We start from the raw sequence: 57671 nt of genomic DNA on the forward strand, positions 1-57671 counted from the left end.
AGACGGCACTTATACTTTTACGCCACTGCCAGACTTTAACGGAGCAGTGCCTGTTGTTACTTATCTTGTTGAAGATGGTATCGGTGATACTAATGAATCAACATTAACAATTGTGGTGACACCTGAGTCAGATCTTATTGATGATAATGAGTATGTTGAGATAGCGGAAGATGAAGTTGCTTCAGGTAGTGTACTAACCAATGCCTCAAGCCCTGAAGCTGGATTGAAAGTGACAAGCTTTAGTGTTGATAGTGACGGTGATGGCATCGATGAGACCGATCATGCAGTTGGTACACCGGTGACGATTGCTGATAAAGGCACCTTATTATTAAATGAAGACGGCACTTATACTTTTACGCCACTGCCAGACTTTAACGGAGCAGTGCCTGTTGTTACTTATCTTGTTGAAGATGGTATCGGTGATACTAATGAATCAACATTAACAATTGTGGTGACACCTGAGTCAGATCTTATTGATGATAATGAGTATGTTGAGATAGCGGAAGATGAAGTTGCTTCAGGTAGTGTACTAACCAATGCCTCAAGCCCTGAAGCTGGATTGAAAGTGACAAGCTTTAGTGTTGATAGTGATGGTGATGGCATCGATGAGACCGATCATGCAGTTGGCACACCGGTGGCGATTGCTGATAAAGGCACTTTGTTATTAAATGAAGACGGCACTTATACTTTTACGCCACTGCCAGACTTTAACGGAGCAGTGCCTGTTGTTACTTATATTGTTGAAGATGGTATCGGTGATACCAATGAATCAACGTTAACGATTGTGGTGACACCTGCTGATAATATTCCACCTGTGGCAGAAGATGATGGCTTTAGTATTTATCAAGGGGAAAGCGTTAGCGGTAACCTTATCACACATGTCGATGGTAATGATGGTATTGCCGATCATGATGGTGGTGATGGGGCAGTGCTCACCATAACGCAAATTAATGGTGTTGATTTGGTTTTTGGGGCTGATGGTTTTGCGACTGTGAATGTTGATGGTGGAGCAGTAACCATTAATGCGGCAGGTGATTTCACTTATAATAATAGTGATGGTTATATTTTAGGTAGTGATTATCCAAGTTTTAATTACACTTTAAGTGATGGAACTGACACAGATATAGCGACGGTGACAATTGATATTGATGATTCAGCACCTGTTGCCGTCAATGATTATAATTATTTAACTTTTTCTGATTTAAGTGATTTTGGTAGAAGTGACATCACAGGTAGTTCAAGTATTGGTGGTAATGTTATAACCGGTAGAACTTCAGACGACCATATGGATACTTCAGATGATGGATTAGTCACGATAGTTAAGTTTAATTATAATGGCTCAGATTTTATCTTTAATGATGATGTAACCTCTCATACTATTATAACTACTTTTGGTACTTTTATAATGGATAACACAGGAGAGTATTCTTTTGAGTTACCATTAGGCACTAAAGTTGCTGAAATACCTGATAACTTGAATATTGTTTATACAATAGAGGATAGTGATACAAATAATCCTGAAACAGATGATGCAACACTAGAAATAAACTTTACATATTCGAATGAGGTGACTAGTTCATCTCGGACTTCTTCAGAAGAGAAGCTGATAGAGATACCAGATGTTATTGAGGACCAAGATCAAGAAGTGCCGGATCAATTAATTAGCTATGATATGGCGGAGCTTTTTAGCGAAACAAACAATGAAAGTATTGAAGAATACATGCAGTTTGACGCTTTAGTTGAAAATAGTGCGTTAAAAAATACTTCACAGTCTAATAAAGAAGAACTAATATTAGAAACAGATACTCAAGATGTAGCTAAAGCGGGAGATACTGAAACAATAGTGACAAATAGCCTATTAAAAGAAGGGGCTACATTGATCAATGATGCGTCTCCAGAGAATGTTCCACAACAAATTGAACTTGACTCCAACGACCATATATAATTAATCTGATAATATTAGTAAATGATATTAAAAATGATCTAATGGTGTAATATGTATTTATAACATCATTAGGTCATTAGCCAAGTTCAGGTTAGTTAGACAGTGAATTTATTTTAAGGGATCAAATACTTCGTGCAATCAACAGTGCAACCGTCATCTGAGTGGTCAATCAATGCTTCACAAAAGTTAAGTTCAGATCCCTTATTAGATAGCTTAGTGCTCCTCACTGAGCATTTTGGCAATCCCTGCTCTGCTGATGCTCTTTCAGCAGGTTTACCACTGACAGAAACAAATTTAACGCCTGAACTTTTACCTCAAGCAGCTTCTCGGGCAGGGCTAAGTGCCAAGCTAGTACGTAAAGGCTTGAATGAACTGCCTTCAATGTTGCTACCTTGTATTTTGATGCTCAAAGATAAAAAAGCAATAGTCTTACAAGAGCTTGATATTGAAAATAATAAAGCAATAGTCTCCTTGCCTGAAACTGGTGGAGAAGAGCTATTAACTATTGAAGAGCTCGAATCAAATTTTGTCGGCTACTTGTTTTTAGTAAAGCAACAATATCGTGGCGATAGAAATTTTGATGTTCAGCACGATAGTTCGAAAGAGCATTGGCTATGGAAAAGAATTAAAAACACTTCCACTATCTACCGTGATGTGATTATAGCTTCTATCATGGTAAATATTTTTGCGTTAGTTTCGCCTCTTTTTGTTATGAATGTTTATGATAAAGTCGTTCCTAATCTTGCATTTGAATCACTTTGGGTACTTGCTGTCGGTGCCGGAATTGCTTATATATTTGATTTGATTTTAAAGCAACTACGTGGTTATTTAATTGATGTCGCGGGTAAAAAAATTGATATAGAAGTTTCCTCGAAGCTTTTCGCAAAAGTCATAGGTATGCCCCTTGAAAAACGATCTCCAAGTGTTGGTGGAATGGCTAAGCAAATAGGTGAATTTGATAATGTGAGAGAGTTCTTATCATCTGCAACTATCAGTGCAGTTGTCGATTTACCTTTCGCACTGCTCTTTATGTTTTGTATTTGGCTTGTTGCTGGAGACTTAGTGATGTTTCCTATTATTGCCTCTATCTTGATTATTGGTTATACCTTGTTGAATCAAGCAAAGCTCAAGCAAGCGATTGAAGAAACGAATAAGTATTCCAGCTTACGACACGGCCATCTAATTGAGTGTTTAAGCACTTTAGAGTCGATCAAAGCCAATGGAGCCGAAGGTGTTGTTCAAAATGCCTGGCAACAAATGATAGGGCACACCTCTACTTGGTTGCTTAAATCAAAAATCATTACGAATTCAGTGTTAAATTTTGCCAGTTTTATTGTGCAAATATCAGTTGTTGCTGTAGTGGTTTTAGGGGTTTATCGAGTCTCGGATAACTTAATTTCAATGGGCGGAATTATCGCGGCAGTAATGTTAACAGGCAGAGCTATTTCACCTGTTGCCAAACTTGCAGGTTTAATGACGCGCTCTAATCAAACCATTAGTGCGTTAAAGCAACTTGATCTTTTAATGGAACAAGAAGGTGAATTTGAAGATAAAGCACATTTAGTCAGTAGAAATAAGCTTGCGGGTAATATTAATGCTGATAATGTGAGTTTTAAATACCCAAATGCGGATATCCCGTCTTTAAAACCGATGTCTGTGAATATTCGTCAAGGCGAAAGAGTTGCGATTGTTGGACATAACGGCTCAGGTAAAACCACGTTAGCAAAATTATTGCTTGGACTTTATCAACCTAGTCAAGGCTCTATACAATTTGATGGTTTGAATTACCAACAAATACACCCCAGTGATTTACGTAAGAATATTGGTTACTTACCACAAGATATCGTGTTATTTCACGGTACTATCAGAGATAATATACTCTTTGGTACTAGACAAGTTACAGAATATCAACTGATTAGAGCTGTGCAACTTTCTGGGGTCAGTATTTTTACTGATCAGAATAGTCAAGGACTTGATCAACAAGTGGGCGAGAGTGGTAATGCCCTGTCTCGTGGGCAAAGGCAGTCTATTGCGTTAGCAAGAGCAATATTAAATTCGCCTCAAATATTATTATTAGACGAACCAACTGCTAGCCTTGATGCTCGGGCTGAAAAGCAGTTTATTAAATCAATACATGCGACGGCTAAAGATCGTACTATGTTATTAATTACACATAAAATGGATTTGTTAAAATTGGTTGATAGAATTCTGGTGTTAGACAAAGGTAAATTAATAATAGATGGTCCAAAAGATGAAGTATTAGCAAAGCTAAAAGGAAATCAATTAAATCAAGAGACAAGCGCATGAAGGTGAGTCAACAAGATTTAGAAATGGCTGACGATGTCTACGGCGCAATGCTAACTGAAGTGCCAAGTTTACATCGCTTAACTATTTGGGCTATGGCTAGCTTACTTTTGTGTTTTCTTGTGTGGTCTTATTTTGCAGCACTACAGCAAGTTACTTCTGGCATAGGTAAAATTATCCCTTCAACACAAGTGCAGATTGTTCAAAGTTTAGATGGTGGCGTATTACAAGAGTTATTTGTACAAGAAGGTATGCAGGTTGTGAAGGGGCAACCTATAGCAAGAATTGATGACACCCGTTTCAGATCAGATTTTGCTGAACAAAAACAAGAAGTTAATAGTTTGCGAGCAAATGTGATTCGTCTTAGAGCCGAACTTTCAAGTATCTTAATTGGCCATAATGAACAGTGGCAACGTCAAATAGAAATTAATAAAAATATACCTGTTTACCCTGATGATCTCCTGCAAAATGCCAAATTTATGGTTGAAAGACAAAAAGAAGAATATTCTGGAAGGTTAGATAATTTAATAAATCAATTAGCTATTCAAGAACAACAAATTCAGCAGAGAGAGCAAGAAGTTGCTGAGTTAGATTCTAAAATTAACACTCTGCAAATAAGTTACCAAATAGCGAGTAAAGAACTTGATCTTACGCGGCCTCTCGCTGAAAAAAATATAGTTTCTAAAATAGAATTATATAAATTAGAGCGTAGTGTTAATGAGCTGAAAGGCGAGTTAAGTGCAGTACGGCTACTATCGCCTAAGTTAAAGTCCTCATTACAAGAATCAATATTAAATCGTCGAGAAACAGCCCTTGCTTATAGATCAGAAGCTAGGGCAACACTTAATGATATGCAAAATAAATTATCTCGTATTAATGAATCACAAGTTGGTGCTCAAGATAAAGTTACTAAAGCCTTAATATTATCTCCTGTTGTTGGTACGATTAAAACAATTCATATCAACACATTAGGTGGTGTAGTAAAACCTGGGGAAACAATTGCAGAAATAGTGCCTACAGAAGATAAATTGATGGTTGAAGCTAAAATAAAACCAAGAGATATTGCTTTTATTTATCCGGGGTTACCTGCTGTTGTAAAAATTACAGCGTATGATTTTACTCGCTATGGTGGATTGAAGGGTAAAGTTGAACATATAAGTGCAGACACGACCCAAGATGAGGAAGGAAATAGCTTTTACCTGATTAGAGTACGTACGGATGCTTCAAGCATAACAAACAAAAAAGGTGAAGCAATGCCAATTATTCCAGGAATGTTAACGGAAGTTGATGTTATCACTGGTAAACGAACTATTTTGGAATATATTTTAAACCCAATATTACGGGCGAATGAAGCTGCACTTAGGGAACGATAGCGCTTAACTAAAAAATTAAGAATAAAAAATAATACAAACAGGGAATATTTATGAATAATGTTGTTTTTACCTTGAATAAAATAGCAATACTTGGTGTGCTAGGTTTATCGACATTGTGGTCGGTTAGTAGTAATGCCCAAAGTTTAGAGCAGGCTGTTGCGGAAGCACTTAATACGCATCCTGATATTCGCCAGTCTTTTGCTCGATTTAAATCGAAAGAAGAAGATGTTAATCGTGCATCAGCAGGTTACCTTCCTACCGTTGACTTAACTGCTGGGTATGGTTATGAGTTTACAGATACGCCAAGTAATAGAAGGACCGAACTCAATAATAGTAACGGTCAAACTGAGTTGGCGCGTGGTGAGTTTGGTATTAGTATTAAACAGATACTTTTTGATGGTATGTTTACTAGCCATGAAGTAGATAGAACTAAATTTGAAGCAAGTGCAGAGCAATGGACTTTAATTTCAAATGCTGAAGATCTCGCTTTGAAAGTTGCGCAAGCATATTTGAATTATATTAAAACAGAGCAACTTATTGAGTTAGCACAAAAAAATATTGAATCACACGAAATAATTTATCAACAAATAAAAGAGCGTACTGATTCTGGATTAGGTAATATTGCTGATTTATCACAAGTGACAGGGCGATTAGCTAGAGCACAGTCAAATATGATAGCCGCGCGAAATAACCACCTTGATGCAAGAACACAGTTTATTCGTTTAACAAACACACTGCCTGAAAACTTAGTGATTCCAGTCCCCGATGCTGACATGCTACCTAAAGATAAAGAAAGTGGCCTAGATCTAGCAATTAAACGTCACCCGGTTATTAAATCAGCTCAACAAGATGTAAGAGCTGCACGTTCATTTAAAAGTGCTGTAAAATCAAATTACTACCCTACATTATCGTTAGAGTTAGCTGCTAATTCAGATAATGATATTGGAGGCGAGAGTGGATTAAATCAGTTTGGTGCTGATGTGGGGGGTCACCGTAATGATGCCTCAGCAATGTTACGTTTGCGCTATAATTTTTATTCTGGTGGAAAAGATATTGCCAGTGAAAGAAGTGCAGCCTATAAAGTATCAGAAGCACAAGACATTAATGCAAGTGCTCATAGGCAAGTAACAGAAAGTTTTGGTCTGGCTTGGAATGCTTTTCAAATGTTAGCCTTACAAAAAAAATATATAAAGCAACATGTTATAACCTCTAAAGACACTCAAGTAGCCTACAAACAACAATTTGATATTGGTCAACGTAATTTACTTGATTTACTTGATACTGAAAATGAGTTGTTTCAAGCCCGTCAAGATTATTTAGATGCAGACTTTAATGAGTTAAGTGCTAAATATCGTATATTAAACTCAACAGGACAGTTATTAGACTCGCTAAGGGTGACTAGATCTGCCGCTTGGAAGGGAGAGCACGAATATGAGGAAGGAGCATACAATGAATAAAGTATTACGCAATCCCAATAAGTATATTTCACTGTATTTGGCAATGATAGTGTCTGCTTTACTGCTTACGGCATGTGCTGATACACGGGTTGTTGTCCTAGAGGATTCTGTTGAACAGCAATTTAATTTAGCTGATGATGATAGTGATGGTGTGATAAAAGCACGCGAAAAATGTGATGGAACTACCATTGGAGCTTCTGTCGATAATTATGGCTGTGGCACAAAGATATCTACTATCGAACCTTTTCAAATAGATATTAAATTTGAACGTAATTCATCTGAAATACCTGCTGCAGCTTATGCTGAAATTAGTAAATTAGCAGACATTTTGGAGAAAAATTCTGCAATTAATGTATTGGTTGAAGGCCATACCAGTAAAGTTGGTACTGCTGCGTTGAATAAAGCGCTTTCTAATGCTCGCGCCGAAGCTGTAGCTACAGTATTAGAAAATGACTTTGCAATTGATAAAAGCAGAATTGCTACTATTGGTTATGGGTTTGAGCGCTTAGAAGCTATGGGGGACACGGAGCAAGATCATGCAGTAAATCGTCGTATAATGGCCGAGATTTCAAATATAGAGAATATTGATGAACTCAAATGGACCATTTATACGGTAGACCAAGTTAATTAATTATAATGAGTAGTATTAAGAGCAATATTCTTTTTGTAAGTATTGGAATGAAATTTGTTCAAGTACTACTTATTCTGTTGCTATCACCAGCTATTTTTGCTCGATCTATCTTGCCACTTGATGAAGAAAAAATTATATCATCGCTAACGCAAAGTTATGGTGAAAGGGCGGGTAAACGAGGTAAGACTTGGTTTAATTTAATGCAACAGAAGTCAGATATCTCTGAACTTGAAAAATTAAAGGAAGTGAATAATTTTTTTAATCTTTTTAGGTTTATAGACGATAAAATACTTTGGGGTGTAAGTAACTATTGGGCAACACCTGTTGAATTTATTGGTGTTAATGGCGGAGATTGTGAAGACTATTCAATAGCGAAATACTTTACATTATTAGAGCTTGGTATTGCGGATGAAAAAATGAGGATCACCATGGTAAAAGCAGTAAAACTGAATCAATATCATATGGTGCTTGCTTATTATGATACCCCGAATGCCATGCCGTTAATATTAGACAATATTGATGGTGTTATTAAGCCCGCAAGTCAGCGAAATGATTTAATCCCAATATATAGTTTTAATGCCAGTCAATTATGGCTAAACAAAGAGAAGGGGCGTGGTGTGATTAGTGGAAAATCATCAAAACTGAAACTTTGGCGTGAGCTACGAGAACGTATCACTACTTCAAAACTTAAACAACCCAAGCTAAAAATGGAGTTTTAAGATCATGACCTTATTTAGAGAAATAAACTCATTACTATTCGGACTGTTCTTATTAGTTATGACAAGTTTGGTTTATTTTCAGTTTACCCAAACGCGTGACTTTATGAGTCAGCAAATGGAATCAGATTTAAATAATACCATTACTTCATTAGGATTAATGCTAAAGCCTCATCTTGAAACAGGAGATGTTGTTACCGCCGAAACCTTGGTAAATGTGATTTTTGAAGGAGGATTCTATCGTAAAGTTACATTGAAGTGGTTAGCGAATGATAAAGTACAAGTTTGGGAAAATCCTATTCTTATCGAAGGGGTACCTCAATGGTTTATTAATTTAGATTTGTTTAAATCTCAGAAAAAAGAAACCTTAATAACTTCTGGGTGGATGCAGTTAGCAACTCTTGAAATAGAAGGACACCCAGCGTTTGGGTATAAAGAACTATGGCGAGTAATGAATAATACTGTGATGGTTTTATTTTTATTATTTATACTTTCAATTATTGTACTGAGATTTAAGCTTAATCGTATTTTAAAACCATTAAACAATATTGCGATTCAAGCAAAGCAAATTTCAGAGCGTAAATTTAGCCATGATATTGAGATACCAAAAACTACAGAATTAAAAGATGTAGTGGAGGCGATAAACTCGATGTCTGGACAATTAAAGCAAATATTTTCTACTTTAGATAAAGAAGTTAATGAACTCAAAGAAGATAAATTAATTGACCATGTGTCACAACTACCTAATCGTCAATACTTGTCAGCACAAATTAATAATTGGTTAAATGAACCTGGTTTTGGTGGCCTTATATTAGCTAAGTTTGACTGGCTAGAAGATATTTATACCAAGTATGGTTTTCAAGGGCGAGATGAGATTATTAAGGTGGTCTCACAACGAATGCAGGCGGAGTTACCTGAAATTTCGGAAAGTGTGATTGCTCGTATTGCTAACACTGAGTTTGCATTTTTAATTACTAAAGCAGAGAAAAGTACGATTGAATTGTATTTACAATCGTTAATTAGAATTATTAATCAAGAAATTAGTAAAGCTGGTTGTACAGCTAATACGCGTTTTGCGCTAGGTATTAGCCAACGTATTGAAAATATGAATGCTTCTGATTTATTGGCACAGTCAGATAATGCTCTGCAACAGGCACAACAAACTAATAAAATAAGCTATTGGATAGACGCTGAACAGCCACAAAAATATAGTCGAGAGCAATGGCGTAGTAAATTAGTCGATTCGATTAATAACAACTTTTTTATATTTCAGTGGCAACCTATTGTCAGCATAGCAACACAAGAAATAATTCACCGGGAAATATATTGTCGATTAACCATTGATGACAAAATAGTAACAGCATCAGAATTTATGCCTTTTATCGAGTTGTTGTCATTAGGTGCCCAACTTGATCAATGCTTATTAGAGTCAATTGAACAACAAAATATTTTAGCGAAAGCAGATAATAGTATCGCAATTAACCTTACTCATGATAGTTTACAAAATGATGAATTTATTCAATGGTTAAGTGGGTTTCTTAAACGAACAGTTCATGCGGAACGCATTTCATTTGAAATCCCGGAATCGGCAGCCATTCATTTATTTGAGCAGTGTGTTAATTTAGCTGAAATTACCCGAGCAGCGGGTGCTAAAATAGGGATAGATCAATGCGGACGTCAAATTGGATCTTTAGACTACTTACATAAATTACAACCTGACTATATTAAATTAGATTTATCATTTGCCTATTATGATAAATTAAATCAGAACAAAGAACTTTGTCGGGCACTTGTTAATGTAGCTAAAGGGTTACAAATCGATGTCATTATTACCGGTATTGAAGATAAAGAACAACTAACACATTTTAATGCATTAAAAGTACAAGGGTATCAAGGATATATTTCACCAGTTGAAGATATTTGAAAAGATATTGGCAGTTACTAATTTATCACAATATGAACTCAGTACTACCATATTGATGAGTGTATTTTATCTGATTGAATGATGATTTTTGCTATTTTTTTAACGAAAAAAATATTTTTTTGCAATTTATACAAAACAAGCAACACAAATTGGTAATACTGAGGTATCATTGTTCGATCTGTTATTCTAAAGTAATAACACGCTCTAATTAACTCGCATTTTCACAGGACATTTCGAGCTTATGTTTAAAAAATTACGCGGTATGTTTTCTAACGATTTATCAATTGACTTAGGTACAGCCAACACCCTTATTTATGTTAAAGATCAAGGTATCGTATTAGACGAGCCTTCAGTGGTTGCTATCCGTCAAGATCGTACTGGTGGCTCAAAAAGTGTTGCTGCCGTCGGTACGGCCGCAAAATTAATGCTAGGGCGTACTCCTGGTAATATTGAAGCGATACGCCCAATGAAAGATGGCGTTATAGCTAACTTTTTTGTTACTGAAAAAATGTTACAGCACTTCATTAAACAAGTGCATAGCAATAATTTTTTACGCCCTAGCCCTAGAGTTTTGGTTTGTGTTCCATGTGGTTCTACGCAAGTAGAGCGACGTGCTATTCGTGAGTCAGCTATGGGGGCAGGTTCTCGAGAAGTTCATTTAATTGATGAACCTATGGCGGCAGCAATAGGTGCAGGTATGCCTGTATCAGAAGCAACTGGCTCTATGGTTGTTGATATAGGTGGCGGTACTACAGAGGTCGGAATTATTTCTCTAAATGGCATCGTTTATTCATCTTCAGTGCGTATTGGTGGTGACAAATTTGATGAAGCCATTATCAATTATGTGCGTCGTAACTTTGGCAGTCTAATCGGCGAAGCGACAGCAGAACGTATTAAACATGAAATTGGCTCAGCTTATCCTGGTGATGAGTTAGCTGAAATTGAAGTTCGTGGTCGTAATCTAGCTGAAGGTGTGCCACGTAGTTTTACTTTAAATAGCAATGAAATACTTGAAGCTTTACAGGAACCACTAACCGGTATTGTTAGTGCCATTATGGTTGCTTTAGAGCAGTCACCACCTGAATTAGCTTCAGATATTTCAGAGCGTGGCATGGTGCTAACTGGTGGTGGTGCATTATTAAAAGATATAGATCGTTTATTGATGGAAGAAACAGGTATTCCTGTTGTTGTGGCAGAAGACCCGCTAACTTGTGTGGCAAGAGGTGGTGGTAAGGCACTAGAAATGATCGATATGCATGGTGGTGACCTTTTCTCCTATGAATAAATTTGGTTAGTTCTTATTGCGTTTTAATTCAATTACAGTGTCAAAAGTATGCAATAATTATTGTTAATTTTATGCTTTTGCTGTGTACTCGAATTAAAGTATGTAAAAAACAACTAGGTTGATTATTTTTTATATGGTTTAAAAGTCATAAGTATTAATTTGCAATTAGAAGTGTGCAATTCATAACTGGTTTTCTATGAACCCAATTTTTAAACATGGTCCATCCCCACAGCACCGACTTGTCTTGGTGCTGTTTTGTTCTGCTCTATTGGTTTTCTTCGATCATAAAATGGCCAGTTTTGAGTCGTTACGTGGTTATTTACAGTCAATGATTAGTCCTTTGCAATATATCGCTAATACACCTAAGGTTGCCATGACATGGATCTCAACTAATGTCACCACTCGCCAACAATTGATGAATGAGAATCGATATTTTAGATTGAATGAATTAGTATTTCATGAGCAAGCGATGCAACTTGATATTCTAAAGCAAGAAAATGAACGTTTGCGTACGTTACTTGCTTCACCATTGCGTAGTGAGTTAAAGAAAATGGTGGCTGAAATCCTCTCTGTAGATAGTGACCCATACAGTCATCAATTAGTGATCAATCGTGGCGCAAGAGATGGTGTTTATGAAGGGCAACCTGTACTTGATGCCTTAGGTATTGTTGGACAGATATTACATGTTGGTCAAACAACTTCTCGCATTATTCTCATTACCGACACTTCTCATGCAGTACCTGTTAGAGTTAAGCGTAATGGTTTAAGGTTACTTGCCTCGGGCAGCGGACAAATAGACCGATTAAACCTTAATTTTGTGCCACAAAGTGCTGATGTTCAAGTAGGCGATGTATTAGTTACTTCGGGGTTAGGAGGGAAGTACCCTGAAGGCTACCCTGTTGCAACGATTTCGTATATAAGTAACGATGAATCTAGAGAGTTTTTAAGGGTATATAGCACACCTATCGCGCAAATTGATCGTTTACGTTATTTATTATTATTATCAGATGAAGATCCTATTAATATTTTTGCACCAAAAACAGAAACTGAGGCTGTGAAGTAATGCTTGCTCATAACGGTATCATTATATTACTAACACTCTTGATTGCTATAATTGCCAGCATTATGCCGCTACCATTAAGTGTTGATGCTTTTCGACCAGATTGGGTGCTTATTGTACTTATTTATTGGTGTATGGCTTTACCTGATAGAGTAAACATTATTACTGCTTGGGTTATGGGGTTTTTACTTGATGTTATTCTAGGATCGGTTTTAGGTGTTCATGCTGCGGCTATGGCAATTGCAGTTTATATTGTTGCAGAAAACTTTCAAAAGATACGCAATTTCTCCATTTGGCAACAAGCACTTATTACCGGTGTTTTAGCAGCGTTATATCACTTAGTAGTTTTTTGGTTACAACATTTTTTAATTAATGTTGCTTTTCTTACAAGCTATTTATATCCGGTGATAACTACTATTGTGCTGTGGCCATGGGTTTTTTATCTGTTACGAAAAGTACGTAGACATTTTTCTATTAAATAGCAATTTTTACTTGAGTATGTATGAAACAACTTATTTTGGCGTCTCAATCGCCTAGAAGAAAAACACTTTTAGCGCAATTAGGTTACCAATTTAATACCCAACCTGCGAATATAGATGAATCGGTTTATTGTAATGAGAAGCCTGAAGACTATGTGATACGTTTAGCAAAAGAAAAAGCGTTAACAGTTTTTCTTGCTTTACCTGAAGAAAATAAAGCCCAGACAATTGTTTTAGGCTCAGATACAAGTGTCGTTATTAATGGTGAAATCTTGGGGAAACCAATCGATGAAGCTGAATGTATAACTACCTTAATGCGTCTTGAAAATAAACAACATCAAGTATTAACTGCAATAGCGATAATCACTCAAGACTCAAAAAATTCACCACAAAATTATCATGCAATAACAGCCTTTGTAGAAACGCAAGTTCATTTTAAACCGTTAACTGTTGACGAAATTAAACGTTATTGGAATACGGGGGAGCCATGTGATAAAGCAGGTTCTTATGCTATCCAGGGTATTGGCGGGCAATTTGTAACTATGATTAATGGTAGTTACTCCGCTGTCGTTGGATTACCTCTATATGAAACAACACAATTGTTGGCTCAAGCAGGTTTGCCGTCAAGTATCAATGAAGGATTAATATAAAATGAGCAGTGAATTATTAATCAATGTGACACCGAGCGAAACGCGAGTAGCGTTAATTGAGCATGGTTCTTTGCAGGAAGTACATATTGAGCGAGAAGCTAAACGTGGCATTGTTTCCAATATATATTTAGGTAAAGTTATTCGTGTTTTACCTGGTATGCAAGCGGCTTTTATTGATATAGGTTTAGATAAGGCGGCCTTCTTACATGCATCAGACATTAACTCTAAGCTTATTTTAAATGAAGAGACTGAGCAGGTACCTGATATTCGAGCTTTGGTTCATGAAGGTCAACTGTTAATGGTGCAAGTAGTAAAAGATCCACTTGGCTCAAAAGGTGCTCGTTTAACTACTGATATTACGATTGCTTCTCGCTATTTAGTGTTAATGCCGCACTCGAGTCACGCTGGTATATCTCAACGCATTGAAGATATAGGTGAACGTAAGCGCTTGAAAAGTATTGTAAGCCCTTATTGCGATGAAGAACAAGGCTTTATAGTACGCACCGCAGGAGAGGGCGCGGGAGAGGAAGAATTAAAACATGATGCTGAATTTTTGCGAAGAGTGTGGACAAAAGTTAAAGAACGGAAAAAACGGAAACAGGTCGATCTTCCCCTCTACCAAGATCTGTCTTTATCGTTACGAGTATTAAGGGACTTTGTCGGTGTTAAATTTGAACGAATTCGTGTTGATTCTAAATTGACCTATGAACAACTTATCAATTTTACCGAAGAGTTTATACCCGAGCTCACAGAGGTCATGGAGTACTATCCAGGTGAAAGGCCTATTTTTGATTTATTCTCTGTTGAAGTTGAAATACAACGTGCTTTACATCGTAAAATTGAATTAAAGTCAGGTGGGCATTTAGTTATTGATCAAACAGAAGCCATGACAACCATTGATATTAATACAGGGGCTTTTGTCGGACACAGAAATCTTGAAGATACTATTTTTAGTACAAACATTGAAGCGACACAAGCGATTGCACGTCAATTAAGGTTGAGAAACCTTGGCGGGATAATTATTGTTGATTTCATTGATATGCATAATGAAGATCATAAGCGTAGAGTGTTGAATAGTTTAGAAATGGCGATGGCAAAAGATAACGTTAAATTTAGTGTTCATGGTTTTTCTTCTTTAGGGTTAGTGGAAATGACACGTAAGCGTACTCGGGAAAGTTTAGAGCATGTTTTATGTGGAGAGTGTCCTGTTTGTACTGGACGTGGCAATCTAAAAACGGTTGAAACGGTATGTTTTGAAATTTTACGTGAAATAGTGCGAGTAAATCGTGCTCATGATGCAGATAAATTTATTGTTTATGCTTCTTCGGCTGTTAGTGATTTTCTTGTGAATGATGAATTCCATATTTTGGCAGAAGTTGAAGTTTTTATTGGGAAATCGATCAAAGTTCAAACTGAAGCTATGTATTCTCAAGAACAATTTGATGTTGTAATGATGTAGTGACTAGTACTGTCAATATCAAACAATAGAGCTGATTAAAGGAAAAACCATTAATGTCGATTGCAAGCGTTTCTAACCGTTGGCTTAACCGTCTTTACAAAATACTAGCTATTATGCTGGTATTGCTAGCGGTATTGATTAGCGCGTTTCGCTTGTTCCTTCCTTATGTTGAAAACTATAAGCAAGATTTTCAAAATTATATAAATACAAAAAATAAAACCAACATTGTTATTGGTGGCTTAGGAATGAGCTGGCAGCTATCTGGACCAACATTAATCGCCAATAATGTTACTTTAGTGGAAACTAACGGTGCTTATGTTTATGTGGACCACTTAGAAGTTGAAATTGATTTTTGGGCAACGTTAACGAGACGCAATTTAATATCAAATAATTTAATACTTGATGGTGCGGTTGTTACATTACAAAAAAATATTTGGCGCACACAAGCAAAGGATGTTGGTGGTGCTCAACAGCTTGATGGTTTTGAAAGAATTACTGATATTTTTTTAAATCAGATTAATCGTTTTTCTCTAAAAAATAGTAATATTGCAATAGAAAATGAATCACTGACACAGCAGTTTAGAGTAAATAATTTAGATTGGTTAAACCTTGACGATCGTCATCAAGCGCAAGGTAATATCATTGTTGATGAATTAAGTTCAAACAATTTAAGCCTAAAAATAGATATTCATGGGCATTCAATTGATGAGTTGGAAGGGATTATTTATGTTGATGCTAATCACCTAGATATTACGCCTTGGCTTGATAATATTTTAACCATTGATAATGATAAAATTAAAACTGATATTAGTTTTTCAGCTTGGCTACAAGTGCATAATGGAGGTGTTGAACGTTTACAATTATCGTTAAATGATAATTTTATTAGTTGGCAGGAAAACACTCAAAATGATGATGAAATAGAGCAAAAATCTCATTTACTGAAGTTAAGTGCTGGTCAGTTATTACTCGTTGAAGGGAAAGAGCCTGAAAGTTTTAAGCTGTATAGTACACCTATGCTATTGCAATTAGATACAGATGCAGTAGAAGAATATACAGTACAAATGACTAAAACAGCTCAAGAATATTATATTTATCTCTCATATTTAGATCTATCTTTAATTAGTCACCTTTCACCCTTATTTATCGAGTCGCCAAGTAAACAAGCATTGATGTCTAACTTAAATATTAGCGGTCAAGCAAGGGATGCTTTTTTAAAAAAAACAGCACTCGATATTCAAGCTGTCGCTAATTTTAGCGATGTTTCGACTCATTACAGTCAAGGAATTCCGGGTGTTGATAATGTGTCAGGCTCGCTAAGTTATAATCAACAGCACTTAACTGTAGAGCTTGCTGCAGATCAGGGAGCCTTAGATTTTAATAAACATCTTGTAGCACCTGTCCCTTATGATTCATTGAAAGCGATAGTTGACTTATCCATTATGGATACAGGTTGGCGATTAAAGGTTAATGATGTTGAGCTTTCTTCCAGTGAATTAGTATTAGCTGCAGATTTAACCATAGATTCTCCAGTCAATAGTGCAATGACAATGGCGTTATTAGCGAATATCACTGATGGAGATGCTAGTAAAACAGGGCATTATTATCCACTAACAGCAATGAGTGATAATCTGGTTACTTATTTAAATAGCGCCTTAATTGATGGCAAAATTCATCAAGCTCAAGTGCTAATAAATGGAGAGTTAGGTAAATTTCCTTTTATTGATAATTCAGGCACATTCATCGTTGATGCTGAGTTAGAAGAAGCAAAATTTAAATTTAATGAGCGTTGGCCAACGATAGCGGATTTATCCGCAAATTTGAATTTTACTAATAATAGTATGTTAATTACTGGGCGTTCAGGTAGCTTGGCTGGGCTTAATGTAGCAGGCGTACAAGTTGCTATAGATGATTTAACTCATGATCCAGTGTTAACTGTAGATACCTTAATTGAAGATTCCGCTGCAACGAGTATTGCTAATTTAATGACGCAAAGCTCTCTTAAAAATAGTGTAGGTAGTGTTTTACAGCAATTAAACATTGGAGGAAAAGTTAACGGTGAGTTTCATTTAGCTTTACCAATTGGTGCACCTGACGGGGTAGTAGCTAGTGGTATTGTTAATTTTGCTAATAATACAGTTTCTTTACAAGCCCCTAGAATGGATTTTAAAAAAGTAAATGGGCAGTTAACGTTTGAAAATGATTTAATTACAACAAGTAATTTGTCACTAACTTGGCTTGGTTTACCGTTAGAAATAGCGGTAAATGGCATTGATAAAGCAGATTATTATGATACCAATATAACACTTAAAGCTGATTGGCATCACGATGCATGGTTACAGCATATATCTCCACATTTACAAAAATATTTTGATGGTCAACTACAGTTGCAAGGTGATTTATCTTTATATCAACACCATGGTGGAGGCTTTTCTTATCAATTAAATATTGATTCAAACCTTGAACCGTTAGAAATTAAGATTCCTGAGCCATATAACAAATTAGCTAAGATAAAGACACCTCTACAAATAGAGGTAAAGGGGCAATTAGAAGAGTCAGTTTTTAATGCAACCTATGGAGATAAACTCAGCTTTTTTGGTGTTTTAGATCATCGAACTAACCACTTTTCCAGAGCGCACATTGTTTTAGGCAATGAAAAAATGCTTTTACCAATGAATGGTTTTCATATTACTAGTGACTTAGAGGATGTGGTTGCAAGTGAATGGCAGCCTTTTATTGCTGATATTATTAATAGTACTTCGCAAGTGAAAAAGACGTTGAATGCTGACGGTACAATTGAGTCAACCACGGGTTTATTTTCTAACCCAGAGCGTATCCGAGGAACGATAGATAATTTAGCTGTGTTAGGGCAAAATTTACATAATGTATCTTTTAACTTATTAGATAAAACGCATTGGTGGTTATTGGAGCTTAATGCTAAAGAAACGCGTAGTCAGATTAAAATTTATCCTAATTGGCTAGAGCAAGGCCTTGATGTTAATGCCGATTTTCTTCACCTAACAAGTAAGACTGTAAGCTCTTTAAGTGAGGAGGTAACGCAAGAAGACGATAATAGCGTGGTAACTGAATTAACGAGTGAGAAGGTTTTTGCTAATATACCTAAAATGAATTTTGTCTGTGAGCGTTGTTTAATCGGTGACTTAAATTTAGGCAGTGTTAAATTCGATTTGTTACGAGCAGATAATAAGGTGATTAAAATTGAAAACTTCCAAGCTAAGCGTGAGCAAGCTGAGTTTAACTTATCAGGTGAATGGCAAAAGATAGGTGATATTTCAAAAACTACTGTTTCTGGAAGCTTGTCGTTAAAAAATATCGAATATGAATTAGAACAATTAGGGTATGCCTCTATTATACGTGATAGTGGTGGTAAACTTGATTTTAATTTGAATTGGCAAGGGGGTCCTCAGCATTTTGAATTAAGCCAACTTAATGGCGATCTTAAAGCGGATATAGACGATGGTTACTTAGCTGATGTAAGCGACAAAGCACGTATTTTTTCGGTATTAAGTTTACAGTCTATTGTTCGAAAGTTAACCTTAGATTTTAGAGATATCTTTAGCGATGGTATGTTTTATAAAGATATTGAGGGTGATTATCATATAAAAGAAGGTGTTTTATATACTGATAATACTCGCATGAATGGCTCTGCAGGAAATTTATATATTAAAGGTAATACTAGCTTTGTAAATAATACGCTTGATTATAAAATGTCCTATAAGCCTAATTTGACTTCTAGCTTGCCGGTACTTGCATGGATAGCAACATTAAACCCAGTTGTATTTTTAGCGGGCGTTGCAATAGATCAAGTTATTACTTCACAAGTTGTTTCTGAGTTTAACTTTGAGCTAACAGGTGATGTGAGTGATCCTAATTTTAAAGAAGTAAACCGTAAGAGCAGAGATGTCAGTGTTGGCCGTTCCACTCCCCCTGAGTTTGTTGATAATGTCGATAAGATAATAGTATCTCCAGAAGACAAAATAAATACTAAATCTTTTAAAGAACATCAGTCTCCTAGTTTGCTTGAACAAGAATATAAACAAGACCCATATAATGATAATAAACCATTAGAGGAGCTAAATGATGATTAAACTGAGTGCTATTCAGCTTAACTCTAAAGCTGATGTTAAGCACAACTTACAAGTTATAGAACAAAAACTTGTCAAGTTAACTAGCCAAAACACGCTAGCTACTTATGAGCAACATATTGTTGTTTTACCTGAATGTTGTTTATTTTTTGGTGCAAGAGATAATGCTCAGTTGTCGTTAGCCAAAGAGTCATCTGCTAATAATGACCTGCAAGTTGCATTAGGCGCTTTGGCAAAAAAGTATAAGGTCACCCTGATTGCCGGCTCCATTCCTCTGTTAACAGCTGAAGGAAACAAATTTACAAACAGTAGCTGTGCTTTTAATTCAAACGGAACATTAATAGGCCGTTATGATAAAATACATTTATTTGATGTAAATGTTGCAGATAGTGAGAAAACTTATTGTGAATCACGATTTACTCATGCAGGTAGCACCCCTTACATAGTAAAAACACCTACTGTAAATATAGGTTTAACGATATGTTTTGATTTACGTTTTCCAATGCTATTTCAAAGGCTAACAGCAATGGGAGCTGACATCATTACCGTGCCAAGTGCTTTTACGCGAGTTACAGGTAAAGCTCATTGGCAAACTTTATTGCAAGCAAGAGCGATAGAAAATCAAGTTTATATTATTGCTGCAGGACAAGAAGGCGTACACGAGAATGGAAGAGAAACTTGGGGGCATTCAATGATTATTAGCCCTTGGGGGGAAATTTTAGCTTCTATTGAAGAGGGAGAGGGAATTATTAGTAGTGATTTCCTCCCACAAGAAATTAAACGAATACGAGCAAGTATGCCATTAATGCATACTGCTAAAACCTAATGTTAAGTTGAGTGATAAATGAATAATGTTGAACAAGTTTTACTAGCTGATAGCCATATTGATGATGATATTTTATCTAAAACATTAAATAGTATGATGGGACGTCAAGTTGATTTTGCTGATCTTTATTTCCAATCTAGTCAGCATGAATCATGGATGTTAGAAGATGGCATAGTAAAAGAAGGCTCTTATAATATCGAGCGAGGCGTAGGTGTACGTGCTATATCAGGTGAGAAAACAGGTTTTGCTTATTCTGATGATATATCACCGTTAGCTTTACAAAAAGCGGCAGATGCAGCTAAAGGTATTGCTGATGCAGGGCAGGGCGGACAAGTTCAAGCGTTTAAACGTCAGTCTCCAATTAAGGTTTATCAGTCAGTAGAGCCATTAGGTAGTTTAACGCAAGAACAAAAAATTGATTTATTACATCAGGTTGAAGCACATGCTAGGCAAATTGATAGTCGAGTAAGTCAGGTAATAGTGAGCCTTTCAGGGGTTTACGAAAAAGTGTTAGTAGCAGCAAGTGATGGTACTTATGGTACTGATATTCGACCTTTAGTACGTTTGAATTGCTCTGTGTTAGTCGAAGATAACGGTAAACGTGAACGAGCAAGCTCTGGTGGTGGTGCTAGAACTGATTATAGTTACTTTTTTGAATCAGTATCAACGAATACAACGCAAGGAAAGCCTCGTTATTTAACTTACGCAGAAGAAGCAGTACGTCAAGCCTTGGTTAATTTGGTTGCTGTTGATGCACCTGCAGGCACTTTTCCTGTAGTACTTGGTGCAGGCTGGCCGGGTGTATTATTACATGAAGCGGTAGGTCATGGCTTAGAGGGGGATTTTAATCGTAAAGGCTCTTCAACTTTTTCAGGTAAAGTCGGTAGCAAGGTGTGCTCAGAGCTTTGTACTATTGTTGATGATGGTACTATGGCAAATCGTCGTGGCTCAGTGAATATAGACGATGAAGGTACCCCAGGACAATATAATGTGTTAATTGAAAAAGGAATTTTAAAGGGGTACATGCAAGATAAGCATAATGCTTCATTAATGGGCGTAAAACCAACTGGTAATGGCCGACGTGAATCATATGCTCACTTACCTATGCCGCGTATGACTAATACTTATATGTTAGCAGGAGAGTCTGCTCCTGAAGATATTATTAAATCAGTCAAAAAAGGAATTTATGCGCCTAATTTTGCTGGTGGACAAGTAGATATTACCTCAGGGAAGTTTGTCTTCACTAGCTCTGAAGCGTATTTAATCGAAAATGGAGAAATCACGACCCCTATCAAAGGAGCTACTTTAATAGGTAGTGGACCGGAAGCAATGAAAAATGTTTCTATGGTGGGTAATGATCTTCAACTTGATGCTGGCGTTGGGGTGTGTGGTAAAGATGGTCAGAGTTTACCTGTTGGTGTTGGGCAACCAACTTTGAGAGTAGATGGTATCACCATTGGTGGCACACAATAAATAAACAGTGATTAGTTACGAATTTAAAAAACGAAATATTTACCATATTTTGTTTTTTAAATTCGATGCTAATATGTTGCTTATAATGCTTTTATTTAGTGATTTTCGAAGGGATAATTCACCATTGTTAACTTATTTGTATTCAGCTTTACGTCACTAACTCATCTCTTTTAGGTAATCAAATAAGTTTCTGTAATGCTTACCCAATTTTTCGGCTTTTTTCTCTTTAGCGGCATTACGCACCAACTGCTTGAGTTTTTGACGATCCATTAGTGTAAATTCTGCTAATAAACTTTCAACAGCGTCGTTACCTTCTTCTATTAATTCATCTCTTAAATTTTCTAAACGGACAAACTTAGCAGTTGCTTGTTGATGCTTATTTGCCATAACGTCGATGGCTTGATGAATAGGCTCAAGATCAGTTTCGAGTAATATTTTTGCAATATGTCGAATATGACGACGAAGTGCTTCATGCTTGTTTCTAATTTTATCAGCTACAACCATTGCATCTTTTAAGTCGTCACTTAATGGAATTAAGCTACGTTGATGTTTGGACATTTCTACCAAAGATTGAGCGAAATCTTGTAATTGATGCATTTCCCTCTTTATTTCTGTTTTACTTTTTAATTCTTCGTCCATTTCTGGTGTTAAGTCGTCGATATCGTTGGCTGACTGGGGCATAATGGTTACTAATGTAATTTATATAAATATTACCTTTATTATAGCTTGAATTTAAATGCGCAAAAACTAATAAAGTAATATTTTGAATCTAAACCTTAGCTTAAATCTAATTTTAAACTCAAAACGCAGCAAATAAGTAGATAAAAACATTATGACGAAAGTAAACCAACCTGTGGATCCATTAATCGAACAACTTGGCCAAGTAAAAAATCGAGTGGCTAAAGTTCTTGAACTTGCTAAATCTTTAGGCGCAGATGGTGCTGAGGTAGCGATGAGTCGTCAACAAGGATTAAGTGTTGGCACTCGTCTTGGTGAAGTTGAAAATGTAGAGTTTACGAACGATGGTGCTTTAGGCATAACTGTTTATCAACAAGGCCGTAAGGGGAGCGCATCAACGGCTGATTTATCAGAAAAGGCACTGACTCAAGCGGTTGAAGCTGCTGTTAATATCGCTAAATATACATCTGTTGATGATTGCTCGGGTTTAGCTGATAAAGAATTGCTTGCAATGAAACCACTAGACTTAGATTTATATTACCCTAAAGATCTAAGCACTGAACAAGCGATAGAAATAGCAAAAGAATGCGAACGTAGTGCCTTAGACAGTGATAAACGTATAACCAATTCAGATGGCGCAAATTTAGATTGTTTTTCAGGTTTTAAAGTTTATGGTAATAGTCACGGGCAATTAGTTGATTATCCTAGTTCAAGACATAGTATAAGCTGCGTGGTGATTGCAGGGAATGGTGATGACATGCAGCGTGACTACGCTTATGACGTTAATCGTGACTTTTCATTATTAGATAGCGGTGTAGATATTGGCACCAAAGCGGCGAGCGAAGTTATATCACGCTTAAACCCACAAAAGTTATCGACTATGAAAGTTCCAGTATTGTTCCGCTCTGATATTGCGAATACAGTATGGGGACATTTTATTTCTGCAATTAGTGGTGGTAATTTATATCGTAAATCATCATTTTTACTGGATGCTATAGGTAAAGATGTTTTCCCTAACTTCTTGTCTATTCATGAGCGACCTCATATACCTAAAGCATTGGCAAGTAGTGCTTTTGATAGTGAAGGTGTGTTAACTAAAGACAGAGATATCATTACTAATGGTTCGCTACAAAGCTATCTTTTAACGAGTTATTCTGCTCGTAAATTAGGTTTAACGACTACCGGGCATGCTGGTGGAATTCATAATTGGTTAGTAAAAGATAAGAATGTTGCATCTAAAGGAAGTAAAGCTGCAGATTTTGATGCCATGTTAAAAACCTTAGGCACAGGCTTATTAGTTACTGAATTAATGGGACAAGGAGTAAACGTTGTGAATGGCGATTATTCTCGTGGAGCTGCAGGTTTCTGGGTCGAAAATGGAGAGATTGCTTATCCTGTAAGTGAAATTACTATTGCTGGTAATTTAGAACAAATGTTTAAAGGGATTATTGCCGTTGGCTCTGACCTTGATAAGCACGGTAGTATTAGTACTGGCTCAATACTCATTGATGAGATGCAAATAGCTGGTCAATAACTGAGCTTAATACGTTGTAATCAGAGCCCCTGTAACTGTAAACCGTATGCGTAGGATTTAGTCTGCACATACGGTTAATTGAATATAAAAGTAAAAGCTTAGGTTAAAAGTATTGTTGCGGTACCTAAAAAGGCAAAAATACCTACAACATCAGTAACCGTGGTAATAATAACGCTGCCAGCAAGTGCTGGGTCAATATTCAAACGCTTAAGTAATAATGGAATTGCGACCCCCGCTAAACCTGCGGCGGTCATATTCATCAGCATAGCAAAAGCTATGACAACGCCTAGCATTAAATCTTGTTTCCAAATAGCAACAACTGAAGCTATTAATAAAGCCCAAATTATGCCGTTGAGGAAGCCAATCGCGACTTCTTTATGTAATAGCGCGCGCGCATTACTATTACCAACATGGCCTAATGCCATACCACGTATAACTAAGGTTAAGGTTTGATTACCGGCTACGCCACCCATACTTGGCACCAACGAGTTAAGTACTGCTAGTATTGCTAATTGCTGAAATAACCCTTCGAACATACTTGTAACGGCTACTGCAAATAAGGCGGTAATTAAGTTAACCCCTAGCCATAAAGAGCGTTGTTTAGTACTTTTTAATACAGGAGCAAATGTATCGGCTTCATCATCTAAACCTGCCATACTCATCATAGAATGCTCTGCATCTTCACGAATTATATCAATAACATCATCAATGGTGATACGACCAAGTAAGTGACCTTTTTTATCAATGACAGGAGCAGAAAACCAGTCATGCTTTTCAAACAATTGCGCAACATCATGTTCACTCATATTAGCTTGTACAGCTTCTATTTCTGCATCAATCAACTTGGAAATGATAACCTCAGGTTTAGCGGTTATAATAGCGGCTAGTGACACAGCACCAATGAAGTGATTACTTCGGTCGACGACATAAAATGAGTCTGTTGCTTCAGGTAGTTGACCTTTTAAGCGTAAATAGCGTAATACTACGTCAACACTTACCTCAGGTTGTAGCGTAATGGTATCAGTGTTCATGATACCACCTGCTGTCTCTTTGTCATAAGATAGCGCAGTTTCTACCCGTGCTCTATCCTGAGAGTCCATAGAATCGAGAACTTTTCTATAAACAGTATCAGGTAAGGTACGTAACACTTCTGCTAGATCATCAACATCCATACCTTCAGCAACGGCAGCCAGTTTTTCAGGCTGCATGCTTTGTAAAATGCCTTTACGTACTTCTTCATTTAATTCTTCAAGTACTTCACCATGGTGTTCAGCATCAATAAGTTGCCATAATAATGCGCGACTCTTAGCTGGAGAAGATTCAAGGAATAGCGCGAGATCATAGGCAGACATGTCTTGTAATAATTTGCGTACATAGACAAACATACCACCATCAAGTGCTTCATTAATTTGGTGTAGTCTTTCTTGAATATATTCTTGTTCTATTAGATCCGGCATAGATATCTTACTTGAGCGTAGGGAATGATAAATACCAACGCTATTAAACACTTGAGAGTGGGTGTGTAATAGACTTAATATTTTTTATTATGGTTAAGTTTATCGTAACTTAGCGTTTCTTTCAGCTTTTTTACTTATTTAACTTGAACTTGGTTTAAGATATTTTTAATTAATTGAAAATATTAAGAATCTTACTTTTACTATACTCATGCTTGATAGTTTTCTACTTTTGACCTGCAAGCAGTAGGGAAAATCGAGCGTCAATAGCTAGTCTATCGCACGTAAATAGCTGTTTGAGGAATATTTATTAAGCCGATCTTGGGCTATTTATTCATCTTCATCAAACTTAGCTTCAATCAGCTGGCTTATAGCTTCTAATGCAGCGGGTGCATCGGTTCCTTGAGCGGTGACTGTTACATTTTTTCCTTGTCCACCAGCTAAGAGCATTATGGCCATTATGCTATTGGCGTCAGCTTCTTTTTCTTCTAATGATAGGGTTATTTGGGCGGAGAATTTCTGACAAAGTAAGGCTAATTTACTTGCAGCTCGGGCATGTAAGCCAAGTTTGTTAATTATAGTTAATTCTTTACTGACGATGATATCATCATGGTTCTTGTTATGCTTTTGAATAGACATAATGAGTTTTACTCTTTAATTTTCTTAATGTCTCGATGATGAGTTTGAACATGTTGTTGTTCTTTACTAAAGTTCTTTGCTAATAAATCAGCAATATAAACAGAGCGGTGTTTCCCACCCGTACAACCAATTGCAATAGTAACATAACTACGGTTATTGCGTTCTAGATGGGGTAACCAAGTCATCATAAAACTATTAATTTGCCAAATAAACTTTGTCACAATTGGCTGACTAGAAAGGAAGTCTTTTACTGGTTGCTCTAAACCTGTAAAAGGTTTTAGTTCAGTTTCCCAATGAGGATTAGGAAGAAAGCGTGCATCGAATACATAATCAGCATCAGCAGGAATACCGTGTTTAAAGCCAAAAGACTCGAAGACTAAAACCATTTTACCGGTTTTCTTTCCAAGAATTCTTTCTCGTACCAAGTCAGCTAATTGGTGCGGAGTTAGCTGGCTGGTATTGATATATAAGTCGGCATTGGTAGAAATAGGTGCTAATAGTTTCTTTTCGAGTGATATCGCTTGGTCTAGCGCAATATTCTCTTTAATTAGAGGATGTAAGCGCCTTGTTTCACTAAAACGACGAATAAGGTCATTGTCATCTGCATCTAAAAATAATGTCGTTACATCAACTGCATCAGGTAAATATTCAATGATCTCTACAATATCCTTAGGATTGTTAGGTAAGTTACGAACATCTAGGCTTACTGCAACATTGTCATAATCATTAATCACGGTATGGGTTAATGCAGGTAGTAAATTAACAGGAATATTATCAACACAATAATATCCTAAATCTTCTAATACTCTTAATGCAACTGATTTCCCTGAGCCAGAGCGGCCACTAACAATGATAAGTTTCATATTTTTAAGTTCCGCATGAATTAGCTATGCATTAGGTTTTATTGTGTAGAAATATATTTCAACTTATTGATTAAGCGGTTTGTTGAATAAGATCAAACATCTCTTGTTGGCTAGTGCATTTACGAACTTTTTTAGCTGTTTTGCGATCACTAAATAGTTTGGCAATACTTTGCAACGTTTCTAAATGCGCTTGCGTATTGTCTTCAGGTACAAATAGGCAAATAAATATATCAACAGGTCTATTATCAATTGCGTCGAAGTCAATTGCGTTTTCAGTAGTTAAAAACACGGCAATAGCTTTGTCTGTATTGTTTAGTCTGCCGTGAGGGATAGCGATACCGTTGCCGATACCAGTACTCCCCATTTTCTCTCTATTCATTAAGCTATCTAATAGATCTGTTGGGTTAGAGTCAATTAGTTCATTGGCGGCAAGTTGGCAAATTAGTTCAAGTAAACGCTTTTTGCTTTGAACTGGAACTGCACAACGTGTGCAGTTCAGTGTTAATATATTTTGTAGTGTCATAATTATAATGGATAAAACTAATGTTGTGTTATTTTGCCTTTGTATTTGAGTACTTGGCGATCTAGTTTATCCACCAAAGTATCTATCGAGGTATACATATCAGCACTTACTGCTGAAGCATGAATTTCACTGCCTTTTAAATGTATAGTTGCTTCAGCTATCTGTTCTAACTTTTCAACAGTCAAGACTACATGAACATTATTGATATGATCAAAATGTCGCTCTAATTTAGCTAATTTTGTTTCAACACAATCGCGTAATGATGACGTTACTTCTACATGGTGACCGGTAAGGTTAATTTGCATAAGTATGTTCCTTCTCTAGTTAATTCAGAAAATAAAGTCACAGGCTATAATAAACTCTTACGTTGGTTGGACGGTGGTATAGATAAGGATTCACGATACTTAGCTATAGTACGTCTAGCAACATTAATTCCTTGTTGTGCTAGTAAGTCTGCCATTTTGCTATCACTGAGCGGTTTAGCGGGTGTTTCTGCTAAAATGAGTTTTTTAATTAATGAACGTATGGCAGTTGATGAACATTCACCTCCATTTTCGGTACTAACATGACTTGAAAAAAAGTATTTTAATTCAAAAATACCTCTAGGCGTGTGCATATATTTTTGCGTAGTTACGCGAGATATAGTTGACTCATGCATATCCACGGCTTCAGCAATATCATTTAATACCATAGGTCGCATCGCTTCAGCGCCATGTTCTAAAAAGCCTTGTTGACGTTGTACAATGCAGTTAGATACTTTAAGTAAAGTATCATTACGTGACTCTAAACTTTTAATAAACCATTTAGCTTCTTGTAAGTTTGTTCGAATAAACTGTCCGTCATTACTAGAAGATTTTGTTGTTTTTGTCATGGCAGCATATTGTTGATTTACTGATAGCTTAGGAGCAGTATCAGGGTTTAATTCGACAACCCAACGACCATTTTTCTTTTCTACGGAAACATCAGGAATAACATATTGATCATCGCTTTTCACTACTGCATCACCAGGACGAGGATTTAAGCTCTGTATCAAACGCATTACTTCACGTAACTGTTCTTCTTTGAGGCGAGTTTTACGCATTAATTGTCGATAGTCACGATTACCGAGTAAGTCGATATGCTCGCCGATAATTAATTTACTTTCTTTTAAGTAAGGGGTTTCAGGATCAAACTGATTTAATTGAATAATTAAACAATCAGCGATAGAACGGGCTGCAACACCAACAGGATCAAAGACATTAATACGTTTTAATACCGCTTCGACTTCATCAAGTTCCAGTCCTTCTATACCAACACTTTCTAATATTTCTTCACTCGATACCGTAAGATAACCTGCTTCATCAACAGCCTCTATAATAGCGATAGCAACCGTGCGATCAGTTTCTGAAAATGGCGTTAATTCCATTTGCCATAAAAGGTGATCTTGTATTGAATCGATCGTTTCACCTTGATAGGTGTAATCTTCACTTGGGCTACTAATTGCCCCTGTATTTGACGTACCAGCACTGTAACTTTCTTCCCAAGTTGTATCAATGTTCAACTCTTCTGGTATGTCATTTTTCTCCATTGCTTCTGTTGTACTTATCTCATCAATAGAGGCTGATGAATCTTCACTTCCATCACTGGTAGATCGTTCTGTGATGGTGGCTGAAAAAGCTTCTTCAAGTTTATCTCTACTATCCTCTGAATTATTATCTGAGGTTTCTTGATCATTAATTTCAAGCAGAGGATTACTTTCAAGTACTTCTTGAATTTCTTGTTGAAGCTCTAACGTCGATAACTGCAAAAGCTTTATAGCTTGTTGCAGTTGTGGCGTCATGGTTAGTTGTTGTCCTATCCGGAGTTGCAGAGTTGGGCGCATCTACGTTGTCTTAATTCCTGTTATTATTGTTTATAGTTACTAACTTAGAGCAAGTATAGTCTACGAATTTATTATATATGTTAACTATAGCGTGAATTGCTCGCCTAGGTATACATCTCTTACCTTTTGATTAGCAAGAATTTGATTAGAATCTCCTTCTGCTATTATTTCACCGTGACTAACAATGTAAGCATGCTCACATACATCAAGTGTTTCACGAACATTGTGGTCAGTTATTAAGATACCAAGACCACGGTTTTTAAGATGAATAATTATTTTTTTTATGTCGCCGACAGAAATAGGGTCAACACCTGCAAAAGGTTCATCAAGTAATATAAATTCAGGATCTGCTGCTAAAGCACGGGCTATTTCTACGCGTCTTCTTTCCCCTCCTGATAAACTCATACCTAAATTATCTTTAATATGGCTGATATTAAATTCTTCTAAGAGGTGCTCTAATTTTGTTTGCCTTTCATTTTCATTAAGGCCTTTTCGAATTTGTAATATTGCCATAATATTTTCAGTAACGGTTAGTTTTCTAAAAATAGAGGCTTCTTGAGGTAAATACCCAATACCTCGACGTGCGCGTTCATGCATAGGCGATAGTGTTACATCTTCGTCATTCAGCATTATTTGGCCATTATCATTGGGTACTAAGCCAACAATCATGTAAAAAGAAGTCGTTTTTCCTGCTCCATTAGGCCCCAGTAAGCCAACAATTTGTCCTGAGCTTACCGCTAAACTAACGTTTTTAACAACTTTTTTGCTTTTGTAAGCTTTTGATAGGTTTTTAGCTATCAAAGTCGAATTATTAGCTTCGCCGTTATTATTATTGCTTGTTACTGTCATTACTTTTCTTATCTTGTTGAGCTTTTATTTGAGCTGGCTGCAAAACAGTGGTTACTGAATCATTATCACTACTGATAGCTTCCAATTTCTCATTTAGCGTATTGTAAGTGATTATTTCTCCTGTCACTTTACTACCTGCTTGTTGTACTTGCGCATTACCTGAGATGGTAATGATATTTTGATCTGGTTGATAGGTTATCTCATTAGCTTGCAAGCTGATTAAACTACCATCTTCTAATTGTTGTTTGAAAACAGCAGGTTCACCTTTGGCAAGGTAAGTGTCTTGTTTTTGTTGAGTTTTATCATCAACTTTACTGTAAACTTGAACAATATCAGCACTAATCGAAATAGAGCCTTGGTTTATACTAACGTCATCTAAATAACTCGCTATTTTATTTTTTAAATCAGCTGATTGACGTTTCGATTTTATCGTGATTTCTTGTGTGAGATCTTTCTTAGCCGCGCATACTGGAAGTGCTAACGAGAGCAGTAATGAGCTTAATAAGAAACCTTTGCTAATTTTTTTAATTGTCATTTAGAGGGTAACCATTATTTTTTTTGTAAATAGTACGTACATGTTCGGTTAATGTCATCTGTTTAGTGTTTAAGTCAATTATTAAACCTGAGCCATACATAGTGAAGTCTTTTCCTTGCACCATTACCGTTTGATCTGAGCTAATGATATTAGTATTTAAATCAAGCTCTAAATATTTGCAATGAATTTCTTGTATTAAACTATTTTTATCAGTTGCACTTAAGTGTACTCGATGATTTAAAATAACCCTATTATTTTTATATAGCGTTGCTTCTTTAGCGCTAAGCTTCCATGGTGCATTTTTTGTTAGTTTGTTACTCGAGCTATTTTCATTTGCTAAATCGGAGCCGTCAATATTATCTTTCGATGATGCTTGGGGATACAATGTGTACTTAGGTAGCTCGAAGTGTGTTAGTTCAAGTTTGGCATAATGCTCCATTCTCTTAGCAATAATAGCATGTGAAAGTACGCCTGAATCGGTGTAAATATCAGTTTTAAGTGCTTCCGCTATAAAGTCAGGTGTGAGTTCACTGTCGATGACTTCACCTGGTATTATTTTTGACTGTCGCCATTCGATTATTCCATAAACCGTAGCGGCCAATAGCAAGATTAAAAAGGCTAAAAAATTTATCCGTGTCATACACTCGCGCCTGTAGCATTATCAATAGTGTCTTGACATTGCATTATCAAGTCGCAAACTTCTCGTACTGCGCCGAAACCACCATTAATAAAGCTTGTATAATTAGCTTTTGCTGATACAGCTGGATGTGCATCAGACACAGCAATACCTAAACCAACGTGTAAAATACATGCTAAGTCTGGAATATCGTCTCCTATGTAAGCTACTTCATCAGGGGTTAAATTAAGTTTTTGAATTAAAGTCATCAGTGCAGGCAATTTATCTTCTTGCCCTTGTATAATGTGTTTAACATTTAAAGCTGACATCCGGTTAGCTACAATAGCTGAACGTCTACCAGTGATTATTGCAACCTCTACACCACTATTACCAAGTGCTTTTATTCCAAAGCCATCTTTAGTATGGAATGCTTTAAGTTCTTCGCCATCATTACCTAAATAAATACGACCATCTGAAAAAACACCATCAACATCACAAACAAGTAATTTAATTTTTTTGGCTCGTTCTAATACGTTTAGTGATACATCACCATAAAGTGTATTAGAATTTTGAATAGTATTAGTGATATTTTCCATTTAAAGAACTCCTGATCTTAGTAAGTCATGCATATTCATTGCACCAATAGGTATTTGTTTTTCATCAACGATAATCAAACCATTGATTTTTTTATCTTCCATTATATTTAGCGCTTGCGCTGCTAACATGTCTGCTTGTGCTAAAGTTGGGAATTTAGTCATAACGGTTGTTATATTGTCCCGATGAATATCAATTTGTAAATCAAGAATTCTCCGTAAATCACCATCAGTAAATAAACCAACAAGTTGCTTATGTTTATTAACAACGGCGGTCATGCCTAAGCCTTTAAGTGACATTTCCACTAATGCGTCTTTTATCAATGCATCTTCTGAAATAATAGGAATACGATCGCCTTGATGCATAATATCACTCAAGCGAAGTAATAAACGTTTACCTAAACTACCACCAGGGTGAGATAAAGCAAAGTCATCTGCGGTAAACCCACGAGCATTAAGTAGAGCAACGGCAATAGCATCGCCCATTACTAATGTTGCAGTAGTACTGGACGTTGGAGCTAATCCTAATGGGCAAGCTTCAGCCGAAACCTTGATACAAATATGTGTATCAGCTAATTTGGCTAATGTAGAGTTGATATTGCCCGTCATAGCGATGAGTGTTGCCCCAATGCGTTTTATCACAGGCGTAATCGCGAGAACTTCGCCTGTTTCACCTGAATTAGAAATTGTTAGTACAACATCGTCTTTGGTGATCATACCCAGATCACCATGACTGGCTTCACTTGGGTGAACAAAAAAAGCAGGGGTGCCCGTACTTGCTAATGTGGCTGCTATTTTACCGCCAATATGTCCCGACTTCCCCATACCAATAACAATAACACGGCCTTGGCAGTTAAACATTAATTGACAGGCGTATTCAAAGTTATGGTCAATATATTGCAATAACTCTTTAATTGCTTGTTGTTCAATGTTAATTACATTTTTAGCAAGTTTTTTAAAGTTTTTCATGGCTCAGCTTAAACTAATATTTTGTGCTAGTTAATGGTTGTTTGGCTATAAAGTAATGCTTGATAACCACAAAAACACATTAATAATAATGCACCTTTTATGCGGGTAAGTCTAAAGCAGCCCGCTTTACGGCTAAAACACAGTAAAAATAGTAACCCTGTGATTGCGAGCATAATAGGAATGTCGCGAATCGATGCTTCAGGATTTATTGGGCCTGGTGCGATAATACCTGCAAAAGGCAATACTGCTAGTATGTTAAAGAGGTTAGAGCCGACAATATTCCCCATCGCTAAGTCATCTTCTTTCTTTAAGATGCTCGCAATACTTGCTGCTAATTCAGGCAAGCTTGTGCCAATAGCAATAATAGTTAAACCAATAACAAGATCACTAATACCATAGGCTTTTGCAATAAATATTGAAGAATCAACAAGGAAGTGAGCGCTTAATACTAATAAAACAATACCAACGATTAACCAGAAAATAGATTTGGATGTACTTGTTGCTTCTGGTATATCTTGTTCAGCTTCAATAATTAAAGGGTCATCAATTTTGTTGGCTTTTCGTTGTCGCATGGCCTTGATTAATAAAATTGATATAAAACCGAAAAAACTCACCATTAAAATAATACCTTCAGTCAAACTAAAGAAATTATCAGAAATCATCCAGTAAGCTACTAAAGAAAATAGCAATAAAAGTGGCAATTCTTGTTTAATGGTTGAAGAGGATACCATTAGGGGTTTTATTAAGACGCTAAGACCTAACACTAGTGCTATATTGGTAATATTTGAACCAACCGCGTTACCAATGGCTGTATCAGGGCTTCCTTGCAAAGATGCTGCCGCAGCTACCATCATTTCGGGAGCTGATGAGCCCATGGCAACTATCGTTAAACCAATGATCATTGGTGAAACGCCTATATTTCTTGCTAATGATGATGCACCTAAAACAAATTTATCCGCACTCCACACGAGTACAGTAAGGGCAATTAATAATATTCCAACGTGTTCTAACATTTATGACTCCAGTTTTGAGGTGCAAATTGTCGCTGTTTGTAGCAGAAAAAAAAAGGAATTAATTCGATTAAAAGAAAATAAGCGATATAAAAAGCTAAAAACATCCCTTTTTACATTTTCTAACACTTAATGATGCTTATTATTCACTAAATTGTGAATTTTTAGTGAAGAATTTGAGGTGGTCAGGTAAAATCGTTTTTAATCAATAAGGCATAATTAATAATATGATCGAAAACGATAAGCATGAGAATTTAGTTGATATACATAATCTAACCTTTAAACGAGGTGAGCGGGTTATTTATAATGATATAAGTTTGTCTATACCTACAGGTAAAGTTACCGCCATTATGGGGCCAAGTGGTATTGGCAAAACTACTTTATTACGTTTAATTGGCGGGCAGATTAAACCTGAATCTGGAAAAATCTTATTTGCAGGTAATGATATTCCACAGCTTTCTCGAAAAAATCTATATGAAACGCGTAAACGTATGAGCATGCTTTTTCAAAGTGGCGCGCTTTTTACAGATATGAATGTTTATGACAATATTGCTTTTCCTATTCGTGAACATAGTCAGTTACCTGAAGCTATAATTGAAAAAATAGTATTGATGAAACTTGAAGCCGTAGGATTACGCGGTGCACGAGATTTACATCCTAATGAACTCTCTGGTGGTATGGCTCGACGTGTTGCTTTAGCACGTGCAATAGCACTTGATCCTGAATTAATTTTATACGATGAACCTTTTGCGGGACAAGATCCGATATCTATGGGGGTAATTGTTCGTTTAATTCGTTCGTTAAGCGATGCTTTAGGTTTAACATCTGTTGTTGTGTCTCATGATGTACCAGAAGTAATGAGTATTGCTGACTACATTTACATTATTGCGGAACAAAAAATTATTGGTCAAGGAACTCCTGATCAAATTAGAAATCATAACTCTTCATTGGTTAAACAGTTTGTGCATGGCGAGGCTGATGGCCCAGTGCCTTTTCACTTTGAAGCGCCTAATTATCAAAATGAATTAATTAAAGGTTCAAACGCGTTAAGCGAAAGAGGGAAGCGTTGATGAATCAATTACAGCTATTAGGTAGAAATACTTTAGCGTTAATTAGTGGGTTAGGGCGGGCAGTTATTGTTTTACTCTCGGCATTACTTCATATCCCTAACATTCGCAAAGGAACGCCACTGTTAATAAACCAATTGTACAGTATTGGTGTGATGTCATTAGTTATTACGGTTGTTTCTGGTGGCTTTATCGGTATGGTGCTAGCGTTACAAGGCTATACCATCTTGGTGAGTTATGGTGCAGAAGCAAGTCTTGGACCTATGGTTGCCTTATCCTTGCTGCGTGAATTAGGTCCTGTCGTTGCTGCGTTATTGTTTGCTGGCCGTGCTGGTTCAGCACTGACAGCTGAAATAGGCTTGATGAAAGCGACTGAACAATTATCAAGTTTAGAAATGATGGCAGTAGACCCTTTACGCCGTGTGATTGCTCCACGGTTTTGGGCTGGATTTATTAGCTTACCGCTATTAGCCGCTATATTCTCTATGGTGGGGATATTAGGAGCCCATTTAGTTGGTGTTGACTGGTTAGGAGTTGATTCAGGTACTTTTTGGTCTGTTATGCAGGCGCAGGTAGATTTTAATAAAGATATTTTAAATGGTATTATCAAAAGTGTAGTTTTTGCTTTTGTTGTTACTTGGATTGCTGTTTATAAAGGGTTTGATTGTGAACCTACCTCTGAAGGTATTTCAAGAGCCACAACTTCAACTGTGGTACAATCATCGTTATTAGTCTTAGCACTCGATTTTGTTTTAACGGCATTGATGTTTGCAAGGTAATATTGATTGTGAATACCTGCTTTGTTTGGGTGTTAAGTAAATTTAAAAGGCGTTTGGTGAAAACATGTTGTCAAAAAAAGTAGAGTTATTGGTAGGTTTTTTTGTTGCTTTAGGTATTGCTGCATTACTTGTGTTGGCACTTAAAGTTGCTAATACGGGGATGTCGGGGGGAGGTGAGCATTACAACCTTTTCGCCAAGTTTGATAATATTGGTGGATTAAAAGTTCGTTCTCCTATTAAAGTAGGTGGCGTTGTTGTAGGTCGTGTTAGTGATATCTCTCTTGATGAAACAGATTATACGCCTGTGGTTACATTAGAGATTTACAGTAAATATAATCAATTTTCAGAAGCAACGTCAGTCGCTATTTTAACTGCTGGATTATTAGGTGAACAATATATAGGCCTTCAACCTGGCTTTATGATTGAATCGTTAGATATTCTTCAACCCAATGACTTTATTGAAGATACCAAACCTGCTTTAGTTTTAGAAGAATTAATAGGGCAGTTTTTATTTAGCCAAGGAAGTGGTGATTAGTAATGAAAGAGGAAAAAGTCCATAAAATGATAAATTTAAAAACCACATTATTTCTTGTTGTTATTTTATCTTGTTTATCAATACAAAGCAGCTTTGTATTTGCAGCTCAACAAGCAACGAATAATATAGAAGATGAAGAAACAGAAGACTTTGTTGATGCGTCTCGTATTTATGTCGATAAAAAAGACCCATATTTAATGATCAAGGAAGTTGCCGGTAATACCTTTAAGCGCTTTGCTGATGAACAACAAGCAATAAAAGCTGACCCAAATATTATTAAGAATATTGTTCGTGAAGAATTAATGCCTTACATTAATTATCAATATTCAGCATTTAAAGTTATTGGTAAGCATTTAAAGAATACTACCGAGCAAGAACGAAAAGAGTTTGTGCCGGTTTTTAGAGAGTACTTAATTACTTCTTATGCACAAGTTTTTACCTTATATGATAATCAAGTTGTGGAATTCTCTCCAGCTAAGGACTTTGCTGATAATAAAATTGTTGCAGTAGATACTCGTATTATTATGCCAGATAGAGAAAATATTGATGTTTCATTTAAAGTAAGAAAAAATAGAAAAACAGATGAATGGAAAGCCTTTGATATGATAGCAGAAGGTGTTAGTTTACTCGACAGTAAACAGGCTGAATTAGGCGGAGTTATTCGTCAAAAAGGCTTGCCCCATGTTACCGAGCTATTAAGAGAGAAAAGTGAGCGAGATATTGTTTTTAAAGACTAATTTGTCACGATAAAACATTAAGATAACCTCAGTAAATGGCGAAAAATTTGTGGATAAAATTACGTTAAATGTAACTGAAGATAATGGCGTGTTAGTTGGTGAATTAACACGACAAACAGTGATGCAAATATCTAAAAAAAGTATTAAGCAGATCATTACCCAGCAATCTTTAGTGATAGATTTACAACAAGTTACTCGAATTGATACGGCAGGGCTTGCTTGGCTTTTCTATTTATTAGAACAAGCGAATAGCAGTCGTTGTCAATTATCTTTTAGTAACATCCCAACAAAACTAAAAAATTTAATTAGCTTAAGTGGTGTAGAGGGTTTTCTACCTCTCGCTAACAAAAGCTAAGAATACCAGATTAAGGAATACCCTTTGGAAGTAATAGAAATAGAAAAATTGATAAATGACGCGCTAGAGCTTGATGAACTATTGGTTAAATTTGATGGTTCACAATGTAGTGTTATTGCCGTTGCTGATATGTTTGGAGAATTATCTCGCGTTAAACGACAACAAGTTGTTTTTGCAGCTCTAGCTGATGCGATTAAAGATGGCAGTATACATGCAGTAACAGTAAAAACTTTTACTACTGCGCAATGGCAACGTGATAAATTATTCAATATGTAAGAGTTGTGCCTAATACGATTAATCCTAGTTGGTATTCAAACGTAATTCAAAACAATTTAGTACTCTAGAAACCTACAATGGTTGTGAGACAAATTGTTTAATAAGTAAAGGCATGCAATACTAGTTAAGTATTTATCCATTCATTTTTTAAGTAAGAAGTAAGCATTTTGGACGCATTTAAAGTTATTGGTGGCAAGCCACTACATGGTGAAGTTACTATCTCTGGGGCTAAGAACGCCGCACTCCCTATTTTAATGTCAGCACTGTTATCAAAAACGCCTATTGTTTTTAGTAATGTACCTAAGTTAAATGATATTTTAACAACAGTAAAATTATTAGGTCAATTAGGTGCTAAGACACAATGGTTAGCTGAAGATAAATTAGAAATAGATGCGAGTAATATCACTCAGTGTTGTGCTCCTTATGATCTTGTTAAAACGATGAGAGCCTCTATCTTAGTGCTTGGTCCATTGCTTGCCCGTATGGGGCATGCTGAAGTTTCATTACCTGGAGGATGTGCTATTGGTGCCCGCCCTGTGAATTTACATATTCAAGGTTTAAAAGCGATGGCTGCCGATATAGATGTAGAAAATGGCTATATTGTTGCGAATAAAGAAGGTCGTTTAACTGGCGCTAATATCTTTATGGATGTGGTCAGTGTTACCGGCACTGAAAACCTAATGATGGCTGCAGCATTAGCTGATGGCGTTACTATTATTGAAAATGCGGCGCAAGAGCCTGAAATTGTAGATTTAGCTAACTGCTTAATTAGTATGGGAGCAAAAATTTCGGGTGCTGGCACTAATACACTAACCATTGAAGGAGTTAGTGAATTATGTGGTAGTGAATATAGTGTTATGCCTGATCGAATTGAAACCGGTACTTTTTTGGTTGCTGCAGCGGTTACTCAAGGAAAAGTAAGGTGTTTAAATACTGACTCGAGTGGCTTAGAAGCTGTATTGTCTAAACTCACTGAAGCTGGTGCTGTTATTAGTATTGGTGAAAATAGCGAAGGTGAAGAATGGATTGAGTTAGCAATGACTCAAAAACCAAAAGCAGTTAGTGTTAAAACTGCGCCACACCCTGCATTTCCAACAGATATGCAAGCGCAATTTATGACTTTGAATGTATTAGCACAAGGTACAGCAACGGTAATCGAAACTATTTTTGAAAATAGATTTATGCATGTACCTGAGTTACAAAGAATGGGAGCAGACATTACCCTTGAAGGTAATACTGCCATTGTAAAAGGTGTTAATTCATTAAACGGTGCACAAGTGATGGCAACAGATTTACGTGCTTCTGCAAGTTTAGTTATTGCCGGTTTAGTAGCAGAAACTCCCACTCAAGTTGACCGTATTTACCATATCGATCGCGGTTACTTAAAAATAGAAGATAAATTACAAGCTTTAGGTGCAGATATTACTCGTATTAATATTGATTAATAAGAGTGGCATTACCGTAAAATCCTATTGATTTTATTGTAATAAAGCTGAATAACATACAAAAGCCAGAATTTACGTGGAATATTCTACTGTAAATTCTGGCTTTTTCAGTATTATAAATGGCGTAATTTCGAAAATAACCAACACCTTCTGTTGTTTTACCATTAGAATGCGCCTCGAAATTTGTTTACTATAATCAAGACAGAAATACTCTGTTTGCTTTGTTGAGGTTCGCCAATGCTATTTACTGGTTCATTTAATACGGATTGTCCAATTCGTCAGAAAATTCGTGAGTTTTACCGCATAGATGAAAATGCTGCTGTTGACCATATTTTACCATTTGCAGAAGTAAATGTGAGTGCACGAAGCCGTGCTTGGGAACGTGCCCGTAAAATGGTGTTGCAGATTCGTCGAGACCAAGAAGGTAATGGTGCCATTGATGCACTATTAAATGAATACTCATTGTCTTCGGATGAAGGTGTTGTACTGATGTGTTTGGCAGAAGCGCTTTTACGTGTGCCTGATAAGCATACTCAAGACGCTTTGATACGTGATAAAATATCACAAGGTCAATGGAGTACCCATTTAGGTACAAGTGACTCTATTTTTGTTAATGCCTCTTCTTGGGGGTTATTAATCACTGGCTCTATGGTTGATTATGCAGATAAACGTAAACAAGATAAATTTGGTTTATTGAAAAAAACTATTGGCCGTTTAGGCGAGCCTGTAATTCGTAAATCAATGAATTATGCTATGAAAATTATGGGTAAGCAGTTCGTAATGGGAGAAACCATTAAAGAAGCGACTGTACGTGCTGCTACTAAAGAGCAGCAAGGTTATGTTTACTCTTATGACATGTTAGGCGAAGGTGCTCGTTCAATGGCTGATGCTGAGCGATATTTGAAGTCATATCAAGATGCTATTGAAGAAATTGGCAAAGTTGCACTTGCTTCAGGTAAAAATGATCCGCGCCGTGTTCCTGGTATTTCAGTAAAATTATCTGCTATTCACCCTCGTTATGAGTTTACTCATCAAGCGCGAGTAATGGATGAAATTGTACCTAAATTAAAGGCCTTATGCTTACAAGCGAAACACTATAATATTGGCTTAACTGTTGATGCCGAAGAGTCTGAGCGTTTAGATATATCACTTGATATTATCGAAGCGGTTTTTACAGATACAGATCTTGGTGATTGGCAAGGATTTGGTATTGCATTACAAGCTTATCAAAAACGTGCAATGTTTGTTGTTGATTGGTTAAGAGATCTTACACTTAAAACCAATCGTCGTATGATGGTTCGTTTAGTTAAAGGTGCTTATTGGGATACCGAGATTAAAAACGCTCAAAAAGATGGTATGGTTGATTTTCCTGTATTTACGCGTAAGTCTTCAACTGATGTTTCTTATCATGCTTGTGCGAATAAATTACTTGATTACCGCGATAGTATTTACCCGCAATTTGCCACACATAATGCTTACACAGCGGCAACTATTGTCGAGCTTGCTGGTGAAGATAAAAATGGTTTTGAATTCCAATGTTTACATGGCATGGGTGATTCTTTATATGATCAAATAGTATCTCAAGAAAGCATTCAATGCCGGATTTATGCACCTGTAGGGCATCATGAAGACTTATTGGCTTATTTAGTACGCCGTTTATTAGAAAATGGTGCTAACTCTTCTTTTGTGAATGCAATTGTTGATGAATCACAACCGGTAGAGTCTTTACTTGAAGATCCAGTTGAAAAAACACAACGCTTAAAAGATAGATACAACGGGCAAATCATGATGCCTATTGACCTTTATCGTAATGAAAATAAGAAAAAATTAAGCATTACAATTGACAGTCGCGATAATTCAAAAGGTCTTGATTTAACTGATATCCCGACTATTACTGATTTGAAATCAGCATTAGATAATTGGCTGGTTGATAATCTATTAAATAAGAATGATGTACCTGAAGGCGCCGAACCTGTTAGAAATCCAGCTAATCATAGTGAAATAATTGGCTTTCATTATCTTCATACCAAAGATGATATGTTAGCAATGATAGACCAGGCTGATCGTGCTTTTGTTACTTGGTCGAAAACACCGGTCAAAGAACGTGCCGACTTATTATGTCGTATCGCTGATATTTTAGAGCGACATATGGACGAATTGATTGCCTTATGTATCAAAGAAGCAGGTAAAGTTACACAAGATGGTATTGATGAAGTGCGTGAAGCCGTTGATTTTTGTCGATACTATGCTGCCCGTGCAATAGAACAAAGTGTTGATGAAAGGCTTGAACCTCGTGGTGTTGTATTATGTATTAGTCCTTGGAACTTTCCTCTCGCAATATTTTTAGGACAAGTTGCTGCAGCAATAGTGACGGGTAACACTGTATTGGCGAAATCTGCAGAACAAACAAGTCTTATTGCTTTACGAACTATTGAATTAATGCAATCAGTGGGATTACCTCAAGATGTTGTACAGGTTGTTTTAGCTCGAGGTAGTGATGTAGGCAGTATAATCGTGCCTGATGAAAGAGTTGCTGCCATTATGTTTACAGGCTCGACTGAAACAGGAACGCGAATTTCTCAAACATTAGCAGAACGAGGAGGCGACCAAGTTCCATTGATTGCTGAAACAGGTGGACAAAATTGCATGATAGTTGATTCTACTGCTTTACCAGAGCAAGTAGTTGATGACGTCATTTCATCTGGTTTTCAATCAGCAGGTCAACGTTGTTCAGCTTTAAGAGTACTATTTCTACAAGAAGATATTGCGGATGGTGTTATTACCATGCTTAAAGGTGCTCTAGCTGAACTGCATATTGGTAATCCAGCAAGGTTAAGCACGGATGTAGGCCCAGTTATTGATCAAAAAGCACTTGATGCACTTAATGCTCATAGTGATTACATGGAAAGTAATGGTACGCTTTTATATCAGTGTGAACTATTTGGTGGCGAGAACGGGCAAGATACTCAGCCTGAAGATGGTCACTTTTTCTTTGCTCCACGTTTGTATGAAATTAATGACATTAATGTTTTAACCAAAGAAGTTTTTGGTCCTTGTGTTCATATTATTCGCTTTAAAGGCGAAGAAATAGAAGACGTTATTGAAAAAATCAATAGTACAGGCTTTGGTTTGACTATGGGAATTCATACGCGTATAGAGCATAGAGCGATTGAGTTAGCCAAATTATCACGAGCAGGTAATGTTTATATTAACCGTAATATCATTGGTGCGATTGTAGGCGTACAACCTTTTGGTGGACGAGGTCTGTCAGGCACAGGTCCTAAAGCAGGTGGACCTAATTACCTTTCGCGTTTAGTAGTTGAAAAAGCAACACCAGATGAAGAGAAAGTTCATTTATTACCTGCACAAGCACTGGCTTTAACTGGTGATAAAAAAGAGCAAAGCCAAGCTGATGATTATATGGGTATAGCTGATGATGCACAAAAGAAATGGCGCTTAACAGATTTAAATACACGTATTTCGCATGTTAGACAATTACTGGCAAAAATTGCCCATGTTGAAATTGTGGATGACTTAGCTGAGAACTTAAATCGCACCTTAGCAGCAGCGCGTGATCAGTTAATCAATATTGAAAAACGTATGAAAAAACCCCAAGAGTTACCAGGGCCTACAGGTGAATCTAATATCATTTACTTAGAAAACCGTGGAAATCTTATTTGTTTTGCAGACGATAATGTAAGTTTTCATTTTTGGGTTATGTCTGTTGTAACAGCATTAGCAACCGGTAATACGGTAATATCAGTGGTGTCTGATTTGTATTATGAAGAAGCATTAGCTTTTAGAGATAAATTTATTTCTACTGGGGCAGATGTTGGTATTTTACAAGTTGCCAAATTGCATCATCTAGAAGCTATGCTAGCTCATGATGCGCTTGCTGGTGTTGTAGTCGACAGTAGTTGTGACTTAAAACATTACATGAGTGAAAAGCTTTCTCAACGCAAAGGAGCAATTTTACCTGTGATTACTTCAGAGTATTTTGATAACTTAATTCAACGTTTATTAACTGAAAAAACCATTAGTATAGATACTACCGCGTCAGGGGGTAATACATCATTAATGACTTTAGTTGAAGAAGATGACTAACAACAGCTAAAATATTGATATTTTAAGAGGCGAAACTCAATGGTTTCGCCTTTTTTATTTCTTATCCATTGAATATATGGCATTATTTATTTTACTCACTAGAAATTGTGGTACTTTGGATAATGACCAAAATAAAGCCCCTAGATCGTGTCGATATAGCAATCCTAAAAACACTTCAGATAGATGGTCGAATTACTAATGTTGAGTTAGCTAAAAAAGTTAATTTAAGTGCTAGTCCGTGTTTAGATCGTGTTAAACGCCTAGAAGACGGTGGCTATATAAAACGTTATGGCGCATTTCTAAGTGCTCAAAAACTTGGTTATGGTATGACAGCTTTTATACAAGTGACCTTAGATAGAACAACTGCAGATGTTTTTAAGCTGTTCAAAAAAGAAGTGGTCAAAATTGAAGAAATTGTTGAATGTCATTTAGTTGCGGGTGGCTATGATTACTTATTGAAGACACGATTTTCTGACATGGAAAGTTATCGTTTGATTTTAGAAAAAGTTGCGGGTTTACCGTCAATATCACAAACGCATACCTATATGGTTACAGAACATATTAAAGAGGATAGTGGTGTACCATTTAAGTAACTCACTATCAAGATTGATTTAAAAAAGGGTTACTATGAACGCATATGAATATGCACTTCAAGCAAATGGTTCTTTTGCTTTGCCTGATGCCTGTTTTAAAGTAAAAGCATTGATGGAAGATGAAAATTCAGTTATCACTGATTTTGCAGATATTATCAGTATTGATCCATCGATGACCTCTAGATTATTACAATTAGCTAATAGTGCTATTTATAATTTTCCTGGAGAAATCAGTACAATTTCACGGGCGATTACGATTATTGGTACACAAGCCGTATATAATATGATGTTGGTAGACTTAGCCGGCTCTGCTTTTAAACATTTCGAAAACCAAGCCATTAATTTAAAACGGTTTTGGCGTATGAGTATTTATTGTGGTTTGGTTACCAGAGGCTTAGCAATTAAGGCTGGTGTAAAAGATATTGAGCGTTTATTTGTTGCTGGCCTTTTACAGAATTTTGGTGAATTATTAGTTGCTAAAATTACCCCTGAAGTCGCACAAGACTGTGAGCAATATAATCGTGACAATTTACCTTGGGTATTACAAGAAGAAGCACTTGGTTATACTTATACTGATATTTCAGCTGTATTACTTAAAATTTGGCAGTTACCAGAAAAAATTATTATTCCCATTCGTCACTTTCATCAAGCACAAAGTAATCAAATTAATAATGATGTTAAAATTTTAAATTTGGCATCAAGACTCGCTTTATTTGATAGTCATAGTGATCTATTTGAAATTGATGAATTGATCGATCAGTCTTTATGTGAAAGCTTAAAACTCACTAGAGCTGATATTGAACAAGTGGTTGAAATAGCGTCAAAAGATGCGGAGAGTATTTTAATAGTAATGAACCCTAAGCTGTTTTCTAGGTAAGGTGACAAAGGTTGTTTGCATAGAATAGTGGATAAATTACTATACACTTATTGATATTGTATGCTGAGCTTAAAAGAGACAAAGGCAAGAAAGCTTGCTAGCATCGAATGGTTTTAAAAATTAAAATAAGAATATAAAAAGTATAAAAATAAGTGAAGGACGTTTATGAGTACATCTAGAGAACATTTTAGTTCCCGTATTGGCTTTATTCTTGCTGCGGCAGGTTCTGCTGTAGGTATTGGGAATTTAGTTGGCTTTCCTGTGAATGCAGCTAAAAATGGCGGAGGAGCATTTTTAATTTTGTATGCGCTATTCGTTTTTTTAATTTGTTTGCCTGTCATGATTGCCGAAATGGCTGTCGGTAGAAAAACAGCAAAAGAGCCTGTAGGTGCATATAAGTCTTTAAGTAATAATAGTAGTCTTTGGGGGGCTGCAGGCTTTCTAGGTGTTCTAACACCTTTTATGATTGCCGTATTTTATATGGTGATTACAGTATGGATATTTGGCTATATTGTGATGACAATATCAGGTAATTTAGATTACTTAGCAAGTGGTAATGGGTTTGGTGAGTTTATTAATAGCCCATACTTATTTGCTGCTATGGCTGCAGTGGTGGCTATTGTAAACTTTATTTTGGTAGCAGGTGTTAAGGATGGTATTGAAAGAGCGGCTAAAATATTAATGCCTACCTTGTTCTTTATGCTCATCATGATGGTTATTTTTGTCTTAACATTAGATAATGCAATAGCTGGTATCAAATTCTTCTTGATTCCTGATATTAGTAAAATTACTCCTAGTGTTGTGAATGGTGCCTTATCACAAGCATTTTTTTCGCTATCATTAGGCATGGGTATTTTAATTACTTATGGTTCGTATATTGATAATAAAACCAACATTCCTAACTCAGCAAAGTTAGTGGCAATTACTGACACAGGGGTAGCCTTCGTCGCTGGCTTAATGATTTTACCAGCAGTTTTTTCGTTTAATCCTAATGTAAACCCTAGCGAACTAAGTGACAGTTCTGTTTCTTTAATATTTACCTTCTTACCTAAAATATTTTTAGCATTACAAACCTCAATTGGTTATGTTGGGGCAAGCTCTGTTGCGGCATTCTTTTTTCTATTAGTTTTCTTTGCCGCCATTACTTCATTAGTGTCTATTATCGAAGTTCCGGTTTCTTATTTAGTGACAGAAAAAAACAATAGTCGTAAAAAAGCCTTGTCTATTTTATTAATGACAGCAGGAGTATTAACTGTTTTTGCTACGGTATCATTTGGTATGGTTACTTTCTTTACCGAATTTACTTCTTATGCAGGGGGCACTAAGTCATTCTTTGATATTGTGTATGATGTTTTTTATGACACAATATTACCGCTTAATGGCTTCTTACTGTGTGTATTTGTTAGCTACCGCTGGAAGGCAAAGAATTTATCTGAGCATTTAAGTATTGGTAACGATACATATATTGGTTCTTGGGTGGAAAAATATATCAACTTTTCATTAGGAACCTTTATCCCTGCTATTGTCTTGATTATATTTATTAACACCGTAGCACAGAAGTTTTTTAGTGTAAGCCTATTTGGTTTTTAACTTAACGCTTCTACTTAAAATCTTTACAAAGTAACACATCATTAATCTTTGAGCCGAGCAGTGGCATTATTGCTCGGCTTTATTCTTTAAAAAACACTCTAAATTTATTAAGCTATTTCATATGATTGAACACATAAATCCAATTGACTTTACTGATTGTCAGCGCCTTTTTCATGGTCGTGGGCATGCTTACGAAAACTTGTCGCATGTAAATGTTGATTGGTTATCTCCTGTTATGCTGATAACACTATATGAGCCTGTTGATGAGTTGTGGCTACTAACACAAGCCAAAGCATTACAAGCATTAACGGATAAGTGTCGAAGTGTGCAAGTACAGCGTCGATATGAAAAATTTGCGCCAACACAGCTCTTATTAGGTGAAACGGTTGATAGGACTATTGTTACTGAAAATGGTCTTTCTTATCACATTGAACTTGGCAAAGCACAAAATAGTGGTTTGTTTTTAGATATGGCTAATGGTCGTTCTTGGGTTTACCAACAAGCTGCAGGTAAAAATGTGCTCAACTTATTTGCATATACTTGTGCTTTTTCTGTAGCAGCAACCGCAGGTGGTGCAAGTAAAGTTGTCAATATTGATTTAAGTAAGTCGTCATTAAGTAAGGGACGAGAAAATCATCAACTAAATAAGCTGGCAAAAAAAGAGGGTAAACAAGTTGTTTTTGAAGGTGTTGATATTTTTAAATCAAATAGTCGCATCAAAAAGTATGGAAAATATGACCTATTAATTTGTGATCCACCATCATTTCAAAAAGGTAGTGTTAATATTGAGCGTGATTATGCAAAGATTATTCGTAGAATTCCACAATGGATGAATGAAGGTGCTCAGTTATTATTATGTTTAAATTCTCCCGATCTGGATGAAGACTTTTTAAAAAAAGAGGTGGCAGAGGCATGTCCTGAATGTATCTTCGAACAGCGTATAATGAATCCTACTGTTTTTAAAGAAGCTCATGCAGGTAAAGGGCTCAAGGTACTATTATTTTCATATCAGCCATAAGCGGTCGATAAATAATCTCGGTATGAAGTGCTGATTTAATTTGTTGATTATTTCTACACAGAGAATTATTTGACAGGTTTAATGTTAATTTGTTGTAAACAAGTGTTGCAAGATATTTCGAATGACGTTATGTTTACTTCTTTATATATAAATTAAATGTGGATATTCAAATGAAAAAAGTTATCGGTTTATTATCAGTTGTTTTCTTACTTAGTGCTTGTTCTCCTAAAGTAGGAAGTGAAGATTGGTGTGCAGACATGAAAGAAAAAGATAAAGGCAGCTGGACAGCAACAGAAACTAAAGATTTTGCAAAACACTGTATCTTTTAAAGTCATTCAGTATATTATTGAAAATAATTAGCTGCAATTTAGCAGCTAATTATTTTTTCTCCATTAATTCCTCTTCTACTTCTGTATTTCTTATACGAAAATATCTCGCAAATCTTGGTATTCCTGCTTGAGTTTTACCATTATATTTATAGGTGATTGTACTGCCTATTTCAGGCGGATTAGCCCGCTCATCATCGCTAAATCCAGAGCCAATATTAAATGTTATACCCGTCGTTGTTTGTACTGTTATGGCACCTAACATTCCTTGATATTTACCTTTACCACCAATATAAGCTATAACTCTTGCTTCAGCATGCTGATCTTTTTTAAGTTTCATTATGTTATTTGTTCTACCAACATGATAATAAGCATTGCCCTTATGCAACATCAAGCCTTCTCCTTGGTTAGATATAATATTATTGAGGGTCTTATCAAGTTGCTGATTACTAGATAGTTTGAATTGTTTAATCATCTCTAAGTGTGCTGATGATGCCGTATTTGTTATGGTTTTCATCGCTTTTATACGTTCAGTAAATGTACCTGTATGTTTTGGAAGATCAAAAATCATAAAACGCACATTATGCCAACAAGCTTCATCAATCTTAATCTTTCTCACACAGGATACAGTTGTTTGAAATTGATCTCTACCCAACCATAACTCACCATCCATAGGTGTTATGGGCCAGTTTTTAGTAAACCATGTTGGGCTATGTATAATATTACCTTGGCGTGTGAGTAACTGTTGTCCATCCCAGTAACCTCGCATACCATCTAATTTTTCAGAAACCCAATATTGGTTGATATCTTCTACTACTTTGTAGCGGGTTGCATGTTGAATTTCAGGCTTGAAATGTTTGGATTGGTAAGCATAAGCAGGGATAAATAATAGTAAATTGAAAAATAAGTATATTAAAAATTTTGTGATTGTCAGCTGTAGCATTGTGAACGTCCATGTTTTCTTATTTATGTTATTTATTTAATCATAGTCTAAAATATAGACTATGATTAAATAAATAACTACTCGACAATATTCAAGGAATGAATGTTTATGCGTCAATTTAAGTTTGTATTAATAGTTAGTCTTATTTGGAGTTTTTCACCTAATTTATTAGCAAAAAAGCATTGTGCTCCCTTATTAGAAAAGCTTCATCATGTGCAATCGTTACAACGCAATGGCTATTCAGTTCAAGAAGGAATAAGGTTACGAAAGCGTGAAGATGCAGCTAGAGAGCGTTGGTGGCAATGTGAAAAAGGTAGTCGTAAGAAAAAAACTAAGAAAATAAAGAAACCAACGAAGCACAAAAATAGTAATTTGAGTAAGGCGTTAAATAATGTCAATGGAGTAAAAAATAAAGACGTTAACGTAGTAACACCTTTTCAAAGTAGCGAGGCAATAGTGATAAAATCAAAATATCAAGGAGATAAACAGCAAGCATGGCTTAAATACTACCAGCAGCCAGAAGGCTGTATAAAGCCTAAAAATTTATCTGTTTTTGCGGCCTGTATTGAAGATAAACAAGCGCAACGGGGAATTTTGAGCAGCACTATAAAACTCAATAACTTGATAAAAATATAATTACCACTCATCGGGAAGCTTGTTATTGTCGTCCGAATTTAATTTCGCGGTATATTCGGGGATAGAGTAAGCGAAAAAAAAACAAGTAAGCAGAACAAAGCCAAACGAGTTCAGAGCATTATAAACAAAATGATTACAGTCGTATCGGCTTTGGATTGTTGGTAACTAATCGTGACTATTAACTTTTATAGCAGTAGCTTTTTTTATTCTCGGTGTATTGAGCAACCATTTCATCAATACTTGTTTGACAATATTCACGTAAGCCACTTAGTAACATATGTTTTTTACCATGACCAACTACTTCACCTTCGCTGATCAAATCAAACTCTAACCAAGCATCGCCACGTTTTGCTTCAATAGTTAAACTGGTTTGAGCAAGCTGTAACGAAAGGCTAGTAATATCGAGTCGGTTCAGGCTTATTTTCATGCATTGATACATAACCATTGGACGAGCGGGGTTAATCATGACATTTTTTTCTGCCATTAATTTTACTAAAATATCAGGAAAAGTATCACCGGAAAAATCAACATAGGCTTTTGTTAATGCATTAATAAGTGATGGACAGTGAGTTACCTCGCCACTAGCCTCAACCGTTAAATAGGTTTTACCTTGGTTATCAACGACATCAAAAAAATTATTTATTTCGTTAGGGAAAGTTAGTGCAATATTGTCATTTACCATTCCTGAAAAATTAAAGCTCATTTCTTTATGTAACCCTGCTTTCGCAATGATCACTGAAAATAATAAATCACCAGGAACGCAAAAACGTTTCGCATCAATATTATGCAGCGGATTAAAATCATCAGCTACTTGCTTAGCAAAGTCACTCGCTTGTTGGCGAGTAAAACTAATAATTTCATTATCAATAGGACAGTATTCTTCAATAAACATAGCTTTTTTCGGTAGTTCTTTTTTAGACATGGTAATCACTTGATTTACAAAAAACGAGGCATTCTAACAGTAATTAATAAGTTTTATCGAAAAAAAAGAAGGAATAATAACTAAGCAGACCTCTGTGATTCATTTGATTGTATCAAGGTAAGTGCTAACTAATCGTTCCTTTTGGTCCTTGGTTAGCTTTTTAAGTTGATATTCTCGCTTACTTGCCGAGCTTTTATTTTCCGATTTTTCAATAAATACAAGTGTTACAGGACGTTTTGCCCTAGTATATTTAGCACCAAGCTTGGTATAATTATGTTCATGCAGACGACGCTCTATATCAGTCGTGATACCTGCATATAAGCTATTATCATTACAACGCAAGAAATATACAAACCAAGTTTGTGCTGTGCTCATGAAAATTAATTATAAAATTGATATAAACCTATGGTAAATAAAAGTGTTAGAGATATCAAATAATGTAAGTTTAGCCGATTGGGAAATAGAATTAAGTGCTATTCGTTCAATGGGCAATGGTGGGCAACGAGTAAATAAAGTTGCTACTGCTATTCACTTACGTTTTGATATTAATAGGTCATCATTACCTGCTGTTTATAAAGAACGGTTATTAGCGAGTAAAGATAGTCGTATTTCTAAAGATGGCGTGATTATTATTAAAGCTCAATCTTTCCGCACACAAGAAATGAATAAAGAAGATGCGTTTAAGCGTTTAAAGGAATTAGTTACTGGTGCGATGATAGTACAAAAAAAACGACGCCCAACTAAACCCACAAAAGGCTCTGTTCAACGAAGGTTGACGACTAAAGCCAATAAAAAAACAGTTAAACAGACACGTCAAAAAGTTAAATTTTGAAGTCTCTTACTATAAGAGCACTTTGATAAAAGTCCTGTATAAAAAATAATATAAGAGAGTAAAAATGCCCATTTCAGCAATAGGTGCAGTGGAAAAGATGACTGCAAAACTTGATAGTAATAATATTGTTCAATATAAGCTTCCTTTGGCAGCTATCGATGAGAATGGAGAGCAACAAAGTATTGCCTTGAATCCGCTTATTGGCAGAAAATTAACGTTAGTTTTTCATAGTACAATAGCTTGTAAAAATTGTGGTACAACAACTAAAAAAAGTTACTCACAAGGTTTTTGTTATCCTTGTATGACCAAGCTTGCTCAATGTGATATGTGTATTATGAAACCTGAAACTTGTCATTACCATTTAGGGACTTGTCGAGAGCCAGAGTGGGCAGAGCAGCATTGTATGGTCGATCATTATGTTTATTTATCAAATACCTCAGGTTTAAAAGTAGGTATTACACGTCATACACAAATACCAACGCGGTGGATTGATCAGGGGGCAACACAAGCATTACCTCTGTTTAAAGTGAGAACACGTTTACAGTCAGGGCTTATTGAAACGGCATTATCTGAATTAGTCAGTGATAAAACTAATTGGCGTGCTATGCTCAAAGGTAGTAATGAACCGATTGACTTGAAAGCTCAGGCTAAAGTGTTAATACCACAGATAGCTGATCGCTTGTCTGAAATCAAACTTAAATATGGTGAAGATGCTGTACAGTTATTAAATGAAGAGGTGGTAGATATTGTGTTCCCTGTTAGCCAGTACTTAACGAAAATTAGTTCTTTTAATTTTGACAAAACCTCAACGGTATCAGGGATATTATTAGGTATTAAAGGGCAGTATCTAATCTTTGAAGAAGGCGTGATCAATATGCGTAAGTTTTCATCGTATCAAATAAGTGCTGAATATTGATTTATTACTGATTTTTTGCAATATGTGTTAAATTCTAACTTAGACTTTATTTATAAAAAATAAATAAAACCATACAAATAAATTTGACTGGAAAAGCTTTTATGACAGTTACTGAATATGTTAATCAAATGGATAAAATTTTTGTTTTGTCTGATTCATTTATTCGTATCAAAGAGTTAATTGATGATGAGTCTTCAACTATAGATGATATCAGTGATGTGATTATTATTGATCCTGCATTAACAGGAACAATTTTAAAACTTGCTAACAGTGCACTTTTTAATTATCCAGGAAAAATAGATACTATATCTAAAGCGGTGTTAGTTTTAGGGATAACTGAAGTTTATAATCTCGTGATAACACATTTTACAACAAAAGCATGTCAGTCTATGAGTAACGATGCCGCTTATTTAGATAACTTTTGGGAAGAAAGTATTGATTGTGCTTTACTCATTAAATTTCTAGGATGTAGTTTAAATATTCCTAATGGCGAACGATTATTTATATTAGGTATGTTACATAATTTGGGAGAGTTGATTGTTAAGCGAATTTCCCCTGATAAAGTGCTGCAGTGCGAAAGTATTGATAGTGGTAAGTTACCATGGGATAACCAACGTGACATTTTAGGCTTTACTTATGGAGAGTGCGGGGCCGAACTGTTAAAACAGTGGCAGCTACCTTATAATATTGTTTCGCCTATTCGTAATCAAGACCAGGCAGACTTTAATCTGATTAATACTGAGACCCAATTACTTTATATTTCGAAACGAATTATGGTTCATCAAAAGTTATTGAAATTACATAACCAAAATGAAATTGTTAATGAATTAGACTTACCATCATTTGGTATCGATGATGATATGCTATGTATGGCACTTGGTTATTGTGATTTAGAACGTTTGAGTATTTTATCGGTGTTAAGCCCATCTTCAGTGACTATTTATTAAAGGTAGTTGATAGGTTATATTACCCCGACGAAGTGCATGAACTTGTTGTATGTAGGAAAATAAATCAGAGTAAAGCTAATCTTTGCCATTAAAATATAGTTTATACAAACTTTAGGCATAAAAAAAGCGAGTTATCTTTGAGATACTCGCTTTTTTTGTGACTTTAATTTAAAAAATTAAAGTGCAACAATGTTCTCAGCTTGAGGGCCTTTTTGACCATCAGTAACTGTGAATTCAACTTTTTGACCTTCAGCTAAAGTTTTGAAACCTTCGCCAACGATTGCGTTGAAGTGAGCGAAAACGTCAGGACCATTTTCTTGCTCGATGAAACCGAAACCTTTAGCTTCGTTAAACCATTTTACTGTACCAGTAGTTGTAGACATAAGGATATCCTATTTGTTTATTTATGAGTAATTGAGCCTAATCAGCATGTATTATACAAAACTGAAAAAGCGGGTTTGCTAAAAAGTGTTGCTATTACTTATAAAACAGGACGAGAAATATCTATCAAGCAGAAATTTACAGCGAAATGGTGTACAAAAATATAAAACTAACTTCAAGCGACCTTAATTATAAAGCCGTAGCGATTCTTGTCAATACTTATGTTGCAATACAGGGATAAGTATTGATCATTAATTGCCTGTTTAATGATGATTTAATGTATACAGTGTAACAAAAGTGTTAATTTTCTGTGTTTTTATATATCATTTTTGTATATGTATGGTGACTTTTATTGCTTTTTAGTTTTAAAAAAATAACAATAATCAATTAGTGTACTTTGCTCTTTTATTTGTAATGTATTGTTTTTTATATTCATTGTTGCTCTATTAACGTGCGTTGTGTTACTAGGGATAGAGAAGGTGATAGTAGATTTTATAATGGATTAATTTTCATACCTTGTAAGTATTGAAACACTACATTATAAATAGGTAGTGATTAGTATTATTTGTACTGATTCATGCGGCACATGAAAAATTCAATGCGCTGTACTATAAAAAAAATATAAAAAATATAAAAAATATAAGAATTAGTACTCTACTTTTGAGTTTAAAAGTAAGTAACTAATTTAAAAATAATAATTTTAGAAGGAAGTATCATGTCAACAAAATTTAGAGCCACTACATTAGCTTTAGCTGTAGGTGTAGCATTAGGCACAGCACCCTCGTATGCAGCGGAAGAAGCTGAGTCAGTAAAAGAAGAAAAAGTAGAGCGTATTGCTGTTGTTGGTTCACGTGGCGCACCGCGATCTGTAAATGATTCACCCGTACCTATTGATATTATCGGTGGTGATGAATTAGCGAAAGGTGGTAATACAGATATGCTTGAATTATTGAAAGGAAGTGTTCCTTCTTTAAATGTTCATAGCAACCCTATCTCAGATGCAGCAAGTTTAGTAAAACCAGCTAACCTGCGCGGATTATCTTCAGACAGCACCTTAATTTTAGTCAATGGTAAGCGTCGTCATCGTGCTTCTGTTATCGCTTTACTTGGTGGTGGCATAAATGATGGTGCCCAGGGGCCTGATATTTCAGTTATTCCTAGCTCTGCATTAAAGCAAGTGGAAGTTTTACGTGACGGTGCTGCGGCTCAATATGGTAGTGATGCTATCGCCGGCGTAATGAACTTTGTTTTAAAGGATGACTCAGACGGTGGAAATTTAACGGTAAGAGCCGGCTCTTATTATGAAGGTGATGGTGATACGCTTGAAGTATCAGGTAACATTGGTATGGAGCTGACCAAAGATGGCTTCATTAATGCTAGTTTCCAATATAAAAATTCTGATGCTACAAGCCGAAGTGTGCAGCGTACAGATGCTGCTGCTTTTGATGCTGTTGGTGTTGAAGGTATAGAAGATCCTGCTCAGATTTGGGGATCGCCGAAAATTGAAGATGACTACACTATTTTTATCAATTCAGGTTTAGATTTAGGTGATAATAAAGAAGCTTACATGTTTGGTAACTTCTCTGAGCGTGATGTACGTGGCGGTTTTTACTATCGTAATCCTCATACTCGCGGTGGCGTCTATAGTAATGGCGACACTGATGAGGACGGAAATCCAAATTTATTAATTGCTGACTTGGATGGTATCGGTGTTGGTGGAAGCTGTAGCCCTGTCAACATAACGACAGATAATGTATTAACTCAAGATGACTACATTAATAATGTAGTCAATGATGATAACTGTTTTAGTTTCAATGAAATGCTGCCGGGTGGTTTCACTCCAAACTTTGGCGGTAACATTGTTGACACCTCATTAACTATGGGGACACGTGGTGAATTAGACAATGGCGTTATGTATGATGTGAGTGGCTCTGTTGGTATGAATGAGTCCAGCTATGTCATTTATGATACGTTAAATGCTTCTTTGGGTCCTGAAACGGGGAGAGATTTTAGTCCGGGTAAGCATAGGCAATTAGAAAAAACATTTAATCTTGATTTTAATAAAGAGCTAGAACTTGATTCCATCAACTATTTAATGGTTGCGGCTGGGTATGAGTGGCATGCGGAATCTTTTGAAGTAACCGCTGGAGACGTAGATTCATATATTGCAGGGCCATATACAGATCAAGGCTTCGGTATTGGTTCTAATGGTTTTCCTGGTTTTAAGCCGGAGTCTGCAGGTGTTTTTTCACGTCAAAACTATGCATTTTATGTTGATGTTGAAGCAGAAATCACAGAAGATTTATTGTTAGGTGCAGCACTTCGTTATGAGGATTATAGTAGTTTTGGTGATGATACAAATTATAAGATCACCGCTCAATATAACGTAACTGAAGATTTTTCATTACGTGGCTCAATAAGTACGGGCTTCCGTGCCCCAACGGTTGGCCAAGCAAACTATTCAAATGTACAAACATCGTTAGATGGCGGGGTATTATCGGATTCTGCATTACTACCTGCTACTAACCCTGTTGCACAACAATTAGGTGCTACTGAGTTAACACCAGAAGAATCTGAAAGTTATACTTTAGGTGCTGTTTGGAATATTGGAGAGGTATTTATTACACTTGACTATTACAACATTCAAGTTGAAGATCGTATATCTCAGTCGGATAAATATAGTCTAACGGAAGATGATAAAGCAGCATTAAAATTAGCGGGTGTAGCAAATGTAGATTCAATTCAACAAGTAAGTTTCTTTACTAATGATTTTGATACTACTACGCAAGGTATTGATTTAATAGCAAACTACTCGACAGCATTATTTGAGGGTGATTCAGTGTTTAGTTTCGCCTATAACTATAATGAAACGGAAGTTGATAGTTATAGCGAAGTTACCGGAGACTTTAAAGTATCTCGTTTAGAAAATGATTTACCTAACCATAGAGCTACATTGACCTGGTCACAAAGCTATGATGACTTTAGCTTCTTTGTACGTGGTAATTACTACGGTGAATATCAAGGTGTTCATGTAGATTACGATGCGACAATTGGTGATGGTGATGCGGCTTTATTATTTGATGCTGAAGCAAGCTATTTTATAAATGACGCGTTTACTGTTTCTGTTGGTGCGCAAAACATCTTTGATGAACAAGCAACTAAAATCAACCGTCAAGATGGTGGTGATGATAGAGCATGGGGTGGTGTTTATTATGAAACATCTCCTTTTGGATTCAATGGTGGTTACTATTATGTAAAAGCGACATATAACTTCTAATGTCTTTACATTAAATGTTATCTGCCAAAGCCCCAGCAATTGCTGGGGTTTTTATTAGCCTTAAGTTAATAAAGAGAATAAAGCACAAACTATGAGTTTAATTGTTCAAGCTAATTTGCTATTGAAACAGAATAAAATCAAACAAGCTGAGTCCTTATATCGGCAGTTACTAACACAAAACCCTAATAATATTGATGCATTATGGGGATTGGGTAAAGTTGCCTTAGCGCTCGATAGTTATCAGCCTAGTTATGATATTTTCAAACGATGTGTGCAGTTAGTGGCTAATGCCTCACCTTTGTGGCTATCATTAGCTCAATCTTGTCAAAAGCTGCAGCGTTTTGAAGAGGCGGAACAAGCATTATTAACAGCTTATGAGATTAAAAAAGATAGTATAACGACGTTATTATCCTTAGCTATTTTTTATTGTCAGTCGAATCAGTTGGTTAAAGCGAAAAAATATCTCGATGTACTCTTTTCTATAGCACCTAATAATATTCGAGCATTTTGTTTAAAAGTTCGAATAAATGTACAAGTTATACTTGATGATCATGCACAAAATTTTTTAGATAAATTGGCAGATAAAACCAATGATTTAACCCAGAAAGAGCAGGTGTTACTTCATTATGCCTTTGCACAGTTATATCAACAATCGTCTAATTATAAACAAGCGTTTTACCATTTTACTCAAGCCAATAAATTACAAGCGTTACAAGTATCATTCTCGGTTGACGATATGGAAAACTACTTCTCGCAATTAATGAAGGTTTTTTCATCTACTTTTATAAATAAAATAAAACAAGAACAAGCGGTGAATTTATCACAAATAAAGAAACCTCTATTAACGCCAATTTTTATTGTTGGTCAGCCACGTTCAGGATCTACTCTGTTAGAGCAAATGTTAATTAGTCATACTGATATTAACTCTGCCGGTGAATTACCTTTTTTAGCTGGAGATATTGCTCAGGGAGTTTGGCAACTAACTAAACAAGAGTTTCCTCATGGGTGTGCACATTTAACTGTGAAGCAGCGTGAGTCATTAGCTCATCATTATTTAACTAATATGCAAGCCTTGGCACCCAAAGCTAAATTTATTATTGATAAAATGCCTGCAAACTATCAATCTATCGGGTTGATTAAAATGCTTTTTCCATATGCGAAAGTTATTCATATTTCTCGTGCAGTGAAAGATGTTAGTTGGTCCATATTCACTAATCATTTTGATGCACCCGAGCCTTATTTCTGTTCATTGTCTGAAATAGTTCTGTACCATAAAAACTATCAGCAAGTGATGTCTCATTGGCAG

At 36.0% G+C, this 57671-nt stretch carries 52 protein-coding genes (1 of these 52 running past the window's edge); 35 read left to right on the top strand and 17 right to left on the bottom strand.

Going from position 1 to position 57671, the window contains the following annotated elements:
- The 15 genes from Q4496_RS04645 to tldD all read left to right on the top strand — a co-directional run.
- Positions 1 to 1945, top strand: a 1945-nt coding sequence (locus Q4496_RS04645; RefSeq protein WP_303610001.1) for a tandem-95 repeat protein, incomplete at its 5' end; no start/stop codon positions are given.
- Between the two features lie 132 nt (positions 1946 to 2077).
- Positions 2078 to 4252 carry a type I secretion system permease/ATPase gene (locus tag Q4496_RS04650; protein WP_215973071.1) on the top strand — a complete coding sequence of 725 codons (2175 nt, stop codon included), beginning with the start codon at positions 2078 to 2080 and terminating at the stop codon, positions 4250 to 4252.
- A complete protein-coding gene (locus Q4496_RS04655; protein ID WP_215973072.1) occupies positions 4249 to 5622 on the top strand; it encodes an HlyD family type I secretion periplasmic adaptor subunit in 1374 nt (457 codons plus the stop codon). Before Q4496_RS04650 ends, Q4496_RS04655 begins: the two co-directional genes overlap by 4 nt.
- Positions 5623 to 5672: 50 nt before the next feature.
- The gene (locus Q4496_RS04660; protein WP_215973073.1) at positions 5673 to 7079 is read left to right on the top strand and encodes a TolC family outer membrane protein; all 1407 of its coding nucleotides are present in this window, start codon (positions 5673 to 5675) and stop codon (positions 7077 to 7079) included.
- A complete protein-coding gene (locus Q4496_RS04665; RefSeq protein WP_303610002.1) occupies positions 7072 to 7710 on the top strand; it encodes an OmpA family protein in 639 nt (212 codons plus the stop codon). The genes Q4496_RS04660 and Q4496_RS04665 overlap by 8 nt, the downstream gene beginning before the upstream one ends.
- A gap of 47 nt (positions 7711 to 7757) precedes the next feature.
- Entirely contained in the window at positions 7758 to 8429 is a 672-nt protein-coding gene (locus tag Q4496_RS04670; RefSeq protein ID WP_215973075.1) for a transglutaminase-like cysteine peptidase, read from the top strand.
- A gap of 4 nt (positions 8430 to 8433) precedes the next feature.
- Entirely contained in the window at positions 8434 to 10350 is a 1917-nt protein-coding gene (locus tag Q4496_RS04675) for an EAL domain-containing protein (RefSeq protein ID WP_303610003.1), read from the top strand.
- Positions 10351 to 10591: 241 nt separating this feature from the next.
- On the top strand, positions 10592 to 11635 hold the full coding sequence (locus Q4496_RS04680; protein ID WP_215973077.1) for a rod shape-determining protein: 1044 nt from the start codon (positions 10592 to 10594) through the stop codon (positions 11633 to 11635).
- A 196-nt stretch (positions 11636 to 11831) separates the two neighbouring features.
- On the top strand, positions 11832 to 12698 hold the full coding sequence (mreC, locus tag Q4496_RS04685) for a rod shape-determining protein MreC (RefSeq protein WP_215973078.1): 867 nt from the start codon (positions 11832 to 11834) through the stop codon (positions 12696 to 12698).
- Positions 12698 to 13177 carry a rod shape-determining protein MreD gene (gene mreD, locus Q4496_RS04690; RefSeq protein ID WP_215973079.1) on the top strand — a complete coding sequence of 160 codons (480 nt, stop codon included), beginning with the start codon at positions 12698 to 12700 and terminating at the stop codon, positions 13175 to 13177. The genes mreC and mreD overlap by 1 nt, the downstream gene beginning before the upstream one ends.
- A 20-nt stretch (positions 13178 to 13197) precedes the next feature.
- Positions 13198 to 13824 (top strand): nucleoside triphosphate pyrophosphatase, encoded by a 627-nt coding sequence (locus tag Q4496_RS04695; protein WP_303610004.1) that lies wholly within the window; start codon positions 13198 to 13200, stop codon positions 13822 to 13824.
- Between the two features lies 1 nt (position 13825).
- Complete coding sequence (gene rng / locus Q4496_RS04700; protein WP_215973081.1) at positions 13826 to 15283, top strand: ribonuclease G; 1458 nt, start codon at positions 13826 to 13828, stop codon at positions 15281 to 15283.
- A gap of 53 nt (positions 15284 to 15336) precedes the next feature.
- The gene (locus tag Q4496_RS04705) at positions 15337 to 19389 is read left to right on the top strand and encodes a YhdP family protein (protein WP_303610005.1); all 4053 of its coding nucleotides are present in this window, start codon (positions 15337 to 15339) and stop codon (positions 19387 to 19389) included.
- Positions 19379 to 20212, top strand: coding sequence for a carbon-nitrogen hydrolase family protein (locus tag Q4496_RS04710; protein ID WP_303601244.1), 834 nt, complete (start codon positions 19379 to 19381; stop codon positions 20210 to 20212). The genes Q4496_RS04705 and Q4496_RS04710 overlap by 11 nt, the downstream gene beginning before the upstream one ends.
- Before the next feature lie 18 nt (positions 20213 to 20230).
- Positions 20231 to 21685, top strand: coding sequence for a metalloprotease TldD (gene tldD, locus Q4496_RS04715; RefSeq protein ID WP_303610006.1), 1455 nt, complete (start codon positions 20231 to 20233; stop codon positions 21683 to 21685).
- A gap of 156 nt (positions 21686 to 21841) precedes the next feature.
- Here the strand turns inward: tldD and yjgA are convergent, their stop codons facing one another.
- The gene (gene yjgA, locus Q4496_RS04720; protein WP_215973084.1) at positions 21842 to 22366 is read right to left on the bottom strand and encodes a ribosome biogenesis factor YjgA; all 525 of its coding nucleotides are present in this window, start codon (positions 22364 to 22366) and stop codon (positions 21842 to 21844) included.
- A gap of 151 nt (positions 22367 to 22517) precedes the next feature.
- Between yjgA and pmbA the strand changes: the two genes are divergently transcribed.
- The gene (pmbA, locus tag Q4496_RS04725; protein WP_215973085.1) at positions 22518 to 23897 is read left to right on the top strand and encodes a metalloprotease PmbA; all 1380 of its coding nucleotides are present in this window, start codon (positions 22518 to 22520) and stop codon (positions 23895 to 23897) included.
- 98 nt (positions 23898 to 23995) lie between these two features.
- Here the strand turns inward: pmbA and mgtE are convergent, their stop codons facing one another.
- The 12 genes from mgtE to Q4496_RS04785 all read right to left on the bottom strand — a co-directional run bounded on the left by mgtE (position 23996) and on the right by Q4496_RS04785 (position 33812).
- Complete coding sequence (gene mgtE, locus Q4496_RS04730; protein WP_215973086.1) at positions 23996 to 25354, bottom strand: magnesium transporter; 1359 nt, start codon at positions 25352 to 25354, stop codon at positions 23996 to 23998.
- A 327-nt stretch (positions 25355 to 25681) separates the two neighbouring features.
- On the bottom strand, positions 25682 to 25990 hold the full coding sequence (locus tag Q4496_RS04735; RefSeq protein ID WP_215973087.1) for an HPr family phosphocarrier protein: 309 nt from the start codon (positions 25988 to 25990) through the stop codon (positions 25682 to 25684).
- Between the two features lie 8 nt (positions 25991 to 25998).
- A complete protein-coding gene (rapZ, locus tag Q4496_RS04740) occupies positions 25999 to 26853 on the bottom strand; it encodes an RNase adapter RapZ (RefSeq protein WP_215973088.1) in 855 nt (284 codons plus the stop codon).
- Positions 26854 to 26923: 70 nt separating this feature from the next.
- Positions 26924 to 27376 carry a PTS IIA-like nitrogen regulatory protein PtsN gene (gene ptsN, locus Q4496_RS04745; protein ID WP_215973089.1) on the bottom strand — a complete coding sequence of 151 codons (453 nt, stop codon included), beginning with the start codon at positions 27374 to 27376 and terminating at the stop codon, positions 26924 to 26926.
- Positions 27377 to 27393: 17 nt separating this feature from the next.
- Positions 27394 to 27681, bottom strand: coding sequence for a ribosome hibernation promoting factor (gene hpf, locus Q4496_RS04750; protein ID WP_215973090.1), 288 nt, complete (start codon positions 27679 to 27681; stop codon positions 27394 to 27396).
- Between the two features lie 44 nt (positions 27682 to 27725).
- Positions 27726 to 29237, bottom strand: a complete 1512-nt coding sequence (locus Q4496_RS04755) for an RNA polymerase factor sigma-54 (RefSeq protein ID WP_303601248.1) — start codon at positions 29235 to 29237, stop codon at positions 27726 to 27728.
- Between the two features lie 84 nt (positions 29238 to 29321).
- A complete protein-coding gene (lptB, locus tag Q4496_RS04760) occupies positions 29322 to 30086 on the bottom strand; it encodes an LPS export ABC transporter ATP-binding protein (RefSeq protein WP_303601249.1) in 765 nt (254 codons plus the stop codon).
- Positions 30067 to 30621, bottom strand: a complete 555-nt coding sequence (gene lptA / locus Q4496_RS04765; RefSeq protein WP_215973093.1) for a lipopolysaccharide transport periplasmic protein LptA — start codon at positions 30619 to 30621, stop codon at positions 30067 to 30069. The genes lptB and lptA overlap by 20 nt, the downstream gene beginning before the upstream one ends.
- Positions 30611 to 31261: an LPS export ABC transporter periplasmic protein LptC gene (lptC, locus tag Q4496_RS04770; RefSeq protein WP_215973094.1), complete on the bottom strand. Its 651-nt coding sequence runs from the start codon at positions 31259 to 31261 to the stop codon at positions 30611 to 30613. The genes lptA and lptC overlap by 11 nt, the downstream gene beginning before the upstream one ends.
- Complete coding sequence (gene kdsC, locus Q4496_RS04775) at positions 31258 to 31833, bottom strand: 3-deoxy-manno-octulosonate-8-phosphatase KdsC (RefSeq protein ID WP_215973095.1); 576 nt, start codon at positions 31831 to 31833, stop codon at positions 31258 to 31260. The genes lptC and kdsC overlap by 4 nt, the downstream gene beginning before the upstream one ends.
- On the bottom strand, positions 31834 to 32799 hold the full coding sequence (locus tag Q4496_RS04780) for a KpsF/GutQ family sugar-phosphate isomerase (RefSeq protein WP_215973096.1): 966 nt from the start codon (positions 32797 to 32799) through the stop codon (positions 31834 to 31836).
- A 26-nt stretch (positions 32800 to 32825) separates the two neighbouring features.
- The gene (locus Q4496_RS04785; RefSeq protein WP_303610007.1) at positions 32826 to 33812 is read right to left on the bottom strand and encodes a calcium/sodium antiporter; all 987 of its coding nucleotides are present in this window, start codon (positions 33810 to 33812) and stop codon (positions 32826 to 32828) included.
- Between the two features lie 224 nt (positions 33813 to 34036).
- Between Q4496_RS04785 and mlaF the strand changes: the two genes are divergently transcribed.
- The 13 genes from mlaF to Q4496_RS04850 all read left to right on the top strand — a co-directional run bounded on the left by mlaF (position 34037) and on the right by Q4496_RS04850 (position 47514).
- Positions 34037 to 34879 (top strand): phospholipid ABC transporter ATP-binding protein MlaF, encoded by an 843-nt coding sequence (mlaF, locus tag Q4496_RS04790; RefSeq protein ID WP_215973098.1) that lies wholly within the window; start codon positions 34037 to 34039, stop codon positions 34877 to 34879.
- Entirely contained in the window at positions 34876 to 35655 is a 780-nt protein-coding gene (gene mlaE / locus Q4496_RS04795) for a lipid asymmetry maintenance ABC transporter permease subunit MlaE (protein WP_215973099.1), read from the top strand. Before mlaF ends, mlaE begins: the two co-directional genes overlap by 4 nt.
- A gap of 64 nt (positions 35656 to 35719) precedes the next feature.
- The gene (mlaD, locus tag Q4496_RS04800; protein ID WP_215973100.1) at positions 35720 to 36190 is read left to right on the top strand and encodes an outer membrane lipid asymmetry maintenance protein MlaD; all 471 of its coding nucleotides are present in this window, start codon (positions 35720 to 35722) and stop codon (positions 36188 to 36190) included.
- A gap of 26 nt (positions 36191 to 36216) precedes the next feature.
- A complete protein-coding gene (locus Q4496_RS04805; RefSeq protein WP_215973101.1) occupies positions 36217 to 36927 on the top strand; it encodes a phospholipid-binding protein MlaC in 711 nt (236 codons plus the stop codon).
- Positions 36928 to 36976: 49 nt separating this feature from the next.
- On the top strand, positions 36977 to 37282 hold the full coding sequence (locus Q4496_RS04810; protein WP_303495264.1) for a lipid asymmetry maintenance protein MlaB: 306 nt from the start codon (positions 36977 to 36979) through the stop codon (positions 37280 to 37282).
- 24 nt (positions 37283 to 37306) lie between these two features.
- Positions 37307 to 37558 carry a BolA family protein gene (locus Q4496_RS04815; RefSeq protein WP_215973102.1) on the top strand — a complete coding sequence of 84 codons (252 nt, stop codon included), beginning with the start codon at positions 37307 to 37309 and terminating at the stop codon, positions 37556 to 37558.
- Positions 37559 to 37725: 167 nt separating this feature from the next.
- Positions 37726 to 39003, top strand: coding sequence for a UDP-N-acetylglucosamine 1-carboxyvinyltransferase (gene murA / locus Q4496_RS04820; protein ID WP_215973103.1), 1278 nt, complete (start codon positions 37726 to 37728; stop codon positions 39001 to 39003).
- Between the two features lie 237 nt (positions 39004 to 39240).
- The gene (putA, locus tag Q4496_RS04825) at positions 39241 to 43107 is read left to right on the top strand and encodes a bifunctional proline dehydrogenase/L-glutamate gamma-semialdehyde dehydrogenase PutA (RefSeq protein WP_215973104.1); all 3867 of its coding nucleotides are present in this window, start codon (positions 39241 to 39243) and stop codon (positions 43105 to 43107) included.
- 122 nt (positions 43108 to 43229) lie between these two features.
- Complete coding sequence (locus Q4496_RS04830) at positions 43230 to 43700, top strand: winged helix-turn-helix transcriptional regulator (protein ID WP_215973105.1); 471 nt, start codon at positions 43230 to 43232, stop codon at positions 43698 to 43700.
- A gap of 34 nt (positions 43701 to 43734) precedes the next feature.
- Positions 43735 to 44577 carry an HDOD domain-containing protein gene (locus Q4496_RS04835; protein ID WP_215973106.1) on the top strand — a complete coding sequence of 281 codons (843 nt, stop codon included), beginning with the start codon at positions 43735 to 43737 and terminating at the stop codon, positions 44575 to 44577.
- Between the two features lie 165 nt (positions 44578 to 44742).
- A complete protein-coding gene (locus Q4496_RS04840; protein WP_215973107.1) occupies positions 44743 to 46167 on the top strand; it encodes a sodium-dependent transporter in 1425 nt (474 codons plus the stop codon).
- A 121-nt stretch (positions 46168 to 46288) separates the two neighbouring features.
- On the top strand, positions 46289 to 47185 hold the full coding sequence (locus Q4496_RS04845) for a class I SAM-dependent methyltransferase (RefSeq protein ID WP_303601250.1): 897 nt from the start codon (positions 46289 to 46291) through the stop codon (positions 47183 to 47185).
- A 170-nt stretch (positions 47186 to 47355) separates the two neighbouring features.
- Positions 47356 to 47514: a DUF3012 domain-containing protein gene (locus Q4496_RS04850; protein ID WP_159817613.1), complete on the top strand. Its 159-nt coding sequence runs from the start codon at positions 47356 to 47358 to the stop codon at positions 47512 to 47514.
- A gap of 49 nt (positions 47515 to 47563) precedes the next feature.
- Here Q4496_RS04850 and Q4496_RS04855 read toward each other — a convergent pair whose 3' ends face one another.
- Complete coding sequence (locus tag Q4496_RS04855) at positions 47564 to 48454, bottom strand: DNA ligase (RefSeq protein ID WP_303610008.1); 891 nt, start codon at positions 48452 to 48454, stop codon at positions 47564 to 47566.
- A 108-nt stretch (positions 48455 to 48562) separates the two neighbouring features.
- Between Q4496_RS04855 and Q4496_RS04860 the strand changes: the two genes are divergently transcribed.
- Complete coding sequence (locus Q4496_RS04860; RefSeq protein ID WP_303610009.1) at positions 48563 to 49090, top strand: hypothetical protein; 528 nt, start codon at positions 48563 to 48565, stop codon at positions 49088 to 49090.
- Positions 49091 to 49268: 178 nt separating this feature from the next.
- Here Q4496_RS04860 and Q4496_RS04865 read toward each other — a convergent pair whose 3' ends face one another.
- Both Q4496_RS04865 and Q4496_RS04870 read right to left on the bottom strand, forming a co-directional pair.
- Positions 49269 to 50012, bottom strand: coding sequence for a DUF3581 family protein (locus Q4496_RS04865; RefSeq protein ID WP_252727484.1), 744 nt, complete (start codon positions 50010 to 50012; stop codon positions 49269 to 49271).
- Between the two features lie 99 nt (positions 50013 to 50111).
- Positions 50112 to 50387, bottom strand: coding sequence for a GIY-YIG nuclease family protein (locus tag Q4496_RS04870; RefSeq protein WP_215973111.1), 276 nt, complete (start codon positions 50385 to 50387; stop codon positions 50112 to 50114).
- 43 nt (positions 50388 to 50430) lie between these two features.
- Here Q4496_RS04870 and arfB point away from each other — a divergent pair, with 43 nt between their 5' ends.
- The 3 genes from arfB to Q4496_RS04885 all read left to right on the top strand — a co-directional run bounded on the left by arfB (position 50431) and on the right by Q4496_RS04885 (position 52707).
- Entirely contained in the window at positions 50431 to 50844 is a 414-nt protein-coding gene (gene arfB / locus Q4496_RS04875) for an alternative ribosome rescue aminoacyl-tRNA hydrolase ArfB (RefSeq protein WP_215973112.1), read from the top strand.
- Positions 50845 to 50908: 64 nt separating this feature from the next.
- Complete coding sequence (locus Q4496_RS04880; RefSeq protein ID WP_215973113.1) at positions 50909 to 51760, top strand: DUF2797 domain-containing protein; 852 nt, start codon at positions 50909 to 50911, stop codon at positions 51758 to 51760.
- A 101-nt stretch (positions 51761 to 51861) separates the two neighbouring features.
- Positions 51862 to 52707 carry an HDOD domain-containing protein gene (locus Q4496_RS04885; protein WP_215973114.1) on the top strand — a complete coding sequence of 282 codons (846 nt, stop codon included), beginning with the start codon at positions 51862 to 51864 and terminating at the stop codon, positions 52705 to 52707.
- A gap of 176 nt (positions 52708 to 52883) precedes the next feature.
- Here the strand turns inward: Q4496_RS04885 and Q4496_RS04890 are convergent, their stop codons facing one another.
- Complete coding sequence (locus tag Q4496_RS04890; RefSeq protein ID WP_033092258.1) at positions 52884 to 53090, bottom strand: cold-shock protein; 207 nt, start codon at positions 53088 to 53090, stop codon at positions 52884 to 52886.
- A gap of 713 nt (positions 53091 to 53803) precedes the next feature.
- Here Q4496_RS04890 and Q4496_RS04895 point away from each other — a divergent pair.
- Positions 53804 to 56365 (top strand): TonB-dependent siderophore receptor, encoded by a 2562-nt coding sequence (locus Q4496_RS04895; RefSeq protein WP_215973115.1) that lies wholly within the window; start codon positions 53804 to 53806, stop codon positions 56363 to 56365.
- A gap of 91 nt (positions 56366 to 56456) precedes the next feature.
- On the top strand, positions 56457 to 57671 hold the 5' portion of the coding sequence (locus Q4496_RS04900; protein ID WP_303610010.1) for a tetratricopeptide repeat-containing sulfotransferase family protein. It continues 252 nt past the right edge of the window; the window shows 1215 of its 1467 coding nt (coding positions 1–1215); it begins with the start codon at positions 56457 to 56459; its stop codon lies beyond the right edge, outside the window.

Source organism: Colwellia sp. 5_MG-2023 (assembly GCF_030547795.1).
Lineage (GTDB): Bacteria > Pseudomonadota > Gammaproteobacteria > Enterobacterales > Alteromonadaceae > Colwellia.

Bases quoted from the DNA above. Each gene is read 5' to 3' on its own strand.
- Q4496_RS04655 (WP_215973072.1), top strand. From the start codon at position 4,249: ATGAAGGTGAGTCAACAAGATTTAGAAATGGCTGACGATGTCTACGGC.
- Q4496_RS04660 (WP_215973073.1), top strand. From the start codon at position 5,673: ATGAATAATGTTGTTTTTACCTTGAATAAAATAGCAATACTTGGTGTG.
- Q4496_RS04665 (WP_303610002.1), top strand. From the start codon at position 7,072: ATGAATAAAGTATTACGCAATCCCAATAAGTATATTTCACTGTATTTG.
- Q4496_RS04670 (WP_215973075.1), top strand. From the start codon at position 7,758: ATGAAATTTGTTCAAGTACTACTTATTCTGTTGCTATCACCAGCTATT.
- Q4496_RS04675 (WP_303610003.1), top strand. From the start codon at position 8,434: ATGACCTTATTTAGAGAAATAAACTCATTACTATTCGGACTGTTCTTA.
- Q4496_RS04680 (WP_215973077.1), top strand. From the start codon at position 10,592: ATGTTTAAAAAATTACGCGGTATGTTTTCTAACGATTTATCAATTGAC.
- mreC (WP_215973078.1), top strand. From the start codon at position 11,832: ATGAACCCAATTTTTAAACATGGTCCATCCCCACAGCACCGACTTGTC.
- mreD (WP_215973079.1), top strand. From the start codon at position 12,698: ATGCTTGCTCATAACGGTATCATTATATTACTAACACTCTTGATTGCT.
- Q4496_RS04695 (WP_303610004.1), top strand. From the start codon at position 13,198: ATGAAACAACTTATTTTGGCGTCTCAATCGCCTAGAAGAAAAACACTT.
- rng (WP_215973081.1), top strand. From the start codon at position 13,826: ATGAGCAGTGAATTATTAATCAATGTGACACCGAGCGAAACGCGAGTA.
- Q4496_RS04705 (WP_303610005.1), top strand. From the start codon at position 15,337: ATGTCGATTGCAAGCGTTTCTAACCGTTGGCTTAACCGTCTTTACAAA.
- Q4496_RS04710 (WP_303601244.1), top strand. From the start codon at position 19,379: ATGATGATTAAACTGAGTGCTATTCAGCTTAACTCTAAAGCTGATGTT.
- tldD (WP_303610006.1), top strand. From the start codon at position 20,231: ATGAATAATGTTGAACAAGTTTTACTAGCTGATAGCCATATTGATGAT.
- yjgA (WP_215973084.1), bottom strand. From the start codon at position 22,366: ATGCCCCAGTCAGCCAACGATATCGACGACTTAACACCAGAAATGGAC.
- pmbA (WP_215973085.1), top strand. From the start codon at position 22,518: ATGACGAAAGTAAACCAACCTGTGGATCCATTAATCGAACAACTTGGC.
- mgtE (WP_215973086.1), bottom strand. From the start codon at position 25,354: ATGCCGGATCTAATAGAACAAGAATATATTCAAGAAAGACTACACCAA.
- Q4496_RS04735 (WP_215973087.1), bottom strand. From the start codon at position 25,990: ATGTCTATTCAAAAGCATAACAAGAACCATGATGATATCATCGTCAGT.
- rapZ (WP_215973088.1), bottom strand. From the start codon at position 26,853: ATGAAACTTATCATTGTTAGTGGCCGCTCTGGCTCAGGGAAATCAGTT.
- ptsN (WP_215973089.1), bottom strand. From the start codon at position 27,376: ATGACACTACAAAATATATTAACACTGAACTGCACACGTTGTGCAGTT.
- hpf (WP_215973090.1), bottom strand. From the start codon at position 27,681: ATGCAAATTAACCTTACCGGTCACCATGTAGAAGTAACGTCATCATTA.
- Q4496_RS04755 (WP_303601248.1), bottom strand. From the start codon at position 29,237: ATGCGCCCAACTCTGCAACTCCGGATAGGACAACAACTAACCATGACG.
- lptB (WP_303601249.1), bottom strand. From the start codon at position 30,086: ATGACAGTAACAAGCAATAATAATAACGGCGAAGCTAATAATTCGACT.
- lptA (WP_215973093.1), bottom strand. From the start codon at position 30,621: ATGACAATTAAAAAAATTAGCAAAGGTTTCTTATTAAGCTCATTACTG.
- lptC (WP_215973094.1), bottom strand. From the start codon at position 31,261: ATGACACGGATAAATTTTTTAGCCTTTTTAATCTTGCTATTGGCCGCT.
- kdsC (WP_215973095.1), bottom strand. From the start codon at position 31,833: ATGGAAAATATCACTAATACTATTCAAAATTCTAATACACTTTATGGT.
- Q4496_RS04780 (WP_215973096.1), bottom strand. From the start codon at position 32,799: ATGAAAAACTTTAAAAAACTTGCTAAAAATGTAATTAACATTGAACAA.
- Q4496_RS04785 (WP_303610007.1), bottom strand. From the start codon at position 33,812: ATGTTAGAACACGTTGGAATATTATTAATTGCCCTTACTGTACTCGTG.
- mlaF (WP_215973098.1), top strand. From the start codon at position 34,037: ATGATCGAAAACGATAAGCATGAGAATTTAGTTGATATACATAATCTA.
- mlaD (WP_215973100.1), top strand. From the start codon at position 35,720: ATGTTGTCAAAAAAAGTAGAGTTATTGGTAGGTTTTTTTGTTGCTTTA.
- Q4496_RS04805 (WP_215973101.1), top strand. From the start codon at position 36,217: ATGATAAATTTAAAAACCACATTATTTCTTGTTGTTATTTTATCTTGT.
- putA (WP_215973104.1), top strand. From the start codon at position 39,241: ATGCTATTTACTGGTTCATTTAATACGGATTGTCCAATTCGTCAGAAA.
- Q4496_RS04830 (WP_215973105.1), top strand. From the start codon at position 43,230: ATGACCAAAATAAAGCCCCTAGATCGTGTCGATATAGCAATCCTAAAA.
- Q4496_RS04835 (WP_215973106.1), top strand. From the start codon at position 43,735: ATGAACGCATATGAATATGCACTTCAAGCAAATGGTTCTTTTGCTTTG.
- Q4496_RS04840 (WP_215973107.1), top strand. From the start codon at position 44,743: ATGAGTACATCTAGAGAACATTTTAGTTCCCGTATTGGCTTTATTCTT.
- Q4496_RS04845 (WP_303601250.1), top strand. From the start codon at position 46,289: ATGATTGAACACATAAATCCAATTGACTTTACTGATTGTCAGCGCCTT.
- Q4496_RS04850 (WP_159817613.1), top strand. From the start codon at position 47,356: ATGAAAAAAGTTATCGGTTTATTATCAGTTGTTTTCTTACTTAGTGCT.
- Q4496_RS04855 (WP_303610008.1), bottom strand. From the start codon at position 48,454: ATGCTACAGCTGACAATCACAAAATTTTTAATATACTTATTTTTCAAT.
- Q4496_RS04860 (WP_303610009.1), top strand. From the start codon at position 48,563: ATGCGTCAATTTAAGTTTGTATTAATAGTTAGTCTTATTTGGAGTTTT.
- Q4496_RS04865 (WP_252727484.1), bottom strand. From the start codon at position 50,012: ATGTCTAAAAAAGAACTACCGAAAAAAGCTATGTTTATTGAAGAATAC.
- Q4496_RS04870 (WP_215973111.1), bottom strand. From the start codon at position 50,387: ATGAGCACAGCACAAACTTGGTTTGTATATTTCTTGCGTTGTAATGAT.
- Q4496_RS04880 (WP_215973113.1), top strand. From the start codon at position 50,909: ATGCCCATTTCAGCAATAGGTGCAGTGGAAAAGATGACTGCAAAACTT.
- Q4496_RS04885 (WP_215973114.1), top strand. From the start codon at position 51,862: ATGACAGTTACTGAATATGTTAATCAAATGGATAAAATTTTTGTTTTG.
- Q4496_RS04890 (WP_033092258.1), bottom strand. From the start codon at position 53,090: ATGTCTACAACTACTGGTACAGTAAAATGGTTTAACGAAGCTAAAGGT.
- Q4496_RS04895 (WP_215973115.1), top strand. From the start codon at position 53,804: ATGTCAACAAAATTTAGAGCCACTACATTAGCTTTAGCTGTAGGTGTA.